General features: G+C 66.8%; 54 protein-coding genes and 1 pseudogene (1 of these 55 cut by a window edge). 32 read left to right on the top strand and 23 right to left on the bottom strand.

The features are described from left to right. The 13 genes from ACFYTQ_RS35430 to ACFYTQ_RS35370 all read left to right on the top strand — a co-directional run. On the top strand, positions 1-1503 hold the 3' portion of the coding sequence (locus ACFYTQ_RS35430; protein WP_387370390.1) for a cutinase family protein. It extends 21 nt beyond the left edge of the window; the window shows 1503 of its 1524 coding nt (coding positions 22-1524); its start codon lies off the left edge, out of view; the stop codon is at positions 1501-1503. A gap of 122 nt (positions 1504-1625) precedes the next feature. Next, a complete protein-coding gene (locus ACFYTQ_RS35425) occupies positions 1626-2429 on the top strand; it encodes a hypothetical protein (protein WP_387370388.1) in 804 nt (267 codons plus the stop codon). Next, positions 2426-3166: a hypothetical protein gene (locus tag ACFYTQ_RS35420; protein WP_387370386.1), complete on the top strand. Its 741-nt coding sequence runs from the start codon at positions 2426-2428 to the stop codon at positions 3164-3166. Before ACFYTQ_RS35425 ends, ACFYTQ_RS35420 begins: the two co-directional genes overlap by 4 nt. Beyond that, complete coding sequence (locus tag ACFYTQ_RS35415) at positions 3163-3462, top strand: hypothetical protein (RefSeq protein ID WP_387370384.1); 300 nt, start codon at positions 3163-3165, stop codon at positions 3460-3462. Before ACFYTQ_RS35420 ends, ACFYTQ_RS35415 begins: the two co-directional genes overlap by 4 nt. Beyond that, positions 3459-3722, top strand: coding sequence for a hypothetical protein (locus tag ACFYTQ_RS35410; RefSeq protein ID WP_387370382.1), 264 nt, complete (start codon positions 3459-3461; stop codon positions 3720-3722). Before ACFYTQ_RS35415 ends, ACFYTQ_RS35410 begins: the two co-directional genes overlap by 4 nt. Before the next feature lie 57 nt (positions 3723-3779). Next, a complete protein-coding gene (locus tag ACFYTQ_RS35405; protein WP_387370380.1) occupies positions 3780-4394 on the top strand; it encodes a hypothetical protein in 615 nt (204 codons plus the stop codon). A 192-nt stretch (positions 4395-4586) separates the two neighbouring features. Beyond that, positions 4587-5447, top strand: coding sequence for a hypothetical protein (locus tag ACFYTQ_RS35400; protein ID WP_387370378.1), 861 nt, complete (start codon positions 4587-4589; stop codon positions 5445-5447). Beyond that, positions 5432-6943: a hypothetical protein gene (locus ACFYTQ_RS35395; RefSeq protein WP_387370376.1), complete on the top strand. Its 1512-nt coding sequence runs from the start codon at positions 5432-5434 to the stop codon at positions 6941-6943. The genes ACFYTQ_RS35400 and ACFYTQ_RS35395 overlap by 16 nt, the downstream gene beginning before the upstream one ends. Continuing rightward, the gene (locus tag ACFYTQ_RS35390; protein ID WP_387370373.1) at positions 6940-8433 is read left to right on the top strand and encodes an SCO6880 family protein; all 1494 of its coding nucleotides are present in this window, start codon (positions 6940-6942) and stop codon (positions 8431-8433) included. The genes ACFYTQ_RS35395 and ACFYTQ_RS35390 overlap by 4 nt, the downstream gene beginning before the upstream one ends. Next, entirely contained in the window at positions 8430-10226 is a 1797-nt protein-coding gene (locus tag ACFYTQ_RS35385) for a hypothetical protein (protein ID WP_387370370.1), read from the top strand. Before ACFYTQ_RS35390 ends, ACFYTQ_RS35385 begins: the two co-directional genes overlap by 4 nt. Beyond that, the gene (locus ACFYTQ_RS35380) at positions 10223-10531 is read left to right on the top strand and encodes a transposase (protein WP_387370367.1); all 309 of its coding nucleotides are present in this window, start codon (positions 10223-10225) and stop codon (positions 10529-10531) included. Before ACFYTQ_RS35385 ends, ACFYTQ_RS35380 begins: the two co-directional genes overlap by 4 nt. Beyond that, on the top strand, positions 10528-11679 hold the full coding sequence (locus ACFYTQ_RS35375; protein WP_387370364.1) for a C40 family peptidase: 1152 nt from the start codon (positions 10528-10530) through the stop codon (positions 11677-11679). Before ACFYTQ_RS35380 ends, ACFYTQ_RS35375 begins: the two co-directional genes overlap by 4 nt. Then, positions 11672-12259: a hypothetical protein gene (locus tag ACFYTQ_RS35370; protein ID WP_387370361.1), complete on the top strand. Its 588-nt coding sequence runs from the start codon at positions 11672-11674 to the stop codon at positions 12257-12259. The genes ACFYTQ_RS35375 and ACFYTQ_RS35370 overlap by 8 nt, the downstream gene beginning before the upstream one ends. A 138-nt stretch (positions 12260-12397) precedes the next feature. On the opposite strand, the gene ACFYTQ_RS35365 is transcribed toward ACFYTQ_RS35370, so the two are convergent. From ACFYTQ_RS35365 to ACFYTQ_RS35355, 3 genes are all read right to left on the bottom strand, one after another. Then, the gene (locus ACFYTQ_RS35365; protein ID WP_387370358.1) at positions 12398-12772 is read right to left on the bottom strand and encodes a hypothetical protein; all 375 of its coding nucleotides are present in this window, start codon (positions 12770-12772) and stop codon (positions 12398-12400) included. A gap of 264 nt (positions 12773-13036) precedes the next feature. Further along, positions 13037-13348, bottom strand: coding sequence for a hypothetical protein (locus tag ACFYTQ_RS35360; protein ID WP_387370355.1), 312 nt, complete (start codon positions 13346-13348; stop codon positions 13037-13039). A 234-nt stretch (positions 13349-13582) separates the two neighbouring features. Next, positions 13583-14745, bottom strand: a protein-coding gene (locus tag ACFYTQ_RS35355; RefSeq protein ID WP_387370353.1) for an IS3 family transposase whose coding sequence is annotated in 2 segments (ribosomal slippage) — positions 13583-14458 and positions 14461-14745 — 1161 coding nt in all. Because the reading frame shifts where the segments join, the coding sequence is not laid out codon by codon here. 283 nt (positions 14746-15028) lie between these two features. Between ACFYTQ_RS35355 and ACFYTQ_RS35350 the strand changes: the two genes are divergently transcribed. The 4 genes from ACFYTQ_RS35350 (at position 15029) to ACFYTQ_RS35335 (ending at position 18527) form a co-directional block, all read left to right on the top strand. Then, complete coding sequence (locus ACFYTQ_RS35350) at positions 15029-15727, top strand: phosphatase PAP2 family protein (protein ID WP_387370350.1); 699 nt, start codon at positions 15029-15031, stop codon at positions 15725-15727. After that, the gene (locus ACFYTQ_RS35345) at positions 15715-16335 is read left to right on the top strand and encodes a DedA family protein (protein WP_387370348.1); all 621 of its coding nucleotides are present in this window, start codon (positions 15715-15717) and stop codon (positions 16333-16335) included. Before ACFYTQ_RS35350 ends, ACFYTQ_RS35345 begins: the two co-directional genes overlap by 13 nt. A 66-nt stretch (positions 16336-16401) precedes the next feature. After that, a complete protein-coding gene (locus ACFYTQ_RS35340; protein ID WP_387370345.1) occupies positions 16402-17196 on the top strand; it encodes a hypothetical protein in 795 nt (264 codons plus the stop codon). Positions 17197-17261: 65 nt separating this feature from the next. Further along, positions 17262-18527, top strand: a complete 1266-nt coding sequence (locus ACFYTQ_RS35335; RefSeq protein WP_387370342.1) for a hypothetical protein — start codon at positions 17262-17264, stop codon at positions 18525-18527. A 236-nt stretch (positions 18528-18763) separates the two neighbouring features. On the opposite strand, the gene ACFYTQ_RS35330 is transcribed toward ACFYTQ_RS35335, so the two are convergent. Continuing rightward, positions 18764-18943 carry a hypothetical protein gene (locus ACFYTQ_RS35330; RefSeq protein WP_387370340.1) on the bottom strand — a complete coding sequence of 60 codons (180 nt, stop codon included), beginning with the start codon at positions 18941-18943 and terminating at the stop codon, positions 18764-18766. A 265-nt stretch (positions 18944-19208) separates the two neighbouring features. Here ACFYTQ_RS35330 and ACFYTQ_RS35325 point away from each other — a divergent pair, with 265 nt between their 5' ends. Then, positions 19209-20021, top strand: coding sequence for a hypothetical protein (locus tag ACFYTQ_RS35325; RefSeq protein ID WP_387370337.1), 813 nt, complete (start codon positions 19209-19211; stop codon positions 20019-20021). A gap of 42 nt (positions 20022-20063) precedes the next feature. Here ACFYTQ_RS35325 and ACFYTQ_RS35320 read toward each other — a convergent pair whose 3' ends face one another. Then, the gene (locus ACFYTQ_RS35320) at positions 20064-21443 is read right to left on the bottom strand and encodes a sensor histidine kinase (protein ID WP_387370334.1); all 1380 of its coding nucleotides are present in this window, start codon (positions 21441-21443) and stop codon (positions 20064-20066) included. 55 nt (positions 21444-21498) lie between these two features. Continuing rightward, entirely contained in the window at positions 21499-21774 is a 276-nt protein-coding gene (locus ACFYTQ_RS35315) for a hypothetical protein (protein ID WP_387370331.1), read from the bottom strand. A gap of 154 nt (positions 21775-21928) precedes the next feature. On the opposite strand from ACFYTQ_RS35315, the gene ACFYTQ_RS35310 reads away from it, so the two are divergent. Further along, entirely contained in the window at positions 21929-22675 is a 747-nt protein-coding gene (locus ACFYTQ_RS35310) for a response regulator transcription factor (protein ID WP_387370328.1), read from the top strand. Between the two features lie 171 nt (positions 22676-22846). Here ACFYTQ_RS35310 and ACFYTQ_RS35305 read toward each other — a convergent pair whose 3' ends face one another. Next, the gene (locus tag ACFYTQ_RS35305) at positions 22847-23866 is read right to left on the bottom strand and encodes a restriction endonuclease (RefSeq protein WP_387370325.1); all 1020 of its coding nucleotides are present in this window, start codon (positions 23864-23866) and stop codon (positions 22847-22849) included. Positions 23867-24078: 212 nt separating this feature from the next. On the opposite strand from ACFYTQ_RS35305, the gene ACFYTQ_RS35300 reads away from it, so the two are divergent. Both ACFYTQ_RS35300 and ACFYTQ_RS35295 read left to right on the top strand, forming a co-directional pair. Continuing rightward, the gene (locus tag ACFYTQ_RS35300; protein ID WP_387370322.1) at positions 24079-24447 is read left to right on the top strand and encodes a hypothetical protein; all 369 of its coding nucleotides are present in this window, start codon (positions 24079-24081) and stop codon (positions 24445-24447) included. A gap of 329 nt (positions 24448-24776) precedes the next feature. Then, positions 24777-27446 carry an ATP-binding protein gene (locus ACFYTQ_RS35295; RefSeq protein WP_387370319.1) on the top strand — a complete coding sequence of 890 codons (2670 nt, stop codon included), beginning with the start codon at positions 24777-24779 and terminating at the stop codon, positions 27444-27446. 206 nt (positions 27447-27652) lie between these two features. Here ACFYTQ_RS35295 and ACFYTQ_RS35290 read toward each other — a convergent pair. Continuing rightward, positions 27653-27979: pseudogene (locus tag ACFYTQ_RS35290) on the bottom strand (IS3 family transposase); the annotation flags it as partial. Between ACFYTQ_RS35290 and ACFYTQ_RS35285 the strand changes: the two are divergent. Then, positions 27910-28212, top strand: coding sequence for a hypothetical protein (locus ACFYTQ_RS35285; RefSeq protein WP_387370316.1), 303 nt, complete (start codon positions 27910-27912; stop codon positions 28210-28212). The pseudogene ACFYTQ_RS35290 and the gene ACFYTQ_RS35285 overlap by 70 nt on opposite strands. A 453-nt stretch (positions 28213-28665) precedes the next feature. Continuing rightward, positions 28666-29037: a hypothetical protein gene (locus ACFYTQ_RS35280; RefSeq protein WP_387370314.1), complete on the top strand. Its 372-nt coding sequence runs from the start codon at positions 28666-28668 to the stop codon at positions 29035-29037. A gap of 71 nt (positions 29038-29108) precedes the next feature. Here the strand turns inward: ACFYTQ_RS35280 and ACFYTQ_RS35275 are convergent, their stop codons facing one another. Beyond that, positions 29109-32981 (bottom strand): NACHT and WD repeat domain-containing protein, encoded by a 3873-nt coding sequence (locus ACFYTQ_RS35275; RefSeq protein ID WP_387370311.1) that lies wholly within the window; start codon positions 32979-32981, stop codon positions 29109-29111. Positions 32982-33089: 108 nt separating this feature from the next. On the opposite strand from ACFYTQ_RS35275, the gene ACFYTQ_RS35270 reads away from it, so the two are divergent. Beyond that, positions 33090-34052 carry an alpha/beta hydrolase family esterase gene (locus ACFYTQ_RS35270; protein ID WP_387370308.1) on the top strand — a complete coding sequence of 321 codons (963 nt, stop codon included), beginning with the start codon at positions 33090-33092 and terminating at the stop codon, positions 34050-34052. 773 nt (positions 34053-34825) lie between these two features. Here ACFYTQ_RS35270 and ACFYTQ_RS35265 read toward each other — a convergent pair. Next, entirely contained in the window at positions 34826-35335 is a 510-nt protein-coding gene (locus ACFYTQ_RS35265) for a transposase (RefSeq protein WP_387370305.1), read from the bottom strand. Further along, the gene (locus ACFYTQ_RS35260; RefSeq protein ID WP_387370302.1) at positions 35322-36275 is read right to left on the bottom strand and encodes an ISL3 family transposase; all 954 of its coding nucleotides are present in this window, start codon (positions 36273-36275) and stop codon (positions 35322-35324) included. Before ACFYTQ_RS35260 ends, ACFYTQ_RS35265 begins: the two co-directional genes overlap by 14 nt. 626 nt (positions 36276-36901) lie before the next feature. Between ACFYTQ_RS35260 and ACFYTQ_RS35255 the strand changes: the two genes are divergently transcribed. Genes ACFYTQ_RS35255 through ACFYTQ_RS35240 form a run of 4 tightly spaced genes read left to right on the top strand, consistent with a single transcriptional unit; the run spans position 36902 to position 39181 of the window. After that, a complete protein-coding gene (locus tag ACFYTQ_RS35255) occupies positions 36902-37486 on the top strand; it encodes a hypothetical protein (protein ID WP_387370300.1) in 585 nt (194 codons plus the stop codon). Then, positions 37486-37800 (top strand): hypothetical protein, encoded by a 315-nt coding sequence (locus ACFYTQ_RS35250; RefSeq protein ID WP_387370298.1) that lies wholly within the window; start codon positions 37486-37488, stop codon positions 37798-37800. The genes ACFYTQ_RS35255 and ACFYTQ_RS35250 overlap by 1 nt, the downstream gene beginning before the upstream one ends. After that, a complete protein-coding gene (locus tag ACFYTQ_RS35245; RefSeq protein WP_387370295.1) occupies positions 37800-38642 on the top strand; it encodes a hypothetical protein in 843 nt (280 codons plus the stop codon). Before ACFYTQ_RS35250 ends, ACFYTQ_RS35245 begins: the two co-directional genes overlap by 1 nt. After that, positions 38639-39181, top strand: coding sequence for a hypothetical protein (locus ACFYTQ_RS35240; protein ID WP_387370292.1), 543 nt, complete (start codon positions 38639-38641; stop codon positions 39179-39181). The genes ACFYTQ_RS35245 and ACFYTQ_RS35240 overlap by 4 nt, the downstream gene beginning before the upstream one ends. Positions 39182-39517: 336 nt before the next feature. Here the strand turns inward: ACFYTQ_RS35240 and ACFYTQ_RS35235 are convergent, their stop codons facing one another. The 6 genes from ACFYTQ_RS35235 to ACFYTQ_RS35210 form a co-directional block, all read right to left on the bottom strand. After that, positions 39518-40360 (bottom strand): helix-turn-helix domain-containing protein, encoded by an 843-nt coding sequence (locus ACFYTQ_RS35235; protein WP_387370289.1) that lies wholly within the window; start codon positions 40358-40360, stop codon positions 39518-39520. Between the two features lie 83 nt (positions 40361-40443). Then, positions 40444-41079: a hypothetical protein gene (locus ACFYTQ_RS35230; protein ID WP_387370287.1), complete on the bottom strand. Its 636-nt coding sequence runs from the start codon at positions 41077-41079 to the stop codon at positions 40444-40446. A 340-nt stretch (positions 41080-41419) separates the two neighbouring features. After that, entirely contained in the window at positions 41420-42358 is a 939-nt protein-coding gene (locus ACFYTQ_RS35225; protein WP_387370285.1) for a nucleoside hydrolase, read from the bottom strand. Between the two features lie 169 nt (positions 42359-42527). Continuing rightward, positions 42528-42851: a replication-relaxation family protein gene (locus tag ACFYTQ_RS35220; protein ID WP_387370282.1), complete on the bottom strand. Its 324-nt coding sequence runs from the start codon at positions 42849-42851 to the stop codon at positions 42528-42530. Between the two features lie 169 nt (positions 42852-43020). After that, positions 43021-43479, bottom strand: coding sequence for a DUF4254 domain-containing protein (locus ACFYTQ_RS35215; RefSeq protein ID WP_387370279.1), 459 nt, complete (start codon positions 43477-43479; stop codon positions 43021-43023). 3 nt (positions 43480-43482) lie between these two features. Beyond that, positions 43483-43956: a hypothetical protein gene (locus ACFYTQ_RS35210; RefSeq protein WP_387370276.1), complete on the bottom strand. Its 474-nt coding sequence runs from the start codon at positions 43954-43956 to the stop codon at positions 43483-43485. 728 nt (positions 43957-44684) lie between these two features. Here ACFYTQ_RS35210 and ACFYTQ_RS35205 point away from each other — a divergent pair. Then, entirely contained in the window at positions 44685-45584 is a 900-nt protein-coding gene (locus tag ACFYTQ_RS35205) for a helix-turn-helix domain-containing protein (RefSeq protein WP_387370274.1), read from the top strand. Beyond that, positions 45584-45787 carry a DUF397 domain-containing protein gene (locus tag ACFYTQ_RS35200; RefSeq protein ID WP_387370271.1) on the top strand — a complete coding sequence of 68 codons (204 nt, stop codon included), beginning with the start codon at positions 45584-45586 and terminating at the stop codon, positions 45785-45787. The genes ACFYTQ_RS35205 and ACFYTQ_RS35200 overlap by 1 nt, the downstream gene beginning before the upstream one ends. Positions 45788-45869: 82 nt before the next feature. Here the strand turns inward: ACFYTQ_RS35200 and ACFYTQ_RS35195 are convergent, their stop codons facing one another. Genes ACFYTQ_RS35195 through ACFYTQ_RS35170 form a run of 6 tightly spaced genes read right to left on the bottom strand, consistent with a single transcriptional unit; the run spans position 45870 to position 51497 of the window. After that, the gene (locus ACFYTQ_RS35195) at positions 45870-46598 is read right to left on the bottom strand and encodes a coenzyme F420-0:L-glutamate ligase (protein WP_387370269.1); all 729 of its coding nucleotides are present in this window, start codon (positions 46596-46598) and stop codon (positions 45870-45872) included. Next, complete coding sequence (locus tag ACFYTQ_RS35190; RefSeq protein ID WP_387370267.1) at positions 46595-47647, bottom strand: hypothetical protein; 1053 nt, start codon at positions 47645-47647, stop codon at positions 46595-46597. Before ACFYTQ_RS35190 ends, ACFYTQ_RS35195 begins: the two co-directional genes overlap by 4 nt. Continuing rightward, positions 47644-48537 (bottom strand): hypothetical protein, encoded by an 894-nt coding sequence (locus tag ACFYTQ_RS35185; RefSeq protein ID WP_387370265.1) that lies wholly within the window; start codon positions 48535-48537, stop codon positions 47644-47646. The genes ACFYTQ_RS35190 and ACFYTQ_RS35185 overlap by 4 nt, the downstream gene beginning before the upstream one ends. Beyond that, the gene (locus ACFYTQ_RS35180) at positions 48531-49757 is read right to left on the bottom strand and encodes a methionine adenosyltransferase (protein WP_387370262.1); all 1227 of its coding nucleotides are present in this window, start codon (positions 49755-49757) and stop codon (positions 48531-48533) included. The genes ACFYTQ_RS35185 and ACFYTQ_RS35180 overlap by 7 nt, the downstream gene beginning before the upstream one ends. After that, entirely contained in the window at positions 49705-50640 is a 936-nt protein-coding gene (locus tag ACFYTQ_RS35175) for a Gfo/Idh/MocA family protein (protein ID WP_387370259.1), read from the bottom strand. The genes ACFYTQ_RS35180 and ACFYTQ_RS35175 overlap by 53 nt, the downstream gene beginning before the upstream one ends. Then, the gene (locus ACFYTQ_RS35170; protein WP_387370256.1) at positions 50637-51497 is read right to left on the bottom strand and encodes a sugar phosphate isomerase/epimerase family protein; all 861 of its coding nucleotides are present in this window, start codon (positions 51495-51497) and stop codon (positions 50637-50639) included. Before ACFYTQ_RS35170 ends, ACFYTQ_RS35175 begins: the two co-directional genes overlap by 4 nt. A 498-nt stretch (positions 51498-51995) precedes the next feature. Between ACFYTQ_RS35170 and ACFYTQ_RS35165 the strand changes: the two genes are divergently transcribed. Both ACFYTQ_RS35165 and ACFYTQ_RS35160 read left to right on the top strand, forming a co-directional pair. Further along, on the top strand, positions 51996-55073 hold the full coding sequence (locus ACFYTQ_RS35165; RefSeq protein WP_387370254.1) for an orotidine 5'-phosphate decarboxylase / HUMPS family protein: 3078 nt from the start codon (positions 51996-51998) through the stop codon (positions 55071-55073). After that, positions 55070-55558 (top strand): GNAT family N-acetyltransferase, encoded by a 489-nt coding sequence (locus tag ACFYTQ_RS35160; RefSeq protein ID WP_387370251.1) that lies wholly within the window; start codon positions 55070-55072, stop codon positions 55556-55558. Before ACFYTQ_RS35165 ends, ACFYTQ_RS35160 begins: the two co-directional genes overlap by 4 nt. The last annotated feature ends 675 nt before the right edge of the window (positions 55559-56233 follow it).

The raw sequence follows: 56233 nt of genomic DNA, 5'->3' as shown, positions 1-56233 counted from the left end.
GGCGTGGGGGCGGTGACCGTGGCGACGGCGGCCGTGCTGGTTGCCGTTCCCGGCCCCGCTGGCGCGGAACCGTCTTCCAAGAGCGATTGCCCGGTGCTGTACGCGCTGGGTGTGCAGGGCACAGGCGAATCGTCGCCAGACGCGCCCATGACGACCGACACCGGCATGTTGTCCAACGTGTTCACGCCGTTTCAGGCTGAGGCCGAGGCTGCTGGGCTCAAAGTGGCCCGCGAGTACGTGCCCTACGACGCGGGTTTCGGCGGCCTCGTCCCCGGCGGCACTGAGTCTTTCGAACAGTCGGTGAGCAGCGGCAAGGATCGGCTGTCGCAGAAGGTCAGCGAGATCGCCGCGCGTTGCCCGGCGACGTTTTTCGCGTTGGCGGGCTACAGCCAGGGCGCTTATGTGGACTCGCTGCTCGCCCAGGACATCGGGCACGGCCGAGGTCCTATCCCCGCGGACAAGGTAGCGGCGGTGGCGCTGTTCGGCGACCCGACGCGCAACACCGATGCCTCGCCATTCCCAGGTGCGAACGATCGTGAGTCACCGGAGGCAGCTCCCGGCACCACGGGTTCGGCGGTCTCGACTGTCGCGCAGTTGATTCCGGAGAAAGTCACCGGCGGCGGCATCGGTCCACAGCGCGATATCGCGACGGACTTCGGCTCGCTGACGGGCCGGGTCGCAAGTTTCTGCTCTCCGGGTGATTTGGCGTGTGACGCCCCCGATCACGCGCCGCTGCTGCACGCGGTTGCCAATATCGCCGGGCAAAGCCAGTTCGGCGGAGATCCGCTCAAGGCGCTGGGAAGCATCACGCAAGCCCTTGCGATGACCGGCATCAAGACAGCGACGGACGTAATCAACCAGGACATCTCGGGGAATTCGCTGGCCACGCTGAGCCTCAATCCCAAGGAGTCGATCAGCAAGCGCATCGCCGAGGCATCGGACCCGCGGACACCCGTGGATCCGGGGCAGGTCATTCAGGCCCTGTTCAAGGTGGCCACGATCGGCATCAATTCGGCAGTGACCGTGGTCCGGACCCTGCTGACTCCGGCCAACATTGCCGAGATCGCAGCGGCCGGGCTCGCCGATCCTGTGGCGGGCCTGGCGGTTTTCGGCGGCAAGCTCCTCGGGGCGCTGCCGCAGATCATCCCGCCGGCCACGGCGAGCCGCATGGTGCAGCAGACCTTCACGGCATTCGTCGGCAACTTGCAGGACAACCAGGACATGTTGCAGGCGACGACCTGGGTCAAATATTCCGATGTCATTCAGCGGCATGGGTCGTACGCCAACGACCCGGTGAGCGCCGATGGTAAGTCGGCGACGAAGTACGTGGCCGATTGGTTCGTCGCGGCCGCGAAGGATGCTGCGGCGAGCGGCGGCGCCCATGCTGCATCGGATCCGTCGGCCTCGGCACCGCAGTCCACTCCCGCGCCGAGCACCAGCTCGCGGGCACCGTGGACGTTCCAGCTCAATCCATCCAGCGCACCGACCACCTCGGCGCGGTGACTCGGTCCCCCGGTGGACCGGATCCGGGCGGGCCGAACCGAGGCGGGGGCCGGAGTTGGCTCTCCTGGCCCGGCCCCTGCCTCCCTCTCTTTCACACACATAGCTCGCATAGGAGGTGCGCAATGTTGTTCCCGAACAATGGTTTCGACGATGGCAATGCGGTTTCCGGCCCGACGATGGGATGGGACCAATGGCTGCTGCCTGAGCCCACGAAGACAACGGAGGTCGCGCCGGTTCCAGCGGCCGAGGTTGGACCTGTCCGGACCCCAGACGATGCCGAGATGCATTCGGTAACAGGGGATTCGGCATGGTCACAGTGGCTCGACAATTCGGCGCCGGTCGAGCAGGCCACCAGCAGCGCGCCCGCACCGGCCGAGGCCCTGGCGCGTAATCGGTGGCGGCTGGCTTTGCTGATCGGGGGTGCGGGCTTGATCGTGGGTGCGGTGATCGCCGGTTCGGTCGCACTGGTGTCGACGAACACACCGGCTCCGGCACTACCGACACCGGCGGTCACCCCGCCCCCGGCCTCGGTGATCGACCCCGTGCTCGGCGTCGGCCCCGGCTGTGCTCCCACCCGCACTCCGAAGCTGGTGCGAGGCAACGGAACCGGCGGCACCAGCTCCGGGCCGGACGCGATTCTGGCGTTCCAGTACGGCTACTACGGCGCTCGATCGGGTGCGGCCGCCTGGTCGGTGGTCGCGCCGGGCGCGCAGGTGTCGCCGGTGGAGGCGATCGACGCAGGGATTGCGACTGTTCCGCCCGGTACCCGGCACTGCATCACGATCACTCCCGCCGCTGACAACGAGTACGTGGTCGTGATCGTCGAGACCCGCCCGGACAGCTCGGTGCACACCTATCAGCAGCGGGTCACCGTGACGTCCGAGGGCGGCAAGACGCTCATCGCCCAGATTGGACCAGTGCAATGACCAGCGTGGATGCCAACACGGGCAAGACCTTCGCGACTCCCCGAGCCAGCGCCGGGGCGGCACCGGCCGAACGTCGTTCCGAGACGGCGCGACCGGCGGCCGTGCCGTCGCTGCTGCAAATGCCGCGCAGCGGGAATCTGTCGTTCGCCGCCGCTGTGGCTCCGCCGCTGGATCGTCGGCTACCGGTGTGGGAGTCGCCGGTGCGCCACAACCAGCGGCGCGCCCCAGCGGTGTGGCTGCTGGGCGCGCACGGCGGGGCGGGGGTCTCCACACTGGCGCGGATGCTCGCGCCGGCGGGAGACTGCGGCCGCCGCTGGCCCGCCGGTCTCGCCGGTGAATCCCCGTATGTGGTGATCGTCGCCCGCGAAACGATCGAGGGCCTGTCGCGGGCCCATGATCTGCTGCGGCAGTTCCATTGCGGCCTCGCCGGGCGAAACACGGTGCTACTCGGCCTGATCACCAGCGCGCACCAGGGCGGCCGCCAACCCAAACCCATCCGCCGCTACCTCGAGGTCATCTGGGACCTCGTTCCCGAGTCCGGCCGGTGGCGAGTCGAGTGGCAGGGCGACTGGCCGTTGACCGAAATCAAAGACCTTCCGACATGGACCCCGGGCGACGCTCGCCCGGCCAAAGGCGCCGATCCGCTCGCGAGTGTGCGCAGCCTCGGTGAATCACTGCTCGACACTATCCGATCCGCTGCTGCCCCGCAGCACCCCGCAAAAGGAGAAACCCGATGATCACCACCTTGGTCATGCAGAGCACCGATGTGCTCGCGCAGATCGACACCAACCTCACCCCGCAAGCGCCCACGGGCAGCGGCGGATTCGTCATGATCGCCCGAATCATCATGTGGTGCGTATTGTTCGCCGGAATCGTCGCGGTCGTCGTCGGTGGCGGCTGGCTCGCCTGGGAGAAGTTCAACGGCGGGCTGAACAACGCGCCGAAAGTCATTATCGCTGCGTTCATCGGCGGCATCGTCGCCGTCAGCGCCAGCGGGCTGATGAACATGGTCATCTCGGCGGCGCAATCGTGACCGCCCGCGCGCTGGCCAAGCCGCCCCCGGCGGAGGTCACCCAAACGCTTCACACCCTGCTCGAGTTCGGGCTGTGGGTAGCGCTGATGGTGTGCCTGATCTGGCTCATCGTCTCGGGCGGGGCGCTGTGGATGGCCAAGTTTTCCGCTCAGCCGATCGCGGCGCCGATGGGCCGCATCCTCCGCAGCCTCATCGGCGCAGTCATGGCGACGACGGCTGTGGGCTTCGCCGTGACTTTTATGTACGCGGTGCAGCAGTAGAAGCCTGACTTCAGCTTTCACACAGGGAGACTCGCAATGCCTCGATCAATGCGCCGGATGGCCGCCGCAGGCGCGGCCGTCGCGGCCGCGGCGCTATTGAGCGTTACCGGGTGCAGTAGCGCAGGACAGCATAAGACCGCACCACCCAGCCGTCCCGATCCGAATCGCGCTCCCGCCGATGTGCGGTGGCAGATATGGCAGGGGGTTGCACTGCCGATCGGTGCCAAGGATGGCCCGGCCCGGGTCGATGCGGCAGCGACCGGCTATTCGCACACCCCGCAGGGTGCGGCACTGGCCGCTATTCAGAACTCGATCCGGATGGCGCTCGCGCCCGACGACAGCTGGACCAAAGTCGCTGCGCTGTCGCTCGTGCCCGGGCCCGGCAAGGACGCCTGGGTTCAATCACGGGTGCTGGTGTCGATCACCAAGACCGATCCGGCCGTCGCACCGCGCATCGCGGGCTACAAGCTCACCAATTGGTCGCCGGACAAGGCCGCTGTCACCGTCTACACCACCTATCCGGACGCCAGCGTGCTCGCCTCCGACGAGATGGTGACGTGGACGGCGGGGGACTGGCGGCTGTTGCTGCCGGATCCGGCGGCGAAGACGGTCGCCGAGCACGATGTGCCCGCGGTTCCGGCCGACGCGATTCAGCTGGAGGCCAAGCAATGATTACCACCCCGCCCCCTGCATCAGGCTTCTGGGATGTGGTGCAGATGATCTGGATTTCGGGCCTGGTCGTGGGTGCGGTCGCGGCCGTGGGCGTTGCAGCTATTGAAGCGGTCCAGCTCGTGCGCATAGTGATCCACCGCCAATCCCGGGCTACCCGAAATCGGCAGTCGGACAATGAGTGAGGAGACAACTATGAGCGAGACTACCGACCAGAGCTCGGGCCGCAACGGCGGCGGGGCCCGTTCGGCGGGCGTGATCGCGGCCATCGTGTTCGTGGTTTTGCTAATCGTGATGGGCACCGTCGTCCTGGTCACCCGAGGCGGTGACGGCGGTGGGAAGCCGACTACGCAGCCGACCCCGAGTTCGGCGCCGAGTCCCGGCCCCGGCACCGCAATCGGGTTCGGCACTCCGCAGGTCGACCTGTTCGGCCGCCGCATCGACGTGCCCAACAACCGGTATGGTCAACCGCTGGAACAGACTGCGGCGCAGCGCAAGCCAACCGATCCGGATTTGCTGACCGCTGCGCCCGCCGGCACTCGTGGTGCCGAGGCAAAGGGCGGCTGGCAGCGGGTTTTCGGCGCCGTGGTGCCCTTCTCCACCTCGGACGGGCCGACCCGCATCGACAACGGGGTGCCGACGGGGTATGCGCATACCCCGCAGGGGGCGGCGTTGGCCGCTGCGTTCACGCTGTGGGAGCCGGCGGCTCGCCCCGGTGACCGCACGCTACGCGAGCGGATGGTCGTCATGACCCCAGCCGACTTCGCCCGGTTCGACCAGCTCGGGTCATCGGGCGCGCTGCCCGATCAGCTGCCGGAATCAAAGACCCGGTACATGATCGCGCCTGACGCGTTCAAGGTCGTCTCGTGGGCCGGTGACATGTGCGTGCTCGACCTGGCAACGCGAACCGATGCATCCGCGATCGGTTCGCCGCAATGGTTGAGCAATCAGATTGCGATGGTGTGGGACGGGTCGAGCTGGAAGATGCAGCTTCCCGCCGACCAGAAGCTCCCCCAGGAAACTATCTCCAGCCTGACGGGATGGACGCTATGGTGACCTCACTGTTCCGGCCTGCGGTCACTGCGGCGCTGCTACGCCGCGCGGTCGCCCTGGTCGTCATCGTTGTGGTCGCCCTGGTCGGGCCTGCGGCGGTGGCCTCCGCGCAGCCCGCCAGCCCGGGCACCGCCTACGGGTTCAGCGGCCTGTGCGTTCAGCTGCACGACGACTTGGACGATATCGGAATCCCGGGCACACCACTGAATTTGGGCAACGCCGTTTCCGGTGCGTGCGAGGCGGGCAACGTCGCCACCCACCCAGGTGGCACGGTGCAGGCTGTCAAGGACAAGGCGTGGGATTCCACGTTCGGCAAGGTCGTCGATTCGATGCTGACCGGTCTCGGGCAGGCGGTGAGTCTGGGCCTGGCGTTCTGGGCCAAGGTGCCCAATTCGGCGGTCGACGATCTGCCGAGCCTGATGGGCAAAGTGCGCGACTACACCAACGACATCCAGCTCTACATCCTCGCCGCGAGCGTGATGTTCTGCGCGGTGCGCCTGGCGGCCGCGCGAGCGTCGGCGGCCGCCGAGGAAGCCACCGAGGCGTTCCGGGTGCTGGCCCGCACCACTGTTGCCTCCGGGATGTGGGCGGGGTTGATCGTGCTCGGCACCCATGCCTCCGACGCATTCGCCGATTGGGTGATCAACGACTCCACCAACAACAACGCCAGCGGCGTCGCGAAGAACATCATCGCGCCCGAGGCGCTCACCGCCTTCTCACCGGGCTTGATCGTCGTCTTCGCCGTGGTCGGCTTGCTCTCGGCGATTCTGCAAATCGTGCTGGCGGTGGTGCGCCAAGGGCTGCTGGTCGTGGTCACCGGGATTTTGCCGTTGAGCGCGGCGGCATCGGGGACACGGGCCGGGCAGCAGGCCTATCACAGGTTGCTGCTGTGGTCGGTGGCGTTCGTGCTGTACAAACCACTGGCCGCGCTCGCGTACATGATCGCGTTCACGGCCGCGGGCAACAATCCGGTCGATCCCAACGCCAAACCCGACACCGACACCGCCGTGCGAGCGCTCGTCAGCATCGCGTTGCTGTGCTCGGTGGCGTTCGTGCTGCCCGCCATCATGCGACTGATCGCACCAGTGACCTCGATGGGCTCGGGCTCCTCGGGGGCGGTACGCGCCGCGGGCGTTCTCGCCGGCGGTGGCGGCGCCATGGGCATGCTCGGACGGCTGGCCACCGGCGCGGCGGACTCACGCGGGGGCGGCGTGGTGAGCCGCAACCAAGGCGGCGGTGGTGGTGGCGGCGGTACCCGGCCCACCGGAGCCGCTGTCCCGAGCGGACCGACCGGCAGCGGGCCGAACCGAGGCGGATCAGCGGGACCGGCCGGGGCCACGGCGCCAGCGAAAGCTGGGGCTGCTGGCGCGGGCGGGGCGGCAACGAAGGCGGCCGGACCGTACGGGGCCGCGGCAGCCGCCGCCGGGCAGGTAATAGGCGGCGGACTGCGTGCCGCCAATACGACCGGCACGGACCGGAGTCAGGCGGTGCCGCTATGACGACGCAGATACAGCAAACCACCCCCGAGCGTCGCACCTACGGGCTGTGGCAACGGCCGAGAAACGAAGGCCTGTGGGGGCTCGGGTGGGCCGTGACCATGGCCGGATTCGCCGCGATGGTGATCGCCATGTTCGCGGTCATCCTCGGCGGCCCCTTGGCGGGTGCGGTGGTCGCCGTACTCGAACTGCTGATCCTGGCCCCGATGGCGTGGAAGTACGAGGGCCGCACCGGATACGAGCGAGGAATTCAAATGTTGCAGTGGATCCGCACCGTCTTCCGCGGTGAAAACATCTACCGGAGCGGTGTTTTCAGTCGGCTGGGCACCTGTCAGCAGCCGGGCCTGCTGGCCCCGTCCAGGCTCTACGAGAGCCGCGACTCCTCGGGCTACCAGTTCGGCATGGTGCACATGCCCGACTGGGATCTGTACACGGTGGCGCTCCGCTGCTGGCCACAGGGGGCGCGCGCGGTCGATCAGGTCATGATCGACCAGTGGGTCGGCAGCTGGGGGCAGATGCTCGCCACCCTCGGCGGCGCACCCGATATCGAGGCCATCACAGTCGTGGTGGACACGCTGCCTGAAACAGGAAATCGGCTCCAGGCCGAAGTCTCACACCTCTCCCGTAGAAGGGCTCCCGGGATGGCGAAGGCCATGATGGACGAGCTTGCGATGACATTGCCGAGCAACACTGTGCGTCTCGAGGCGTGGTGCAGCGTGACCTTCCGGGCCACCACTCCGCAGCGGCGCAAGGACCCGGCCGAACAGGCGGTCGAGATCGGTCGCCGTCTGCCCAGCATGGTCACCGCGCTCGGTGACGCCGGTGTACGGGCCCGGCCGATGACCGGGGACGAAATCACCGCTTTGAGCCGCCGCGCTTGGGATCCGTCCTCCGAGGCGGCCCTCGAGCAGGCCGCCGAGTCCGATCAATCGCACGGAGTGCAGTGGTCCGATGTTGGGCCGGAAACCCATGAGGAATACAAGGATCGGCTGTATCACGACGGCACGGTGTCGGTGACCTGGGCAATGACGCAGGCACCCGAGGGCAACGTCGACGAGCAGGTACTCAAGCACCTGCTCGAACCGAACGCCGACGTACCGCGCAAGCGCGTCACGCTCGTGTACCGGCCCCACTCGGCCAGTGATGCCGCGCACATCGTCGACAGCGACTACAAAAACGCTCTGATGGCGAGCCAGAGCTCGCGCGGCGTGGTATCCGCGCACGCGCACCTGCGGGTCGCCGCGACACAGCAGTCCCGGGAGGAACAAGCCCGCGGGCACGGTGTCACCAGGTTCGCAATCCTGATCACGGTCACCGAGCGAGCCGGATCGGATCTGCCGAAGATCGACGCCGTAATTCGAGATCTCACCGCGCAGGCCCGGTTGCGGATCCGGCGGTGCTACCGCTACCAGGCGGCCGCGTTCTCCGCCGGACTCGGCACGGGCGTCCTGCTGCCGGAAATGGCGGCAACTCCGCGGATGGTGGCCGAATGAGCCACGTACGCAAGCGCCCGGGTCGCGCGAATACACCCGAGCCCGGCTCGAAGACCCCCGAAGGCGGGTTCGGTCGGAAGCTCCTTTCCGATCAGAAGCGCGCCCGGCTGGAGGAACGTGCGGCCAAAGGACATCCGATGGCCCGGCTGCGCCTGCACATCGACGACAACCGGCGAATGGCCGCGAACGTGCGAGCCACCGACCCGACCGGCGGGCACCGGCCAACGGTGCGCGTCACGAAAACCGGCGTCGTCGGGTTCGGCGGCGGCCGCTCACGGTCGGTGGCCAAGCCGTGCGAGTACCGAGGCACCACGGCCCAGGTCGCCGGCCTGTGGCCGTGGTCGGTCGGCGCGGGCGCACCGGTGATCGGCACCCCGCTCGGCACGCATTTGCACACCGGTGAGCCGGTCTGCTTCGACCCGCTGAACTGGTTCGCCCGCGGCGGGTTCCTCACCGCACCAAGCCTTTTCGTGCTCGGACTCAACGGGTACGGCAAGTCGTCGGCAGTGCGGCGCCTGGTCCTGGGCGGGGTCGCCCAGGGCGTCAAACCGTTGATCCTCGCCGATGTGAAGCCGGACTACCGCGACACGATCGAGGGTGTCGGCGGCCAGATCATCGACCTCGGATACGGGCACGGCAAGCTCAATCCGATCGACGGCGGGGTCATGGGACAGGTCATCCGACGGCTCGTCGATGCGGCCGCGGCCGCCGCCGCAGCAGGCGACGTGGAGCGCGCCCGCGAACTGGCCGAGGAAACCGAGGGCCTGCGCACCGAATTGCGCGCCCGCCAAACCAATCTCATCGCCGGTTTAATCGAGCTGGTGCGCGGGCAACGCATCGCCGATTACGAGGACACGATCATCTCGCGGGCCCTGCGCATCCTGTTCCGGCCGGTCGCCGAGGGCGGACGCGGCTTCACCGTGACCCACCCGCCCATCCTCGAAGATCTCGACAACGTGATCACCGCTGGCGGTCGCGAGCTGCAGCTCGACGCGGCGGCAAGTAACGCCGAGCAATACGAGGCCGCCATCATCCCGCTGCGCCGGTCGTTGCGCGCCCTGACCCAGGGCACCTTCGGCCAAGTGTTCAACGGCCCGACCAGCACACCGCTCGACATCTCCGCGGTCGGGGTGTGTGTGGATGTGAGCCACATCGCCAAAGGCGACAAGAAGCTCAAAGCCGCCGTGATGTTGGCCAGCTGGAACCAAGGGTTCAGCGCGATCGAAGCGCTCAATCTGCTGGCGGAGCTCGGCCTCGACCGGCAACGCTACTTCCAGGTCGTTATGGATGAACTGTGGCAGGTACTCAGCCTCGGCGAATTCATGATTCAGCGCGTCGACGAAGTGACTCGCCTGCAACGCAGCATCGCCACTGCGCTGATCATGATCAGCCACACCATCAAAGACCTTCAGGGCCTCGGCTCCGACGCAGCCGGTAAAGCCCTCGGTTTCCTCGAACGTGCCCGCGCGAAGATGTTTTTCGCACTGCCGTCGGAGGAGATCGCTCGTCTCGACGCGATCGCGCCGTTCACCCAGGCCGAGGCCGCGATGGTCACCGGCTGGTCCTCACCCCAGGCGTTGACCGGCGAGCCAGTTCGGCGCGACGCTGCGCGACCCTTGCCGCCGGGAATCGGCAAGGGCCTGCTCAAGATCAGTGAAGACCGGTCGCCAGGCATCCCGTTCCAGCTGATCCTGACAGAAGTCGAAAGGCGCGCTGGGATTCACGAGACCTCCCACATGTTCAAGACGTTCGGCGAGGACGACGAGCCCGACGACGAGAGGCAGGCCTCGTGAATTCGATTCGCCGGTATGGGCCCGTCAGCGATGAAGTGCGCCGTGCCGCTGTTGCGGCCGCCCGGGCGCTGATGGATGGCGCGAACTGGTCGCGGACACGCGCCGCGCGGGAGGTGGCAGCGGGGTTGTCGGTGCATCCGAACACCGTGAGTAACTGGCTGCGTGACGCCGAGCCGGCCGAACCGTGCGGCACCGTCGCCGAGCTGCAAGAGCAGGTGCGCAGTCTCCAAGACCAGCTGCGGGCCTCGCACATCACGATGCGAGAGCTCGAGCGGCACCAGCCCACCGATGGACGTGCGCGATGAATCGCGTCATCGCCGCTGCGGCAGGCGTTTCCGTGGCGTTCCTCTCGCTGATTCTGATCCTCGTCGTTTTCCTGCTCGACGACGATTTCTCATGCACGCCGGGCGGCCCCACACTCGGTCAGGGCCTACCCGACGTGAACGGAGTCTCGATGGCCGGGCTCAATACCAGCCAGCTGCAAATCGCGAAGCTGGCCGTGCAGGTCGGCGAACAGCGCCACATCACCGAGAACGCAATCAAGGCGGCGCTGCTGGCGGCCGCGCAGGAATCCAGATTCAGAAATTACGGCAATTCCGCTGTGCCGGAAAGCCTTGCAGTTCCTCACGATGGAGTCGGCTCGGACTACGACAGCGTGGGCCCGTGGCAGATGCGCGCGAGCGTGTGGGGCAAGGATGGCATCGCGAAGCTGATGGATCCGTCCTACCAGGTGGATTGGTTCTACGATCAGCTTCAGGCGATCGACGGATGGCAAAGTCGGCCTGCTGACGAACTCGCGGCCGACGTGGAAAATCCACGCGGAGATTTACGGGGCATGTACGGCCCGCATCAAGAGATGGCCGACCAGCTGTACCAGGCGTTCAAGGGTTCCGGCGACCGGGCGGGGCCGGACATGACCGGCGGCAGCTGCGGGCCTGGCGCGGGAACCCAAACTCCACCAAAGGACTTCAACGCGCGCGTCCTCGCAGCAGCACAGCGCGTCTTGGGCACGGAATACGTCTGGGGCGGCGGCGACGCCAACGGCCCCACGGGCGGCGGATTCGACTGCTCCGGGCTTGTTCTCTACGCAGTCGCGCAAGCGTCGAACGGCCAAATCAAGTTGCCGCACTATACCCAGAGCCAGCAGGACGATCCCCGCGGGCAGGTGATCCCCCGCGACGCGATGGCGCCCGGTGACATCATCTACTTCACTTCACCCGGTGCGCACGACAGCCATCACGTCGGCATATACGCAGGTAACGGCCAGATTCTGCATGCTCCGGAGACCGGCGATGTCGTCAAATATTCGCCCCTAACGGCGCTCTCAGGCGAGCAGTGGGACGTCCGGCGCTTCGGCACGGACTCCCCGCCGCCGCCTGCCGCTGACCCCACGAGCACCGGCTCGCCCTCGTCCACCGTTCCGGCTCCACTTCCGGGAGGCCCTCATGATTGATCACCGTACCCGCACCGGCCGCCGCATCCTCGCCTCGGCGGCCGCCGCTCTCGCCACCGCCGCCACCCTCACCGTCGCCGGATGCGGCAACAGTGGGCACAACACCTCGCCCCCGCAGCAGCCGACAGCATCGGTCGTCTCGCCGGCGCCCGCTCCGGCGGGAGTAGACGACCGGCAGCCTGACCAAGTTCTCACCTGGGTCGCCGCTCAGGTCTACAGCTGGCACCCGGCCTCGGATCCTTCGGCAGCCGCAGGTTTCGACCGCGCCCGGCCGCTCCTGGACCCGAAATACATCACCGCAGTGGGCGCGACGGCCGCAGGCCTGGCCAACGTCACCGGCGCGACGTGGGCGCGCTGGGCGACCGACAACGCCACCATCACCGCAACCGCGCGAGTGACCACCGACGACCACCCGGCCGACACCCCAACCACGCGCCAACGGGTCGCCGCTGTCACCCAGCACATTGCCGACCCTGCCGCCACGACGGCCGAGCCGGACCGGACTCTCATCGCCTACATGATCGCCACCCGTGAGCCAGACACCGACCGTTGGCGCGTGTCGATGATCGCGCCCCGCTAATCGCTCGAGAGACAGGAGTTGTCATGACATATCACCGCATCGGTCATGGCCCCCGGTCGGTGCGAACGAGAGGCGGGCGCTGCCACGACTCAGTGAGAGCGGGCTGGCCGACTCGCCCTCACCACTTCGATGCAGAACCTAGTCACCAGTCAGTTGGTACTCGTCACGCGAGAGAACCAGTGTGTCCTCAGGTCTGACGATGTCCACGTAATGGTGACCGGGCTGATCGGAGTCATGCAGGAATCCAAGCTTGTCGATTATTTCAGAGATTTTCGGCAGCTCAAATTTCCAGATCACCTGCCGACGACGTAGTTCGTCCTCCGCGACGCCATCGAGTACAACAATCTCGTGCTCCGTCCCGGAATTTCGAAACGCTGCCCTGCCGTCCCGTGCCGCAAGAATCAGCGCAGATCTGAATGTCTCGGCACCCGATTTATCCATGGACGCCAGCGCGACAGCAGCCCCTCTGAATTCTGGAGCAAGAATAACTTGAATATTGCTCACCATCGTCACTTTCTCGGAGGAAGATCTCCAATGGGAATATCGCGTCCGGGCACTAGTGTTTCAGGCCGCGAGCCGGGTCGCCGACCGTCCACGCTCCTGGGGATGTCAGCCGTTCAACTCGGTGCCGCTCAGCTCAGCGGACGGCACCACGGGTGGCATTGCATGTGCATGGAGGCGATCCGCCAGACCGCGACGCCGTGGCGTGGTCGCGGTTGATCTGGACTCCGTCGTCAAGTACTTGCCGCAGCCATCGCGTGCGAGGTAGTGCTACCTCTAGACGGTTTCGCCGTCCCGGTGATCCTTCGCAAGAAGCCGTCGATCGATAAGCGGTTGAGGATGGGATGTGTCTCGGCGGGGAGATCGTTCCACGCCGCGACGCGCCGTAACGGCTGGTCGTTTGACAGGATTGATGGTTGGCAGCCACGGAATGAAGGCGGACCGCAACAGGGCGAGTTGTTCGTCCCGTTCCCGCAGATCGACCGCAAGGGCTTGCTCGACCTCATAGCGAACCACACGCTCGATGCCACCGATCGCCGCATAGCGCTCGACGGTGAGCATTCCGGTGTCGCCGTAATCCTCGTACAACCGCGACAGCGTCAAAGCCAGCAGTGGCAGAGTGTCGATATCGGCCTGGCTGGGAATCGCAACACCGCCGCCGGTGAGTTCACTGCGTACTATGCCCCCGCTGTCGCTGCGAGGGGTGAAAACACCTCACACGACAAGTCCACCGATGAATTCGGTGCCATGTCGACAGTTCCCGAGCAGCCAGGCCCCGCAGTGGCCGGTTGGGACTGCTGCAAGATCAGGTGACAGTTTCGGTCACGCGGCCTGACTGGCCGGTGGGGTCATGATTGTCTCGTATTCGACCGGCGTCAAACGGCCGAGAGCGGCTTGGTGTCGGCGGCGGTGGTAGGTCCGCTCGATCCACGTGACGATCGCGATTCTCAATTCCTCACGGCTGCCCCAGGATCGACGATCAAGGACATTCTTCTGCAACAGCGCGAAGAAACTCTCCATGGCGGCGTTGTCACCGGCCGCGCCGACGCGGCCCATCGATCCGGCCATGCCGTGACGAGCCAAGGCGTGCACGAACTTTCGGCTCCGAAATTGCGACCCGCAGTCGGAGTGCAGGACGCAGCCGGCCACTTCACCCCGGCGGGCCACCGCGCTGTTGAGCGCGCGAACCGCCAGCGCCGATTTCATCCGGGAATCGATCGAGTAGCCGACGATCCGGTTGGAATAGACATCCTTGACCGCGCAAAGGTAAAGCTTGCCCTCGCCGGTGCGATGCTCGGAAATGTTGGCCAACCACAGCCGATTCGGGGCATCGGAAGCGAAGTTTCGGCGGACGAGATCATCATGAACCGGTGGGCCGGCTCTGCCCTTGCCGCTTCGTTTCTTGCCGAACACGCTCCACCAGCCGTGTCGTGAGCAGATCCGCCAAGCGGTGCGGTCGGTCATCGGTTCCCCGGCGGCGCGGGCCTCATCAGCCAGGAACCGATAGCCGAACTCGGGATCGTCGCGGTGGGCGTCGAACAGGGCGTTCGCACGATAGGCGGCGTCGAGTTCGGCGTCGGTGACCGGTTCTGCCAGCCACCGATAGTAGGGCTGACGTGCCAGTTTCAGCACCCGGCACGTCACCGTGACGGGAATCCCGCCCTCGGCCAGCTCGCGGACGAGCGGGTAGATCATTTTCCCGGCAGGTTCGCCTGCGCGAAATAGGCTGCGGCCTTCTTGAGGACCTCGTTCTCCTGCTCCAGCAACCGGATTCGCCGTTTCGCGGCCCGTAACTCGGCCGACTCACCGGTGCTGATGCCCGGCTTGGCGCCCTCGTCGACATCGGCCTGGCGCATCCACTTCGACAACGTCACGGGGTGGACTCCGAAATCGGCGGCGACCTGCTCGAGGGTCACACCGTCGTCGCGGCTGCGGGCCACGCGCACGACATCGTCGCGGAACTCGCGAGGGTAAGGCTTGGGCACAGTGACATCCTTCCAGCCCACCCGAGGGGCAAGCCAAATCAGTTGTCACCTATCCGCACAGCAGTCCCGACGGTAATTACGCCGGACACGATCGCTGCGGGTACGGGACCGGGACGTTTGTCGTTCATGTCGGGGTGTCCGATCGCTCTCGCGATTCAAAGTCGCGTCCTGGTCTCAGCGTGTTCTCAGCGGCGTTTTGTCACGGTGGTTTTGTGACCAAGTATTCGCTTTTCCTCGGCCCGGACGGGGGTCGGTGGTGACTGTGACTGTTCGGACGACTCTGATGGTGAGCGCCGCGGCGCGGCTGGTGTGTGTGGTGCAGCGGGCGCCGATCAGGTTCGTGGTGGCGTTGCTGCTCGCGGTGTGCGTGGTAGTGCTCACCGTTAGTGTGCTCGGCCACGGCGGGTTGACCGTCTTTGACGGGCCGGTGCTGGACTGGGTGATCGCGCACCGTAACGGGACTGTGACCGTGCTGGCGAAGCTGTTGTCCGATGTCGGTGGCACGTTGGCGATGCTGGTGCTGGCGGTCGTTGCGTGGCTGGTGCTGGTGTGGCGGCGCCGGTTCGTCGCGGCGCTCGCGGTCATGGTGGCTACCGGTGGGGCGGGTGTGTTGGTGGTCGGGGTGAAAGATGTTGTGGGGCGGGTGCGTCCCCCGGTCGCCGATCATTTGGTAACCGAGACCAATCAGTCTTTCCCGTCCGGGCACAGTCTGGGCTCGACGGTCGTGGTCGGTGTCGTCGCGGTGGCCGTGGCCGCGTGGCTGCGGCGGCGCGCGGTGCGTGCGGTGGTGCTCGCGATCGCTGCAGTGTTCGTTGGCGCGGTGGGGATTTCCCGGCTCTATCTGGGCGTGCATTGGCCGACCGACATCGTCGGCGGATGGAGCCTGGGCGGGTTGTGGCTGATCGTCTGTCTGGCCGTGTGCCGTACTCGTCGTGTGCGCCGGCTGTTCGCCAGAAATGAGGACTCCGCGTGCAACATCTGATCCTGTCCTATGGCCTGGTGGCCGTGTTCGTGCTGATGGTCGCCGAGTCGGCGTGTATCCCGATTCCTTCAGAGCTCACCATGCTGCTGGGCGGCGCACTCGCCGCCGGGGCGGTGGCGGGAGCGCATCCGAATCTGATCGCGGTGATCGCGGCGGGCACGCTCGGCAATGTGGTGGGCAGCTATCTGGCGTGGCTGGCCGGACGCTACGGTGGGCGGCCTGTGCTGTACCGGTGGGGGCGCTATCTTCTGCTGCGGGACACCGATATCGAGCGTGCCCAGGACTGGTTCGATCGCCGTGGTGCGGCGGCGGTGTTCTGGGCGCGGCTGCTGCCCGGTATCCGGACCTTCATCTCGTTGCCCGCGGGGATCACCGGTATGCCCGCGCTGCGGTTCGGCGCTTATACCGTGGCGGGATGTCTGCCCTGGACCGCGGCCCTCGCGGTCGCAGGCTATGTCGCCGGGGCGAATTGGCATCGGCTCGAGGACATGCTGCGCGGTCCCAGCTACCTCATCGCCGCCGTGGCCGCGATCGTGATCATGATCGGTGTCGTGGTGGCGCTGCGCCGCGCGCATCGCGGCCGGGCACAGACCGAGGCCCAGGGTTAGCTCGGGCGATCGCCGCCGGTTCTCGCGCTCAGCGTCTTCTCAGCGGTCCCGGTCGATACTGCCGGTGTGTCGGAGGTGCTCGAGCTGGTCAGGTCGGCGGTGTCGCAGGTGTGGGCCCACGCCGATGGCGCCGGGTTCGCTGTGGGCTCTGTGACGGTGGCCGCGTCGCTGGCCGGGTGGTCGCTGGCCGGACGTCGCGGTGACCAGAGCGCTCGTGAGCAGCGAATGATGTTGCGGCTGACCGCGATCGCGATCGTATTCGCGGCGGTGACCGTGCAGGTCGAGCGCGCGGGGTGGATCACGCGCGGCGATCCGGTGGTGTTGTCGTGGTTCGCCGGGCATCGCTCTCCCGGCTGGGCGGTCGTGGCCGCCGGGATCGAACAGTGCAGCGGCGTCATCATCGCGGTTCCGGTCGCGATCGTTCTCGCGTTCGGGTTCGCCGTCGCTGAGCGGCGCCGGGCGGCGGTGGTGCTGCTGATCGCTGTCGGTGCGGCGACGGTCGCGAGCCGACTTGTCAGCGAGGTCGTCGACCGGCCCCCGCCCGCCGCGTTGCGCTGGCTCGATGTGGTGAATCCCGATGCGTATCCCGCGCAGCCGATCAGCTGCGCGACAGCGTTGATCGCGTCGTTGACGTGGATCTACCTCACCTCGCACCCCTCGTGGGCGCGGGCGACCCTCGCGTGTGCGATGTCGTCGGTGATCATCGCGACGATCGCCGCGGCCGGTCTCTACGTCGGCGTGCACTGGGCAACCGATCTCGCGGCCGGAGTCTTGATCGGTGCGGCCGCGACGACCACGGCGGTGGCGCTGGTGCGGATCGGTGCCGTTGCGGCGGATTCTGCGGTGCGGGTCCGGGTCTGAGGCGATAGGCACCCGAGCAGGTTTCTCAGCGCTGTCACAGCGTGGGTTCGATACCGTCACCGGCCATGACGGAGTCGACGAAACCGCAGGACGCAAGGGCTGGGCGCATGCTGAGCAAGGTGCCCGAGGTGACGGTGTGGTTCTGGATCATCAAGATCTTGTGCACCACGGTCGGCGAATCGTTCGCCGACTGGATCAACACCTCCCTCGGTGCCGGGCTGAACCTGACCGCGCTGATCTTCACGATCGTGCTGGCCGTAGTGGGAGGTTGGCAGCTGTGGCTGGATCGGTATGTGCCCGCGGTATATTGGCTCACCGTCGTCGTGCTCAGCGTGACCGGCACCCTCTACACCGACATCCTCACCGACAACCTCGGCGTCCCACTCGCCGTCAGCAGCATGGTGTTCGCCGCGGTGCTGGCCGTCGTGTTCGGGGTCTGGTACGCGCGGGAGCGGACCCTGTCGATCCACAGCATCGTCACCACGCCCCGCGAATTGTTCTACTGGCTCACGGTTCTGGTCACCTTCGCCCTCGGCACCGCGACCGGCGACTGGACGCTCACGGTGACCGGCTGGGGGCCGGGTGTGTCGGTGCTGCTGCCCGCGGCGTTGATCGCCGCGATCGCGCTCGGCCGGCGGTTCGGCGCGAACGCGGTGCTGTCGTTCTGGCTCGCCTACATCCTCACCCGCCCACTCGGCGCGAACCTCGGTGACTGGCTCGCCTCCCCCACCGTCGACCACGGACTCGGCCTGGGCACCGGGTTCACCAGCATCCTATTCCTCGCCGCGATTCTGGCCACCGTCGTCTACCTCACCTACACCCGCGTCGACGTCATCACCGACGCCCCGCACACCTCCCGCCCCGGCGTAGCAGTGACCTCTGCCAGTCCGATCCGTGAACGCGTCATGCTCGGCTATTACACCGCGGTCGCGATCCTCGCAGCGATCCTGCTGGGTTGGGCCGCCACGCAACCACACACCGCGTCCTCGGCCGCCGACGAGGAAAGCGGCGCATCGATCACAACCGCACCTGTCGCCCCCGGGCAGACGACCACGCATTTCCCTGCCGCGGAAGTCGCGAAGTTCCGCACCATCATCGGCGACACCCTGACCAGAGTGCAGGCCGGCAGCCAGGCCGGTGCGAAAGCGCGCATCACCGACCTCGAAACCGCGTGGGACGGAGATCAATCCACCCTGCAGCCCCTCGATGGACGCGCCTGGGAAATTCTCGACGGCCAGATCGATGCCGCACTGAAAGCCGTCCGCGCCGCCCGCCCCGACCCGGCCACCGAAATCCGAACCCTCACCACGCTGCTGGCCACACTCGGTTGACCCCGGCGTCCTGGCCCGAAGGTGGGCCGGAATCCGCCCGGTCACCACCTGGCCGCCCCCACAGGACGCGCCGAATCACCGTGCGCCGGTCAACGATCCGCGCCGTCGCGAAGTCTCCGCAACGGTCGACCTCAAACCGCGGACCGGGACTGTGCCAGGCCGCGCCGGTGAACGAGGTTGTCTGCGGTCAGGGCAAGCGCCAGGCGCAGCCTGTGTACGAATCCGGCCATGTCCGGCTAGGCGATGAACCCGATATCGGGCAGCCCGTAGTAGGATGCGGTGAACCCGAATCCGGAGACGAACAGCCCGCCGTAGTGCCGTGCGGCCAGCGACGCCGAATTCAGATCGTAGATCCCGATCAACGGTGTGGTCGCACGCGTATGGATATCGCTGCGCAACTCATTTCCGTAGTCCATGCATCAACTCCTCGACAAGACGTGCCGACAATGCCCGGAGGCCACCAGACCCCCGCAAGCGAGTGAAACCCGGTGACGCAGTGAACTTTCCGGTTCAACCATCGAACCGACGCACTGTGATTTCGCTGAGGAACCAACTCCACCGAACGCTGCAATCGGGGTTTACGGTGTGCTAGCGACAGGGGTCTCAGCGTGCTCTCAGCAACCGGCTGGCAGTCTGGCGCCGCGTCTCCCTCGGATCGGTTCGGCGGAAAGAGAGCAGCGGATGACCACAACTATGTCTCGTGACTACAAGTTGCCTCAGGTGACAGCGGGTTTCTGGGTATTGAAGATCGCGGCGACGACGCTGGGCGAGACCGGCGGAGACCTGCTCGCACAGACGCTGCGGCTGGGGTATGCGGCGGCGTCGGCGCTGTTCTTGGCGATCTTCGTGGTCGCGTTGCTGACGCAGTTGCGGGCGCGGCGCTTTCATCCGGGCCTGTACTGGACGGTGATCGCCGCGACCAGCACCGCCGGAACGACGATCTCCGACCTGCTCAACCGCGGGCCGGGTTCGGGCACCTTGACCGACGGCGGACTCGGCTACGGCGGCGGCGCCGCGATCCTGATCACCGGCCTGGCGATCGTGTTCGTGGTCTGGAAACTGAGTGGGCAAACCTACGATGTCTCCACGATCACCACCCTGCGCGGCGAAATCCTCTACTGGGCAGCCATTCTGTTGTCCAACACCCTGGGCACCTCGGTCGGGGACTATCTGTCCGACAGTTCCGGTCTCGGATACTGGGGCAGCGCCGCGCTGATCGCGACCGTCATGGCCGCGATCCTCGCCGCCCACTACCTGACCCGCCTGTCCGGAGTTCTGCTTTTCTGGGCTGCGTTCATCCTCACCCGTCCCCTGGGCGCCACGGTCGGTGACCTACTGTCCAAACCACCCACCAAGGGCGGCCTGGGATTCGGCACCTGGGGCACCAGCGCCGTCCTGGCGCTTGTCCTGGTGATCGGCGTCGCCTACCACCACAACACGCGACGCGGCGCCCCCGAAGACCTCGACGCAGCCACCGATCTCGACACCGTGTGACCATGCCACTCGCAAGTGCGCTGGCGACTCTGATTGCGGAACTTACAATTCGGGGTCGGCGCGGGGTAGGTCGATGGTGACGCGGGTGCCGTGCGGGGAGGCCTCGTCGATGCGGACCCGGCCGTGGTGGGCGGTGACGATTTCGGCGACGATGGCCAAACCGAGCCCGAAACCACCGGTGTCGCGGGCCCGGTCGGTCTGCACCCGGTAGAAACGGTCGAACACGCGCTCGCGGGCCGGGGTGGGGATGCCGGGACCGTCATCGCTGATAGCGAGGTGTGCGGCGTGGTCATCGGCGGTGAGGACGACATCGATGTGGGTGTCGGCGTAGCGGGCGGCGTTGTCGAGGACGTTGCGGATCACGCGCGCGATCTGGCGTGGGTCGGCCACGATGCGGACCGGGCGGGTCGTGCAGCTGACCCGCAACCCGGAATCGGCTCGGGTGCGGGCAGTTTCGGTTGCCAGCAGGTCGTCGAGGTCGACCTCGGTGCGCCGGATCGGCAGGCCGTGTTCGTCGGCGCGGGCCAGCAGCAGCAGATCCTCGATGAGATGCTGCATACGGGCGGCCTCGGGCAGCAGCGTGTCGCGCACGAGCGCGGTGTCGAGCATCTCGGGGCGGGTCAGACCGAGTTCCAGGCCGGTGGTGATCGTGGTCAGCGGGCTGCGCAACTCATGGGAGGCGTCGGCGACGAACCGGCGCTGCGCGTCCTGGCCGGCCTTCACCCGCGCGAGCATGTCGTTCATGGTGCGCGCCAGCGCCGCGATCTCGTCGCGGGGTTCGGGCACCGGCACCCGCTCGACGAGATCGGCGCCGCTGATCGCGGCGACCCGGGTCCGGATCCGCTCCACCGACCGCAGCGACCAACCGACCATCACATACGCGGTGGCGGCGGCGACTATCACGATCAGCGGTCCGGCGATGGCGACGAGAACGCCGACGAGTTTGACCGTGTTCTCGCTCTCCTCCTCGCTCATGGCTACCAGCACCGTGTACCGGCCACCGGCCGCGTCGACCGTCGTGCCGCTCACCCGTGACTCTGCCTCGTCGGTGCGTGGTAGCTCGTGGGCGACCATCCCGGTCGGTGGCCGCGCCGTGGTGAGCGGGCGGCGTGTGTCGCGGCCGGAGGCTTGCACCACCGATCCGGCGGCGTCGAGGATCTGCACCGCGGTGATCCGGGAGTCGGTCTCCAGCACCGTGCGATCGAGCTCGGCTGGGGTGTCGTGGGCCAGCTGCTCGGTGATCTGGTTGATCCGGGTGGTGGCGGCCTCGTCGGAGGCCGCCACCAGCGACCGATACAGCAGGTAGGTCAGCGACACGGTGGCCACGGCCACGCTCACCGCCACGACCACCGCCACGATCAACGCCGACCGCACCCGCAGGCCCCACCGCCGCGGATGCCACGCGGGCCAGAACCATGCCACGGGACTCCTCCGACAGGTGCGAATGGTCGAGCGGTGGTCGTGGTGCCGGACGTGGTCAGTGGTGCGTGCCGGCGTCGGGAACTTCGGCCCCATTCTGGTCGCCGTCTCGAAGGTTGTCGTGATCGGCGGCGGGCAGGTCGGGCGTGTCGCCCGGCTCCGGAGTATCGACCGCGTCCGGTGAATCGCCCGGCTCCGGAGTATCGGTCGCCACCAGTGGTGCGGGAGACGTGACCGGTGCTGCCTGAGCGACCGCGAATCCGCCCCACCCTCCCGCTGTCAACACCGCGGCCACGGCCGCCGCAATCTCCTGTTTCCTGGTCATCACGGGCATTCCTTTCTCCGCTCCCGGCCCGGGTTCCAGCGCCGTCACGCCTACACTGCGCCGTCCACGCTGTGAAGACGCTGAGGAGCAAGGCACTGCCGCGCTGCTCGTGAGCTGTAATGGGGGGACTACCGACGACGCGAGGCGGAACAGGCGGTCACCCGTGCGGATATTGATGGTCGACGACGAGATCCGGTTCGCGGAAACCCTGCGCCGCGGCCTGGTAGCCGAAGGGTTCGTCGTCGAACTCGCCCACGACGGGCACACAGGCCTCGAACTCGCCGCCACCCAGCAATTCGACGTGCTGATTCTCGACATCATGCTGCCCGGCAAGAACGGCTACGAAATCGTGCGCGAACTCCGCCGTCGGCAGGTCTGGACGCCGGTACTAATGCTGTCGGCCAAGGACGGCGAATACGACCAGGCCGACGCCTTCGACCTCGGCGCCGACGACTACCTCACCAAACCGTTCTCCTTCGTCATCCTCCTCGCCCGCCTGCGCGCACTCCTGCGGCGCGGCGCCCCTGAACGACCCACCACCCTCACCGCCGGCGACCTCTACCTCGACCCCGCACAACGACACGTCACCCGCACCGGAACCCCCATCACCCTGACCCCCCGCGAATACGGACTCCTCGAATACCTGATGCGCCACAAGAACACGGTCGTCACCAAAGCCGAAATCCTGCGATCGGTCTGGGACGCCCACTACGACGGCGACGACAACGTAATCGAGGTCTACATCGGCTACCTACGCCGCAAAATCGACACCCCCTTCGGCACACACAGCATCGAAACCATCCGGGGCGTCGGCTACCGCCTCCACGACACCACCACCACTCAGCCAGACACCACCGCCGCCCGCAACCCACAGGCCACCCTGCGCCCGGCCTCAGGGAAAGCCACGTAATCGGCATGAGCGAGTGGTTGGCGAGATCACATCAGGGCCAATGACTATCAGCCTCGCATGCCCGGAACGAAGCATGTGTGTGAAACCGCTGGCAGTGCGTCCTGGCACCCTGGGATGCACCGGTGGACGCGCGCTTGTTGACATGTGCACAGGGCACCCGATTGCCGCGATTCAGTCAATGAGTGTGAACTCAGCCAGGACTGCTGGCCACACACGAAGGAGTCTTTCCAGTTCATCCGGCAACCACAGAGTAATGTCTGGCCTTTTGGCGTCGTAATTGTGGCTTTCCACCCATCGGACGGCATCCTGGGTAAAGGAGCCGGTCGTTGCAATGATCAGTCCTCGCACTGGCTCCCCTTCCCACAATGGCAGTTTCGCATACACCAACTCTGCAATCTCCGTGCTGCTGATCCCCCGTTTAGGCTGGTGTTTGGCTTGAACGATGACGCGCTCGAATTTCACCTTTGACAGTCCAGTTTCGACACGTCGGTATGCCTGAATGTCTCGGCCAGCGTCAGGGGCGTTGACGTTCATCAGGCGTGTGATGTTCACATACCATCCGGATACTTCGAGAAGGCGCGCAAGGAGACGTTCAAAATTATCCGCATCAATACGATCCCAATGCAGCTTCGGTGGGACAATCGGGCCGGTACGGGAGACAGATGGCGCCACCTCGTCACGTGCGGGGTCAGGTGCAGCTATCGCCGGTCCCTTCAATGATTTCGGCTGGGATTGCGACGGCGACGCGCCACGACCATGATCGCTGCGGTCTGGTCGCGACGTCTCGACAGAACCGGGTGTTACGTTAGCTTGTTGCGCACGGTCAATATCCAGACTCGGTATTATGGCCAGCGCTTGCGAGCCAGCCGCGGATCGGCTCCTTGAGCGGTGCCGATTGGATCGGGTGGATAGCCAACGCCTGATCAGCAATCGGCCCCACGCTGGCACGATTCCGACTAAGGTCGCCCAGAAAACGGCACCAATCAAGGCTGTTAACCACATAGGTACGGGGTTCGGCCCGGCTGGCGGCTCCATGACTATCGCGATGGCACCGAATATCGCCCAAGCGACCATGAAAAGGAACAAGCCATCGCGATAGAGCGGAGCGTCGAACAGGCGTAGCACAGCGTTCCTGCGTTTCGCGGATGGCGGAGACGGACTCGCCAGTGGAGTTCGCTCGTCGTCGGCCATAGGTAAGACGATAGCGGCCGGGACCGCGAATCGTCTGGTGTAGGTTGAAGTTTCGATCGGCACTTCGCGCCGAGTCGAGTGGCCAAGCGGTGACTCTTACTGGCTGTGTAACCTCGGGTGGCTCACCTCCGCAAATCGGCATTACCGCGCGTTGAGCGCGGTCGCTCCATCGCTGGCATAAACCTCATGACCAGCGAAATCCTGCCAGGATCTTGACGCAAGACACCACGACCACGGTTTTGGCGTTGGCCGTTGCCATTTCACCTGTTGTCGCGCAGGCAGCATCCCCTTCGCTGGTGCATCCGGGCACTCACGGCACGCCTATCTCGGCCGAAGGACCACAATGGCAAACGTCGAACATGCTTCAGTCCCCGAAACTGGAGCGTCTGGACTTCACGGCGAGAGGTGTGAAGATTCATTCGGCCCCGAATTCCCACTCGCCCGTTCTGGGTGAAGGATTTCCAGGCGACGGTTTCGTAACCAGTGACTCGAACGGTCCGACCACCTGGACCTACGGGACCGATCTGCGCACCGGTATCACCGGCTACGTCGACTCCAATAATCTGACCCCTGGACGCTGATCGCCCCGAAGGGGACGATCGAATCTCACAGACGCCGCCGGATAGCTGGCGTCAATGCGCACTTCCGGTCGTACTCCATCGACGGTGCGGCGCAGCGGTGTACAGCCGTCCTCCACGCTCACCTGCAGTCGGCGCCGCCCCTCAAATTTCTCGCCTCATCGATGTCGGCAGATCCTGAAGGGGTGGCGCCTGGTCGGGTGACGGAGCAGTCGCGCAGGCTCTAACGGTCTTCTCCTTTACTTGGGTGTATCAATTGCGTTGAAAGGAAGAATTTTCGGATGCCTCCAGGGGCTCGGGCTTCCTCGTGACGGCAGCGCTATCCTTATCAGGTGGACTCGACCGACTCGCAGGGCGGACCCAACGAAGCTTCCTCTGCCCGAGCGTTTTTCGCGGCGCGGTTCGCTGATCTGTACCGGGAAGCGGGCAACCCGCCCCTGCAGCGCGTCGCCGATCGCGCCAACGAACGGGTTCGCCTCGCGCGAGGACGCGGCAGCGGGTACGAAGTCAAGCTGCAGAGGATCAGCGACTGGCGCGCCGGCCGCAATGTTCCGGCTCGATTCGAGAATGTCGAGCCTGTCGTGCTAACCCTCATCGACCTGGCACGTTCGCGGTCATCATCGATTCCGGCAGAGTTGATCAAACTCCAGACGTGGCGGCGGTATTGGAAGGCCGCCCACAAAGAAGTGACCGCGCCAGATCCGGCGATGCACAGCGAGCAGAAAACCGCTCTCACCTTCGTCAGTGCGGTCCTGCGTCGAGATATCGACGCCTTCGTCGGACGCGAGGAAGAGCTTCGATTCCTCAGGGCCGCACTCACCTCGGGACGCGGCGGGCGCACGTATACGATCGACGGAATGGCCGGGAGCGGCAAGACCGCACTGGTCACCCGCCTCGGGCACCTGGTCGCAGATCATTACCCGGACGGTCGATATTTCATCGAGCTCAACGCTCATACGCCCGGAGTCCCGGATGTGAAACCGTTCGACGCATTGGGCGCGTTGCTCGGCGATCTCGGGATCGCGCCTCGGCATCTCCCTGCCACCATGACGGGGCGACGAGACCTCTGGCAGGGACGAGTCGCGGACCGACGAGTTCTGTTGATCCTCGATGATGCCCGCGACAGCGACCAGATCGAACCACTGATCCCCGCCGGGCATGGCTGCTCGACGCTGGTGACGAGTCGACGGCGCATGATCGGCCTCGATGCGGCGGTGCCCGTGACCCTGGGAAACCTGGAGGCAGACGAAGCCGCGGAACTGTTCTATGCCACGGCCCGCCGGGGACGCGAGGAACCCGAAGCCGCGACGGTTTCCGAGATCGTCGATCTGTGCGGCCGTCTCCCCCTGGCAATCGTGTTACTGGCCGCCCATCTCGCACACCACCCGTCATGGACCGTGAGCGATCTTGCCTCCAGGTTCGTTGCGTGCGACGACGATCGGCTAAGCCAGCTCCGCGCCGGCGCTCGTGCCGTGCGAACAGCGTTCACGACGTCCTATCTCGCTCTTCCGGAACAGCGTCGACACGTCCTTCGGAGCCTCGGTTTGCACGCCGGACCCGACCTGGACGCCTGGACCGCCGCCACTCTCGCAGACCTACCGATCACCACGATTGGTGACGAACTAGAAGCCCTGTACATCGACCACCTCGTCGAGGAGATCGCACCCGGCCGATACCGACTCCACGACCTACTGCGCGAGTACAGCCGAGAACTCGGCCGCGACGATTCGCCGCACGCGCGGCTCCACGCCGTGCTGCGGACGATGGACTACTACCACACCACGGGCGCAGAGGCCGATCGTCATCTCTCCCCACCCCCGCGGCCCCACGCACGCGAGCCCGCAACGCCGCAGAGCGGTGCTCGGTCGAGGATTCCTCGATTCGATACGTCGACGCAAGCCTTGCAATGGTTACGGGCCGAACGCGCGAACATCTCGTCCTACATCGAACTCGCCGAATCCGTCGCTCCGGAACGAGTAGGCCCGTTGATCGAAGTCCTCGCCGGACTTCTCGAGCGGGACGGCCCCTGGTCCAAGGCAGCAAATCTGCATCAACGCGCTCGCGAAGCCGCACAGCAAGCAGACGACCGCGCCGGCGAAGCCACCGCGTCGACGAACCTGGGCCGCCTCCGCCATCTGTCAGGAGAGTTCGCTGAGGCAACAGAACTGTTCCGAGCGGCGGCGGTGACGTATCGAGACATCGGCGATCTCACCGGCGAAGCGACCGCGCTGACCAATATCGGCATGACCTGCTGGCGCACCGGCGACTATCCCCAGGCACTCGCCGCCCTCCGTGCCGCCTTGCCGCGCTACCAGGAAATCGGGGAGCGACGCGGCGAAGCCGTGGCGCACCTCAATCTCGCCGCGATCAGCTACGTGAATGGGCATCGCGTCGACGCCGTCGGAGCGCTGCGACAGACGCTGCGGATCTATCGGGAACTCGGTACCCGAAGCGAGTCGATCACCGGCTTGGAGAATCTCGACCTCGCCACACGCCTGATGGGCTACGACACCGAGACCCCAGACTTCTATTCGCAAGCGCTGGCCCTTTACCAAGAGATCGGCAATCGCGTCGGCGAAGCCACCGTGCTCACCAACCTCGGCGTCGTCCGTCGCCGCACCGGCCACCACACCGAGGCGGCCGACCTCCTCGAGCGTGCTCTGGCAATCCACCGCGAAAGCGGCGGTCGCGCAGGCCAAGCCATCGCCCTGCTGAACCTGGGCCTGCTCGCTCGCATCCTCGGTGATCCCCGCGCGGCGGCAACCCGTTTCAACGACGCGCTCAGCGCATACCGAGAACTGGGCGACCGCCGCGGTGAGACGGAAACGCTCAACGAAATCGGAGAGCTGCTGATCGATACCGGCGAAATCGACCGAGCGCGAACGTCATTCACCGCAGCGCTGGAACTGGCCCGGTCGACCGGAGATCCCAGCCAGCACGGCCGCGCCCTGGCAGGGATCGATCGATGCGGTACTCCCCTGAACCACGACCGACCGGACTGAACGACAGGGCCTACGATCCGGTTGGAAAACGCGTCAGGCGCCGCCGCCAGCCAGAACACGCTCTCACCGGTCGGCATCCGCGTCGCATCGGCCGCCACAACCGATCCGGGGTGTCCGCGGTGAAGTCGCGGTTGACCAGATCCGGCGCGGGGCGTGGCGCGGCGATCCTGCCGCGTCGACGAGATGCACCAACCCCTACGCAGGAACGCGCCCTGCAACCCGCGTCCCCGCGTCAGCCGTTCCACGCGTTCACCGCCGACCGCGATGCCGCGCCGGCGCAGCATCGCGTGCACCCGCGGCGATCCGCAGGTGCCGCCGGAGCTGGTGTGGATATCGACGATCTCAGCCAGCGATTGCTCGTCGGCCAGCCGCCGCGACGGGTTCTTCGCTTGGGCCAGCCATCCATAGAACGTCGACGACGCGATGCCCAGCACCGCAATACGAGCTCGACCGAGTGCTGCGGGTGATCTTTCACGAACCGCACGATCACCTCCGGGTCTGGCCGAGCTCCGACGCGAAATACGCACTCGCATCACGCAATACTTGCATTCACACGTTCGAGTTCGGCGAATCCCTCACCACACCGGCCACCAACTGGTGGGTGGCGTTCGACAAGATCAGCGGAAACCTGATCGGCGCGAGTCACGAGAGCATCCTCCGCATCTGGAACCTCGACCCCGGCCACGCCGTTCAGCGGATCCGCGGCGGCGTATCCACCTCCGGTGTTGTGCAGATCCCGACGAGGTTTCCTCGCCTGCACTGCTGACCAACTCCACCAGCCCAGAAATTCTTGACCGGCACATCGCGTGCGAGGCTTCCCTTGCGACTCCTCCGGACCGCCAGCCGTCGCATGAAAACGGTTTGGTTCCAGTCGAGCTGGATTCGGTTCCACTGCCCCCGCTTGTGCCGGAACTGCCGGACCGGGCCGGGCCAGAAGGGCGAGGCCGCCGGTAGTGCTGAATCCCACTCGGTCCGCGCCGTCCGGCTCAGTTGGAACGCTTCCATCCCATAGCTGCTGTTCGGCGAGCACTTCGGCACTGCGGCCGTCACGAGATGCGCTTCCCGCCGCGATTCCCAAATCCGGACCGGAATATCGACTCTCCGCGTCCCACCAGCGGTTTCAACTGCCCGGTGTGCGGTGAGTCGCGGCTGACAACGTCGTGACTCCTACCGTTCGAACCACCGCAGACGCGCTGCGGAATCAGCCGAAGGAGCAATGATGGATATGCACACAAGACCGCGAGCGCAGCGGGGAGCGTTGCTGATCGTGGGTCTGGTGGTGAGCGTGGCCGGTGTTTTCGGCTCCGCGCCCGCGAATGCCGCACCGCAGGACTCGTGCACGCCGGTCGATACCTCCCAATTGCGCAACGGAGACAAGGCGTTTTGGGAACACGCGGTGGCACCGGTCGTCGTCGCTGGAAACCGCGTCGGTTTCCTCATCGGCGGCAGGACCGTGTTTTTCGATCCCAGTTACCGGCAACCTGCCGGTTTCGGTGATTTCCTGGGATTCCGGCACGCGTCGTGCGCCGGCTTCACCATCCAGAAATGTGATGGCGCAGGCCGGTGCACGACGCGGCGCGTGCCGTCCTGACCCGAACCACCGATCCCCCTTCCGAATCCGGCAGGGCAACCAGGTGTTCCGCCCTGCCGGGCCGGTTCGAATCACGCACACAGGCGCGGCAGGGCGTGGCCGGGGAGGTAGGTGGTGAGGTCGTCGGTGATGGTGGTGGCGGTGAGGGCGCAGGTGCGGGTGTTGGCGTGGTCGGGGTTGAGGTCCCAGATGCGTAGGGCGCCTTGGTCGGCGGCGCCGATGAGGTATTCGCCGCGGGGGTGGGAGGCCAGTTGCCAGCGGGTGGGGCCGGGTGGGGCGATGGAGTCGCCGTAGGGGGTGGGGTGGTGGGGGTCGGTGAAGTCGAACAGCCGCACGGTGGCGTCGGCGCCGCTGGTGAGGAGGTGATGGCCGCTGAGCGCGACGCCCGTGACGATCGTGTGACTGACTCGGACCGGTTCGCCTAGTGGCGCAATGTGTTTCGGATCGGTGATGTCGAAGACGCGGATCGTTCCGCCGTCCCAGCCGGCGACGACGGTGTGGTGGTCGTCGCTGATGGCCAGTCCCGCGCCGTTGCCGGTCCAGTCGAGGGGGAGACCGCCGACGGGTCCGGCGTGTGCGTGCAGGGTGCGGTCGGTGTCCCAGATCTGCAGGCTGTCGGCGATGGAGGCGGCCACGGCGCCGTCGCGGCTCAGAGCCGGTTCGAGGCCGGTTTGCAGGGCGCGTGGTGAGGGGGGCAGGGTGATCGGTGCGGTGAGCTGGCGTGGCTGAGTGGGGTCGGTGCAGTCGAAGAGGGTGATGCCCGGGACGGGAAGGGCGTGCAGTACCAGCAGCACGGGCCGGTCGGGGAGGAACGCCGCGCCGAGGGCGTCGGGGAAGCGGTAGCTCTGCTTGGGCGCGGTGGGGTCGGTCAGATCGAACAGGGTGATCTGTCCGTCTGCCGGGTAGACGGCGATGCGGCCGTCGGCGCTGAGGGTGGGGTAGCTGATCGCGGAGGTGCTGTTGATGGTGGCGGTGGCGGGTGCGTCGATGGCGCCGAGCAGGCGGGGCGCGGTCGGGTCGTGGATGTCCCAGAGGTGGCTGGGGGCGCCGTGGGCGGTGGTGAGCATGCGGGTGCCGTCGCCGCTGATCGCGGGTCGCTGGATCTGACCGGCTTGTCCTGCCAGCGCCGCGACCGGCACCGACCAGCGTTGGACGCGGCCGCCGGGGAACGCGAGTGTCACCTGGGTGGCGTCGCTGTTCCAGGCCAATGCCGTCGCGGTGGTGTCGCAACCCACGGTGACCTCACGGCAGGATGACCCTCCGGCCAGGGGCGGGCCGAGCGGGGCCGGGTGGGCGGGGTCGGCGAGGTCGAACAGGCGGGTCTCGGCGCCGCTGACGATCGCGAGGACGCGGCCGTTGCGGCTCAACGCCATTCCGTTCAGATCGGAGGCGGAGGTCAGCGGGACAGCGGGAGCCACGACGGCGGGGTGGGTGGGGTCGGCGAGATCGAGCACCTTCAATTGGGCGTCCCCGGCCAGGGGCTGGGTCGACATTCGGCCGGCCATCGCCACGGTCGGGACGGCCGGGTTGGCCGCGAGGATCATGGGGCCGTCGCTGACCCGGCCGAGTTCGATCGGGTCCGAGGACCCTTCACGAGTTCGCGGCCACGCCCACACGGCGGTCGTGTGACTGAAGACCCCGGTGTCGAGGGTGGTCATGGCCACGAACGCACCCGGCCCGGCGAAGGCGATCTTCTCGAAGTAGCCCTGGGGTGGGAGCAGAGTCGTGGTCCGGATCGGTTGGGCCGGGTCGGAGACATCCCACAGCTCCACTGTCGCGGTGCTCGCGACAGCGAGAGTGCGGCCATCGGCCGACAACGCGGTGGCGATCGGGGGCGCGGACTCGGTCAGGGTGTGCAGCAGCCGGGGTTGGGCGAGGTCGGACAGGTCGCGCAGGCGCACGGTACCGTCGCGGCTGCCCGAGACCAGTAGCGGCGCGTGCGTGGCGAGGGTGACGACCTGATCGGTGTGATCGGTGATCGGAGGTGCCGCCAGGGTGGGAACCGAGCGGCCGTCGCTGGCCCACACTCGGATGGCGTGGTCGTCGCCGGCGGCCACGAGATGGGTGTCGTCGAGATAGCTGAGCCATTCCACAGTTCCCGGATGGTCGATGAAAGTGCTTGCCACCGGCAGGTTTTCGCTGGCGATCAGGCGGGTGACCACCCGCGGGTCGCCGGGACGCAGCCGCTGGGCCAGCACGTCCAGTTCCGCGGACAGGGTGGGGTCGCTGGTCTGCAGCCGGTCGGCCTCGGCGAGCACGGTCGCGAAGAACACCGCGTCGCGTTCGCGGGCGGTGACCGCGGCGCGGACCGCGGCGGTCGCGGCGGCGACCAACGCCACGATCACCACCGCCGCGATCGCGGCCTGGGCGCGGCGGCGCCGCTGCCGCGCCCGCGTCGCGGCGGCGAGGAATTCGGCGATGACAGCATCGCTGTCGCCGCCGAGGTGCGCACGCGCCTGGGCCAAGGGCAGACCGCGATACAGGCGCGCGGGGTCGCGACCCGACGCGGCCCACGCCGCGGCGTCGGCGGTGACGCGCTGACGGACCAGGTGGGTCTCGCGATCGGCGTCGATCCAGTCCCGCAACCGCGACCAGGCCCCGATCACCACGTCGTGCGCCAGCTCGGCGCTGCCGTCGTCTACGGTGACCAGCCGCGCGGCGACGAACGCCTCCAGGATTCGTGCCGCGTCGGGGGCGGCGGCGAGCAGATCGGGGCGCGATACCCGACGTCGGGTGTCGCGAGCACCGTCGCCGACCGCGACCATGCCCACCAGCATGCGCCGAGCCGTCACCTCTTGGGACTCAGCGAGTTTCGCCCACACCCCTTCCGCGGTCCGGGCGACCGCCCCGGTGACCCCGCCCGCGCCCTGATAGGCGGCGACGGTGAGTTTGCGGCCTTTGCGCCGCTCCCACGTCACCGCCAGCACGTGCGACAGCAGCGGCAACGCTCCCGGATGGTCGCGGCCGCCGGTGTCCATTCCGGCGAGCTCGGTGAGGATCAACTCCACCAGCCCGGGTTCGAGACTCAGCCCGGCCCGCTGCGCCGGTTCGGTCACCACCCGCACCAGTTCGTCACGGCGCATCGGCGTCAGCACGAACCCGCGCGTGTCGAATCCTTCTGCCAGAGCCGGGATCTCGAGGCAGGCGTCGAAGAAGTCGGCACGCACGGCGAATACCACTACCCAACCGTGGGACACCAGTTCCGCCAACCGCTCGACGAACCCGCGCCGCTCGGTCTCGCCGACGCCGTCGACGAACAACCGCTCCCCCTGATCCACGATCAGCACCCGCGGCGTGTTCCCCTCGGCATCGGCGGCGGTGTCGGGGATCGCGTGATCCGCGCCGTTGCCCGCCGTGTGAGTGGACACCACCCAATCCCCGCCCAGCGCGGGGATCAGTCCCGCCGCCAGCAACGACGACTTCCCGACCCCGGACGCGCCGACCATCACGACGAACCCGCCACCCGCGGCGCTCGCGTCGCCGACCAGCCCGGCGAGCTTGCCGATCGCCTGTTCACGACCGACATATCGTGCGGCGTCACCGGCACCGTAGGGCTTCAACCCCTGATACGGACAGTCGGAATCGACCGGCGTTTTCCAGGTGTCGGCCGCGGTCCACCACCGCTCCCAGCGGCCCATATCCAGCAGCTCGGCCGGTACCCGCCCCTTCCTGGTTCCCGCGTCGGCGATCAGCACCGACAGCGCCGGCCGCAGCATCTCCCATCGTGCGGGAATGCTGCCGTTCTTCCAATCGCTCAACCGCTGCACCGGAATCCGTGCCCGCGCCCCCGGCGCCTTCGTGGCCGCCAGCACCTCCGACGCGGCCCGCGCCACCCGATCCAGCTTGGGATCGCCTGCCGCCGACCACAATTGGTTGAACCGGTACGTGAACACCGCGCGCGGTGTCTGCGCCCCATCCCGATCGAACTCCCCTTCCGACCCCACGCATCCTCCCGCACACCCTGGAGCGACCGTCCGGTCCGTGACCGGTTCGGCCGCAACGAATTACCATGAGCGTCAACGACTTCCGAGGACGCTCCGGAGGAGCAGTATATGCGCGCCACACCCCGCCGGTCTTCCCTTCGACCCCTCGCCGGGCGGCTCGCCGCGCTGCTGCTCACCGCCGCCGCTTTCGCCTTCACCGCGCCCACTCCGGCCACCGCCGACGAGGGCAGCGTGCTGGCCGCGGACTACACCGGTCCCGCCGGGACCCGCCACTACTTCGTCTACGCCCCACCCGGCGACTCCTCCGGCCGTCCGCTGCTGGTCTTCCTGCACGGTTGCGGCGACATGCTCTCCACCGACGCCGACCCCGATCCCGCCGTCGTCCGCGACGACGTCCTCGCCCGCCTCGCCCGCGAGCACGGGTTCGTCGTCGCCTACCCCATCCAATCGCCCGACGCGAACCTGCTCGGCTGCTGGAACTTCACCGACCCCCACGACCAACACCGCGGCTCCGGAGAGCCGGCCCTGCTCGCCGGTATCACCGAAGCGGTCCGCGACCGCTACGCCCTCGATCCGCACCGCGTCTACCTCGCCGGACATTCCGGCGGCGCGCTGATGGCCACCATCATGGGCGCCGCCTACCCCGACCTCTACACCGCGATCAGCACCTGGTGCAGCGGCGCCTACGCCACCGGCACCGACATCACCGGCACCGCCGCCTACACCGAAATGGGCCCTCGCGCACGACCCATCCCCGCCCTGCTCGTCGAGGCCACCAACGACCCTCTCAGCAGCCCGCCCGTCGGCCGCATCGCCCTCGACCAATGGCTCGCCACCAACCTCCTCGCCGCGGGACACCCACCCGCACCGCTTCCCACCCCCGACACCGTCACCCACCACGACCCCGACCCGGCCAACGGATTCCGCCACAGCTCGACCCGCGAGGACTACCACACCGGTTCCACCCCCGTCTCCTTCCTCACCCTCGACGGAGCCACCCACACCCTCGCCGGAGACCTCACCGGAGTCACCCGCACCGCCATCGAGTTCCTGCTCACCCAACACCGTTGACACCGACCCCCACCGGGCGAACCGTTCCGGACAGGAAACCCCGAAAACCTGCCCTGACCTGCCCGTAAGCGCCAAAATGACATCCCAGCGCACCTGAAATCGGTCCGTCGCAACGAGTCTGGTCCCGACGCCCGCGAACACTCGCGCGCGCCAAAGACCCAGCTCCACCGAAGGCCGACCCATGAGCGTGCTCATCATCACCGCCATCGCGATCCTCCTGGCGTTGATCCTCACCCTGCACCGGCGCCAACGACGACCGAAACTCGTACGCATCCGCTGCGGGCGATGCAGCTACACCACCGCATGGCTCGACACGCCCTCCGCCCGACACCTCCACCGCACCCACTACACCCGATGCCACCCCGCCAGCACACCCACCGGACACATCCAACGACGCCGAACAGCCACCCCCAACCGCGAGGCCGCACCGCGCCGACCGATGACACGTACGACCGGTGCCGTTTCGCGGCGCGTTTGACAGGTTTACGCTTCTCCTCTTCGACGTTCGCGCCCCGGCTCAGGCTTCGGAGCTGAAGAGCGCAGAGAGACCATCCGCGGACAGCCGCGCCGCACGGGCCCCAGCCGCCGACCGTCGGCGATCCACCACATGCTCATGCCGCGTCGTCGGCACAGGACCGTCGCTGGTCCAAGACCAGAACACTCGCGACAAAATGGAACTGCCAAGCGCCCGTGCGCAATTGACGACGAGCCGATCACACATGTCAGTGGCCATGAGAAGCTGGATCTGGCCGGAATTTGATGATGGGCCAGGCTTATTGAGCGAGGACGCGGGTGCGGAGGAGATCGAAATTGGCGCGTCCGTACATGCTTCTCTTGTATGCCTTGATCCGGCAGACGGCTCCTTCGACAGCGCCACTGCTCCAGGGCAGGGTGAGTCCGTTGCGGACGGCGTCGTAGTCCTTGAGCAGCCCGTCGGCGAAGCCGCGCAGCTGCGGGATGCTGCTGGCCTTGGCCTGGTTGATCCAGTCGTCGAGTTGCTGACCGCGGCGGTGGCGCAGCATCTGGGCGAAGCCCGTGACCAGCGCCTCGAGCTCGCGCAGGGTGTCGCAGTGGTCGAGGGCGTGCTGCAGATCGGCGAGTTCGTCGGTGGTGAGTTTGTGTCGGGGTCGCATGAACAGGCTGGTGAGCTGGCGGGCGGTGATCGGTGGTTTCGCCGTCCAGACCGGCGCCGGGGCGGTGTTCTCGCGCCAGGTGTGGATGAGTCGGCGGACCGAGCGTTCGCTGCCTCGGAAGCCCCGCTGGCGCAGCTCACCGAACAGCAACCGAGCGTTGCTGCAGCCGTCTTCCCATCGTCGGGCGAGGTAGGGCAGGTGCGGGTCGAGCGCGCTGCCACGTCGTGGGACCCGCAGTGAGTAGCTGGTCGGTAGTGCCGGCCAGCCGATAGCGGCGCACGGTCTTACCGTCCAGATTCAGTGCTTTCGCGATCGCGGTCGGGCCGACGCCCTTGGCGACCAGCGCGTGGATCTCGGCATGGCGTTGCCGGGTAGCCGCTTCTCGCCGTGCGGATGCCGGTGTCCGGCCCGCCGACGCCGGGGCGGGTTGGGCGACCGCTGCGTGTTCGTCGTCCTCGCGCAGGCATTTACGGTGCGCGCGAACAACTTTGTCGACCGCGACGGTCAGATTGTGGAGCAAATGCCACCTGTCCGCGACTTGAATCGCTTGCGGCGCACCGCGACTGGCACCATCAGCATACGGACCGCCGCGATCGCGACACACGACGCGAATGCCGGGATGTTGAGCCAGCCAGGCGGCAAGGGCGTCGGAGGTCCGTTCCGGCAGCAGGTCGACCGGCCGGTGAGTACGCATATCGATCACCACCGTGCCGTAGACATGTCCGCGGCGGATGGCCCAATCGTCGACACCGACCTCCACCAGCTCACCGACCACCGGCAGCCGGATCGCCCGCACGAGCCCCAACAACGTTGAACGCGACACCTCCACCGCCCGCTGCCTGGCCATCCTCGCACCGGGCCGACCACCCAGCGCCAGCCCGACCCGCGTGAGTAACTCGGCCACCAACGGACTGCGCCGCTGATACCGAGCAGCCAGCCCTGCGACCTGCTCGGAGAAGATCCAGCGCTCGCAGTGAGCAGCCTCGCACCGAAACCGGCGCACCATCAGCCGGATCACCACTTCCCGGCCCACAACGGCCAGGTCCACGAGCGTGCGCCGGTAACGGGTGGCACCACCGACGAGCGACACCCGCACCGCGTGCAAACAGCCGAAGAACCGCAGGTCGACGCATCGAACACGATGCGACCAGCCATCACTGACACGTCATCGAGACGAACCGCCGATAGATGCGGAAAGAGAAGGCTCACAACATGTTTCGCGACACCATCCAACACCACGAACTGCGTCTATATCCGATCCGCCTGCGCACCATAGGGATCGACACGCGCCGATCATCAAAATCCGGCCAGACCCAGTTCCCCGATGACCGTTGACACGGGCGGTCCCCGTGGACCGACCCTCACACGTGATTCGACGCGGCCCCGGCCGGTTCCCTCCCTTGCGCCTCGACTTCGAGGGGAGGGGTGTTTCTGGCGGTGGATTCACTGCAAAATCTCTGTCTTGCAGGCGAAATGAGAGCTGCACCGGGAACGCCAACGAGCATCGAACCCATTCCGGAGGGATCGCGGCCCCGTGGTCGGGATCGCGATCACTTTGCCGCGATCGTCCTGAAGGTGACTGCGTCAGGGGCTCGGTCAGGGGGAGCGCAGTGCCGTGATGCCGCGCGCTGGGTCGTGTGCGGGGCTATGTTGATCGGTTGGGAAGGAAAGTTTCGATGTTCCGCGTTGGAGCGGACCACAGAGGGGGACAGCAGGGTGAGTGAGCAGTTGGCCGCTCGGTGGGTGGGTGTCGGATGGTTCCGGATGCGTTTGGACGAGGGCCGTCTTCCGGTGGAGGTCGAGGTCAGTCGGAGGTTGCACGACTACGGGGATCCGGGGGAGTTTTCGGCGGCGGCGATGACCGGCTATCTGGTGGCGTTGTGGGAGCACGACGCGCCGGTCATCGCGCGGGGTGGGTTCGCGGAGTTGTCGGCGCGGCCGTCGCGGCGGGCGGAGATGATCACGTTGCTGGATACCGGTTCTCGGGCGGAGTTCGAGGCGGTGGAGCGGGCGGTGCGGGGGCGGGCGGAGTTCGTGGGGCGGGGTCCGGTCACCGAGTTCGGGGTTGCGTCGGTGACGGTGAGGGCGTCGTTGTCGCGGGTCGGTGCGATCGAGATCGATCCGCGGTGGGCGCGGTCGGTGCTGCCGTCGTATATCGGTGCCGACATCGTGGAGTGCGCGGACCGGATTCGCCGGGCGCGGCCGCGGTTTCACGAGGGCGGGTCGTGGGCGCAGCGCAGCGATGACGAACTCGAGGACGAGTTGAGCGAGTACCGGAGCTATCTTGCAAGGAATCTGTGATGGTGAATTTCTCGGCGGATCTGAACCAGTTGGTGGCCGCGTCGCGGGCGTGGGGGCACGCCTCGGCGGCCCTCGGCGAGGCCGCGTCGAAGGCGCAGAGCATTCAGTACAGCCATAAGGAGGTGGTGTGGGCTATGTTTCAGGAGACCTGGAACGCGCAGGTGCAGGCGGCGCAGTACATGCATGATCGGTTGATCGAGGGCCGCGATGAGACCGCGGCGATGCAGGACGTTCTCGCCCACGTTGCGAGGGTGTATCAGGAACAGGATCAGGACTTCGCCGATGTGCTGATCAAACTGGATGAGGCACCGTAATGGTTGACACGACCATCGATCAGCTCAACACGGTCTTGCAGCAGTTCGCCGACCAGATCGAGTCGGTCAAGGAGCAGCCCGCCAAAGTGGATCACGCCTTCGATCAGGCCGCGATCGCGATGGCGGCGTCCGAAGGCAATTCGATCATCCCCGGCCTCGGCGCCGTGCTCGGCGGGGCGTACGGGGCGATCACCAAAGACGATTTCTCCGGGTACATGCAGGACCACAAGGAGCAGATCAAGAACAAGATCAAAGAGTTGTTGCAGGCCCTGCACGACGCCATTGAGGGCATGAGGGCTCCGGTGGCCTTCTTGCAGGCCAGCGAGGACTGGCTGGCCCTCAAAGGCAAGATCGGGCAAGCGCAGAACAACGAGGTCGCCAACGGCAATCTGCTCGGCTACTGGCAGGGCGCGGCCGCCGCCAAGTACGGCGCCGCCCGCACCTTGCAGGACACGGCCATGGACTCGGCGAAGGCGACCTGCGACACCCTCCGCAAGGCCCTGGCCGATGTCTCCAACACCTCCTGGCAGCTCTACACCGACCTCGTGAGCGAGCTGACCGAATTCCTGGTCCACTTCGGTGCCGCGCTGATCAAGATCTCCAGCGGTATCGAGGCACCGTGGGGGATTTCCGACTGCATCGATCTGCTCGGCGACACCATCAAAGATTCGGTCGACTACCTCACGAAATTCGGCAACGCGCTGCTCGTTCAAAAGAGAAACATCGGCGATATCGTCAGCGCCATGGACAATCCGAAAGGGTTTTACGGTAACCATTGGCCGCAGTCCATGGCAAAGTCCTTCAATCTGGACGCGCCGGGAGTGGAGTGGCAAGCGACATGACACGCCGCAAATTCATCCTTTTCGCGTCGCTGCTGCTTCTGTTCGTCGCTGGATGCCAAAACAAGGACAACATGAACGAACAAGAGCCGAAACCTAGCATGCATTCGATGCAGGAGCTGTGCGATCTCCCGAAACCTTTCTTCGCGGAGCGGTTTCACGTCGCGAACGTTGTGGCGACGTCCGATCTTCGGCCGTTGACAGCCGAGATCGGCACCATCGGCGGATGCACGTATCAGACCGAGGACAAACGCTATCTCGGCAACATCATCCTCCGATATTCCTCGGCTGCCGCCCCGTCGACCAGCACCGGACGCAGGGCTGGGCGTACCGTGCGGATCGACAACGTCGCGGTCACCGAGTTCATCGAACCGGTTCCTTCCTCCGGTGCCCCCGACTCACAGTCGCCGATCACCCTGGCTGCCTCGTTTCAAGGCTGGGACGGCGAATTGGGTTACTACGCGAAGGATTCCACCGACGACGCAACCCTGAGAACGGGCGCTCAAACACTCGTAAACGCCCTCCGCACACTCACCAACTAGCGCGTCCGAACCTCCCTGCGCGAGTCTTCTTGCTCCGACATCGCAGGCGAGCTACAAGGTAGGTCGCCCGGTAACCGAGACGCGAAACCTGAACTGTCTGTGTAGGATCCGGGATTCGTCCCTTCACGCGTGCGGGCCCGGCAGCCCGTCGCGACCACGCGGGCACCAGCCCTGCCGCGGGAGCGAAGGGTCTGGTGCATCAGAGGGCGAGTGAACGAGCCGAGCGTTTCTCATCCTCGACTTCGTGTTCGTGGTGGCCGGAGACCGTCATCCCCCGGCGTCGTTTGCGACTCTGCGCGGCGGTCATGCACCCCGCCGCGCCGTCGCCGTCAGGTGCTATGCCGATGCCAGCCGTCGAAGTTCGGTGATCGCGGATGTGTAGCGGGCGACCTCTTTGGAGCGTTCGAGGTAGAGGTCGCCGACGTGTTCTTCGATGTGGACGATCGGTGGTTGGGTCATGCGGGATTTGGGCATCATCGGGAATTCTAGGAGCGAGAACGACCCGAGCGATGCTCCGATGTGGTTGCGGGTGGTGAATGGAACGACCCGGATCGAGATGTTGGGGCGCTGCCCGAGTTCGGTGAGGTGTTGGCGTTGTTCGGCCATGACGGCGGGGCCGCCCCATTCCTCACGCAGCGCGGCCTCCGACAGGATGATCTCGGCGGTGAAGTCCGGATCGTCAAGGCGGGCTTGGCGTTTCAGTTCGCGGTGGACGCGTTCCTCGGTGTGGTGGGTGGGGGCGTTGGGGGTGTCGGTCCAGGCGACGGCGCGGCTGTAGTCGGGGGTGCGGACGAGGACGGGCAGGCGGATGACCGCCCACGCGGTGAGGCGGGTGGCTTGGTGTTCCAGTGCGGCGTAGGGGTCGAAGTCGGTGATGTCCCGGTCGAGGTGCGGTCGCCACCAGCCGCCGCCCCATTTGGCGGTGACGCGTGTTTCGTGGGCCAGGGCCAGGATCAGTTGCCGCTCCTTGTCCGAGACGTGGTAGAGGTTGCACAGGGTGTTCATGTAGAGGTCGCTGGCCGAGCGTGCCGACAGGCCTTCTTCGAGTCGGCCCATGGTTTGGGGGGAGATTCCGAGGACGCGGGCGGCCGCTGCCTGGCTTACCTCCGCCCTCTCCCGCAACGTGCGCAGTTGCTGTCCGAGGGCGCGTCGCGCGAATGTCGAACCTTCCGCAGGCATTCATTCTCCTTGTGTCTTCGCATGGTTGTTTTTTCGGTCGGGAAGGCCAGTCGTGGGTCCGCGACTGGCGAGTCGCGGTGGCATCAGGCCCGGGTGTCGGGCTGGTGCGTCGGGGGTGCGCCAGCCCATCCGCTTCCGGTGCGAAATCCGAGCCTCACCGGGGTAGTGCTGTTCGTCGGTGAACCAGCTGGCTGGATGGACCGGGGCACCTGCGTGCCCGCGAGCGCGTTGCTGGTGGGTGAGCGCGGAGCGGAACCGGTCCGTGGTAGGGCTCCGAGCCGTATACCCGTGCTCACGGTGATGGACAGCAGAACGTCGAAGTTCAGCAGTTCGTGGCCGGTCGGTTCGGTCTGCCATATGTGAGCGTCGTCGGCGGGGCCGGGGAGCGCGATGGGTGCTCCTCGTACGGTGCGGATCGCGGAGATCCGGGGGTGCGCGTCGAGGATCGCGATCGGCCGACCATCGCCTGGGCCAGCGGGAGCGGTCAGGAAAGTGACAGCGCCGGTGTGGACGTTGCGAACCGCGGGCGTGTGCAACTGGCGGCGGGTGAGTTCGGCATGGACATGGTCGGCGAGGGTTTCCGACATCTGGATCGCGTCGATGAGGCCCGCTTCGGCGCTGATCAGGTTGTGGGCGTCGACGCGGGCGTGGAGATCGTGGTCGAGCCGGTACCGCACGGCGTGCTCACAGGCGTCGGCGACGACGTCGGACAAGGTCATGACGAAGGTCTCCCCGGTGGTGCGGTGATGCTCGCGCTGAAGCCGTCGCAGCGTTACAGGCCCGCGCGAGCACCACCGATGCCGAATCCCTTGTGCGCCCTTATCCCCTTCGGAAGGGCGCGTTGGGGTTACTGCTCCTCGGTGTCGTCTTCGGGTCCGCGCACGCTGCTCACCTCCTCTCGATGTGGTCCGGGCACGCCGCGCGGGGAACACGAAACGGGTTGGGGCCGACTGGAGTTCAGCGTCCGAATCACGGGCGCGAGCCCAATTGTGTTGAGGCTCCTATGTGTTCGTGGCCCCTCGTTTGTCGGCCCGGTGGCGGAATATGCCCTGGAGGAGGTCACCAGGACAGCACCACCGACTGCATCCATTCCAGGAATGGTTCGTAGGCGACGTCGGTGGACACCTGCATGGGGCGTCCGCACGGATCGCGGTAGAGGCGGGCGTCGTCACCGATGTCAATGAGTTCGTCGGCGAACCGGACGAACGGATAGCCGAGGGCCGCGGAGAGGGTGAGCGGATCATGCATCCAGGAGCCGCCTTTGCGCGTGAACCAGCGGTGGAAGTGGGTGGACAGCCATCGGGCCCAGTCGGGGGCGGAGTCGGCGGCGAGGGTGTGGATGAGTTCCCAGTCCTCGGTGACGCGGATCGCGGGGTGGTTGGTGTGGTCGGACAGCACCAGCCTCGGGCGCGGCAGGACCCGCAAGGCTAGACCGGCAGAGCCGACGTCGGTGGCGAAGTTGTGCGAGGCGCGTGCCGGGTTTCTGTACCCGGTGAGCCAGCCGCCCATCTGGGTGACGATCAGCTGGTCGGCGTATTCCGGTGCCGTGGTGAACAGCACCGCCAGCTCCGACATCGGACCACACCCCACCCACCGCACGGGGCCTCGGGCCGACGCGACGAGGTGGAGGAGGGCGTCGGTCATCCGGTGACGGCGGTCTTCGTTCTCGTCGGGCAGAGGCCGGATGTAGTCGGGGATCCGCTGGCCGGGGTCGGGCAGGTAGCGGCGGGTGCCGCCGAGGTCGATGCCCTCGATGACCGGCACCTCGCCGCGGCCCATCGCGTCGAGCACACGGCGCGCGAAGCGGGCCCGCAGGCCACCGACCTCGTCGGAGGTGACCACGGCCAGCTGCCCCACCGGGACCAGCCGCGCGGCGATCACCATCGCGACGAAATTATCAGGGTCGTAAGCGATGTCGGTGTTGAGTACGACCAAACCATCCTCATCGGGTTCCGGTCGACGGGAACGATGATCGAGCTTGTCGACGGGGGTTGCCATTACCGGTTCTCCTTCGGGTTCAGCGAGCAGATGGAAACGAGATGCGTTGAGTGAGTGCGTCTTTGCGGGCTTGAGGCCGGAGGGTGATGAGTGGCGGTCGCCTGCGGGCAGAGGAGCGGATATCAGCGGCGATGTGCGGTGGTGGGTTCGGTTCCGTGTTCGGTGTTGTTCAGCGGCGGTGTCCTCGTCGGCGGGCTGCCTGGGCGGCCAACTCGACGCTGAGGGCTCGCTGCAGGTCGCGTCCGGCATCGGTGAGCACCCATCGGTGGGGGTCGTTGCCCACGCCGGGGCCGGGCCGCACCCAGCGCGTCGCCAGCCCCCGCTCCACCAATCGGTCGAGCGTGCGCCGCACCGCCGACCGACACCGGTTGCGTGTCGTGTTCACCACCTGGTCGAGCGTCTGCGGTCCGTGCGCGCGGCCCAACGCCACCACCGCCTTCACCTGCGGCGGCGACAAACCGCGCAGACCCCACCCGCGATTCGAAACAGGCATTGCCACAACACCTTTCACTCGATTGTTCGTTCATCGGAGACGCCGCTGGGCCAGGCGGCCACCGAAGCCCGTTGCGGCACAGAGGCCCTCGCTGCGACAGCCGAACTCGCATGACCTGGCATATGCCCGGGGGTGGGCATGTTCTGGCTCGGGGGGCTCGGTTTGCCGCTCAGCCGCCGTCACCGAGCGCGGGGAGGCGTAGTGATCGGCGGGTGAGTTCGGTGGTGAGGTCGGTGTAGCCTTCGACCAGTTCCGCCAGCCGGTACCAGGCCGCGTGCACCTGCGGGTCCTGGGTGAGGTCCGCTGTCATCAACAGGTGGTAGGCGTGGACCTGCAGGCGGGCCAGCCGGTCGATCACCGCGCCGAGGGACTCGGTGTGCATCCGCGCGCCGCCGCACGGCACCGGCAGGTGGTCAGCCGCCCACGTATCCACGGCGAGCACCAATTCCACTCTCGGGCAACAGCACTGGTGCGTGCAGGACGCTTGCATCGTCTGATACAGGGTGCCGAACTCGGCGGCGAGTGCGAGGACTGGGTGCTCACCGATATGGTGCCCGCGGATCGCCGCGCACAGTTCCTCCGCGGAGGGCGGCACGTGCGGCGGTGAATCATGCGAGATGAGGTTCATGGTTCACCTGCTCTCGCATCGAGCGGGGAGCGGACGGAGTTGCTCACAGACGAGCGCGAGCACCGTGCTGCGTAAGGGCAGCGGCATGCCCTTGATGGGCGGTGATACCCAGTGCCAGCCGGTCGCGTGATCGCTCATCGGCAACCAGATCCGTTGCCCGGCATCGAGTATCCGCACTCCGCGTGCCGCGAGGGCATCCCGCGTGCTCCGCGCGAACGGACGCCCCCGGTTCGCGGTGACGATGAACACCCAGTCCGCGTTCGGGCGCGGGTAGGTCACGATCGGCGCCGAGCTGCGCTCGTGATCGGTCATCAACCGTGTCCAAATCCGCGGCCCCAGCGCGCGGGACATCACCACAGCGCCCAGCGCCGGGGTGGCGATCAGGGATACTCGGTCGAAATCGCAGGCGACCGTGGGGAATCCCATCCGCCGATACACGATCGCGACCTCGCTCGCGGTGTGACAGCTCTCGAACATTACGAGACCTTCCGTCGAACGGCGGTCTGTCCCGAATCGGCAGCGGGTACGGTCTTTTCACCGAATGACCACAAACGCGACGGCAAGTTTTCCATGGTGGCCAGCCCGACCAGTTCGAGCACGGTTAGCCCTAATACCGCCGCGTCCTCGCGAAGGGTGTCCAGCGCGCCAGCGACTCGCATCGCGGCCTGGGCTTGTTCCTGCGACAGAGTGCGACCGGGGAGGAATCTCACCACCCATCTGCCCTGGCCGACGCTGCGGGCCAGCTGTCCGGTCCTTCCGCTCTGCCTCAAGGCATCGCCTGGCGGAAGTTCGGATCTACCCGTGTCGGCTCCGGAATGCTCCAGTCTCATCCCATTTCCTCTCTGATCATCAGCGCCTGGGAGCGAACGCCGAATGCGTGAGGTGTATGTCCCTGACCGGCAACACAATTTCGGTGAATGAACAGACTTTGAATGTGACGAGGAAACCGGCGAGAACGGCGCGTGGGCAACCGCGAATGCCTAGTGACATAGTTCGGTCCCGGCCATTGCAGGTGGCCCAGCGGCGTGCGCACGGACATCGGTGTTCCCCTTGATCATCCGATTCGTAAGACGTCGGCCCATGAGGTTCGGTCGGCGATAGCGCTGACAATACCCGGAGTTGGAGTATTCCAGTTGACATGATGCTAAAATAAATTTACTCCAATCGGAGTGGTTTACAATAGCAACGCTAACGAGGGGTAATCGGTGACTGACGAGAACGAGTCGGGTCTGAGCTCGACGTTCGCGGGACGACAGCTTGGCCGAGGGCTACGCGAGATGCGAGAGAAGACCCGGCCCAAGATGAGCCGAGATGCTGCGGCTGCTGCACTTGAAATAGGCGCAAACACCTTGTGGCGCTATGAAAGCGGTCACATCGGACGCTTGAGTCGACGCACGCTGACCGCGCTATGCGAGCTGTACGGCGCGCCGACCGAAGTCACGGATCATATGCTCGCGCTGCTCAAGGATGCGAAGATGCCCAACCTGTGGCAGGGCTACAGGCAGGCAGTCCCGTCGGACTTCGAAGCGTTCGTGGGGTTGGAGCAATCTGCGCGATTCGTTTCGACGTTCCAGTCAGCCCTGCTGCCGGGCTTGCTGCAAACCCCGGCGTATCGGCGGTCGTTGTCCCACACCATCCACCCCGATCTTCCCCAAGACGTCCTGGATCGGCGGATGGCACTCCTCGGCGAACGGCAACGCAGGCTCACCGAGCCGTCGGAGCGGTTCCAGCTGCAGGCTATTTTGGAAGAGTCGGTCATCCGACGCATCGGTATCGGAGGGGCAGAGGTCCAGGTCGAGCAACTGACGCACCTGGCGAGGCTTGCGACGCAGCGGAACGTGAACATTCGGGTGGTGCCTCAGGACGCCGCGCACGTGGGTCTGGAAACTGGCTCGTTCACAATCATGGACTTCCCCTCCGAGAAGGTCGGCGGCATCGTGGAGCCCCCGCTGGTCTTCATCGAAGGCTTCACAGCGGCGCAGTACATTGCCGACGAATCGGACGTGCACCAGTACCGTGTAGCCTATGCCGCCATCGAGAAGGCGGCGCTGAGTCAGGCCAAAAGCCGAGCGCTCATCCTCAAGATCGCGAAGGAGTACGTGTGATGGCCGACCCAGACGGGGTGACCTGGTACAAAAGCAGTTACAGCCGGGATGCGAGCACCTGCGTGGAGATCGCCCACCTCGACGGCGGTCATGTTGGCGTCCGCGACTCAAAGAATCTCACCGGTGAGAGCCTGATCTTCGGGCCCGAGGAGTGGGACGCTTTTACCACTGGCGTGGCCAACGGAAAGTTCAACTGCCCATAGGCCCGTACCAGCCCCCAACATCCTCATCTCGTACCGTCAGCAGCAGCGTGATGGGTTTCGTCAGGCTCAGGTGACGAGCAGGTCATGGCTTGTGGCGAAGGATGGCGGCTATGCCCTCGTCAGTGGCTGTGTAGGCGATGCCGCGCAGGATGGCGATGGGTGCGCCTCGGCCGCGCTGGCCGAGGATGATGCCTGCAGCGGCGGCGATGAGGTCGGTGAAGGTCTCTTCTTGACGTTTGCCGTGGTGTTCGGTGACGCGCAGGGGGGTGATACCGGCGGCGCCGAGGGAGATGACCGTGGCGCCGCGGCGGTCGGCACGGCCGTCGGAGTCGGCGATGATCACGGCGATGGTGGCGCCGGTTGCGGTGGTCAGGGCGTCGCGCAGGGTGCGGGCGGAGGTGTCGGGGTCGGCGGGCAGCAGCCAGGCACCGGTGGTTCCTGCGCGGTCGATTCCGGCGGAGGTGAGTTGGTAGCCGAGGGTGTGGGTGGCGATGATGGGGCCGCGGTCGGTGGCGAGGAAGTAGTCGATGGAGTTGTCGAGGATGAGCTGCACGAGTGGGGCGGGTTTCCCGGTCGCGGCGGCGAGTTCCTCCGCGCGGGGGGTGGGGGTGATGGTGGCCAGCTCGATGTAGCGGTGTTCGGCGATCGAGACTGCTTTGCTCGCGACGACGACGATGTCGCCGTCGATCAGGTCGGTGCCGGTCGCGGCGAGGACGTCGATGATGGAGTCAGCGAGGTTGTCGCCGGGCTGGATTTCGGGGAAGGGTTCCAGCGCGAAGCCGGTGAACCTGGAGGTGGGTGCGGCGGTCAACGATGGGCTCCTGGGGAGGTGCGGAGGAGGGCGTGGAGTCGGGTGTGAGCAGCAGCGAGCGTATCGGCCCGCTCGCGGGGCGTGAGGTACTGGCCGCGGGTGAGCCAGTCGCGGACGCGGCGTAGGTAGTGCGGCCAGAGCTTGCGGGCGGCGTCGGATGCCGATGCGCCGGAGCGCACGGTGCGCCACGCCTGTTCGAGCGATTCCGGCCAAGACTGTTCGCTGTGAGGGTGTGGGGTGAATGTGTCGAGCGTGGTGGTCATGGCGTGCAGTCGGGCGGCGGACAGTTCGCGGTGGGCGGTGCGGTAGCGGGGTCGCGGGGTTTCGGGCGCGGCGGGTGGGTGGGGCCAGTTGGCGCACAGGTGCAGCAGCATGGGGACGGCTTGCTGGTAGATGGCGGGTAGGTGGGGGAAGGATGCGGCGTGTTGTTTCGGTTCTTCGACCCGCACGGTGGCGACGGGACCGGTCGTGGCGGCGATCAGCAGAAGCAGGGAGTCGATGCCGTATCCGGCGGCGCTGATTGTGAGGTCGGTGGGCAAGGTGTCGGCGGCGTGGAGGGCGGCGGTCAGGGCGTGGTGGGAGAGGGCGAGGTCGCCGGCGAGGGGTTGGGGGATGTCGTGTCCGGTGGTGGCGGCGATGAGCGGTCGGGCGAGGTGGTTGGTGAGGTTGGCCTCGTCCCAGTGGCGCGGGTAGTCGGCGATCGCGATGGCCGCACCGTCGCGCACGCGTTCGATGAGCGTGCGGTAGAGCGCGGGTTCGGGGTTGCGGGTATCGGTGTCGGCGATCAACACCGCATCGGCGGCACCTGTTTCTGGTCGGCGAGCCGCGGCGAGGATTTGGGCGCCCTTGCCGCGGAACAGACCGGTCAGCGGCACCGTCGCCGCCCGCGTGACGGTGCCGAGGAACCGGTGGCTGGTGTCGGGGGCGTCGGAGGAGTCGGCCAGCACGATGACGGCCGTGTCGTGGCTGAGGGCGGTGTCGATGGCTTCGGTGACGGTGGTGATGGTGGCGGCTTCGTTGCGGCTGGGCAGGATCGCGGTGAGGGTCATGCGGCGTCGGCTCGCTGGGTGAGGAGGTCGGCGGCGTGGTCGGGGTCGGGGGCGTGGAGGTAGTCGAATCGGCAGGTGAGCAGTCGGGTGAGCAGCCGACTGCGCCAGCGGGCCAGCGCGGGAGTGTCGAGGGGCCACACAGTTCCGTACGGAGTGCCGGTGAGGCCGCTGATCGGGGTGGGTATGCCTGAGATGTAGCGGGCCAGGTTCTCGTGCAGCCGAAGCCGCTCGTTCACAGAGACCGGTGCCGCTCCGGTCAGCGCGGAAGTCGTGAGGGCGGGGTGCACGGCCAGGCGCACGATCCACGTCAGCGGTGCGGGCCTGGTGGCGAACGGGGTGAGAGGGTGCTGAGGTTTGGGGGCGAGGGGCTGGTGCGGGTCGCGCACGGCGGCGGTGGGTTTGCCCGGCCACACCGTCACGTTGCCGTGCCCGTCGCTGCGGTCGTCATCACCCAGGACGACCAGGTCGTCCCCGGCGTGGCACCAGCCGCGCGCGGCCAGAGCCAGGGATGTGGTTGTTTTCCCGGAGCTTTTCGCGCCGAGCAGCAGCACTGCCTGTCCGGCGGGGGTGTGCAGGGCGTTGGCGTGCACGGTGACCCGGTGCTGCTGCTGACGGACGCGTTCGAGCGCGGTGTAGGTGACGTAGGCCAGGGTCTCGGTGCGTGCGGCGGTGGTCGACAATCGGACGTGGACGGTGTCGCGGTCGCTGGTGATCTCGGCGGCGCCGAGGGTGATGGTGACGGCGGCTGGGCTCGGGTGGACGGAGTCGTCGTGGAGTGACCAGCCGCCGGGCAGGTAGCGGTCGGTTCGGCGGGCGGCGGTGGTGTCGGTGTGGGTGGGCAAGGTGATGGGGGCGGACACGTGGCCGGTGGTGAGGTATCGGGTCAGCATTCGATCACCGGGTCGAGTTCGTCGAGGAGCGTGTCGAAGGGTTCGATTCGCGGTAGGTAGCGCCCGGTCAGCAGGTCTTCGAGCCAGTCGGTGCGGGCCAGGGTGGCGCGCACCAGGTCCTCGGCGTCGCCCGGCGGCGCGGTAGGGGCGGTGATCTGCATCGAGGCGGGCTGGTCGTAGGGTGCGCCGTTGCGCCACAGCAGTCCGATCCGGCAGGGTCCGAACCTGCTGGCGACGGTGGTGGCGGCGGTGTCGGCGAGCCAGCCGCCGACCTTGCCGACGTGGTAGACGGGGTTCTTCCCGAACGTCGCCTCGTTACCCGCGCTGTGGCCGCCGCTGATCACTCCGGTGCGGGCGTTGCCGCGTCCGACGAGGCCGTCCTCGCCGTAGTCCACCGCCGAGCCCGACAGTGTGAAGTACTGCCCGGACAGTGGGCCGATCCGGCTGCCGCGCGTGTTGCACACCAGCGTCACCCGGCCTGCCAGCCGCTGCTCCAGCAGCGCGGCCAGCTGTGCGGCGGCGGCGGTGACGGCGTCGTCGAACTCCGTCGCGGTCTGCAGGTGTCCGGCGAGGGCGGGCACGCACACCGTCACCGTCCACTCTCGTCCGCTGCGGACGGTGAGAGCCTTGATATCGCTTCCCGCCCAAGGGAATTGGCGGAAGAACGCCTCGGTGAGCAGGGTGATGGTCTCGGCCGCGGTGCGGGGTGCGGCGCCGACGAGGTAGGCGGTGTCGTTGGAGAACGCGCGGGGCCGCTCGGGCAGGTCGGCCAGTGAGCGCGGCGCGAACCAATGCGAGAATTTGCTGGAATCGGTGGTTTCGTGCCGGAACTCCACACAGACCCTGTCGAACCCGGGCAACGCGGTGCGGAGCTGGTCGACGGCGGTCTGTTCGAGGATCTCCCGCACCGGCAACGGCCGACCGGCGAAGCTGAGGGACATCCGGCCGCCGAAGACGACCCGCAGCGGCCGGTCGTAGGCTCCGTCGCTGTCGGTGAACACCGCCCGGCCACCCAGCACAGCGACCTTGTCCAGGTTGTGGTGCAGCACCGCGCCCGCCACGGACAGACAGTGCTGGCTGTAGCGGATCGAGGCGAGCTCGGCGATCGCGTCGGCAAGGGTGTCGGGGTGCCCGACACCCTTGCGTTCGACGACCTCGACGGGCAGGTCATGCGCCAGCGGTACTCGCGGCGCGGATGACGCAGGCATGGCGGTAGACATGGTCGATCACCTCCAACGGGCGCCGCAGCGCCGACAGCGGGAACAGGCACGGGTGAACCGGGTGGCCCGCGGCAGCAGCGAGGACCTCGGTGTAGAGGCGGCGGCGTAACTGCTGGTGGGTCGGTGCGTCGCTGATCGCGCCGACACCAGCCTCGAGGTTGCGGCCCCGCACCCGCACGCGCCGTCCATCGTCGTATTGCAGGACGACCTCGTGGAACGGCGAACCGGGGTAGTCGACGCACGCGTCCACCGACACGGTCCGTCCTCCGGCGAGGACGATCGAGGCGAGGACATGGTCCTCGGTGTCGGCGAAGCCCCGGTGATGGATGACGCGCGCATCCGCCGACTCGACTCCGCCCGGGATGAGCCGCAGCGCCAGCGTCAAACCGTGGATCGCCTGTTGATGCAGCACCCCGCCCGCGGTGGCGAACCGCCGCCGCCACCCACGGAAATAGGCATGATCGCGGCGCACCGCCAGCGACACCTCCGCACCCACCACCCGCCCCGGCCCGGCGAGCAGCAGATCCAGACCGGGCGCGAAATGCGGCTGAAAGGCCACGAAGACCCGCTCGTCACCCACACGAGGCTCCAGATCGGCCGCGGTGAGGGTGGCTGGTTTCTCGACGATCACCGCGGCGCCGGTCGCCGCCGCGTCCCGCGCTGCCACCAGCGCGATCCCCGGGGGCGTCGCCACCACCACCAGATCCGCCGACACCACTGTGAGCGCCGCCCGCCACGACTCGAACAGCGGCAGCCCGCCCGGAACCCCCTGTCCCGGTGCGGGATCAGCCACACCCACCACTTCGACCCCCGCAGTCGCGGTGAGGACGGACAGATGTTTGAGGCCGACCTCGCCCGCGCCGATCAGCAGAACCCGCTTCACTCCGGCCTCCCCGCCACCGCGGCTCGAAGGAACGTCGCGCCCGCGGCCAGCGCCTCGGCGGCAGACTTACGCACGTGAGTCTCCAACCCATACGGCAGCCGCTCGCCAAGGCCGTCCAGCACCGCCAGCACCTCGCCGTAGGGGACCACACCTGTCCCGGCCGCGCAGAACAGCCTGGTGCCGTCGGCGTCGAACCGGTAATCCTTCACGTGCACATACCGCACGTACGGCGCCAAGGCACGCACGGCCTCGACGGTGGCCTGTCCAACCTCATGCAGATTCGCGATGTCGAGCCACAACCCCAAGCCCTGCTCGTGGTAGCGATCCAGGATCTCCACCAACGATTCCGTGTGCGCGACCGTGCACACGGGTTCGTTCTCGAGCAACAGCGTCACCCCGGCCTCCACCGCCAGGCATAACGCGTCATCGAGCAACGGATCACCGTCGAACCGCTCGGTCATCTGCGGCTCGACCCGCAGATGCGAGAACACCCGCACCACTGGCGCTCCCAGAACCACGGCCGTCTCGATCGCACGCTCGACCCACCCCAACCGGTCCGCGCCAGGGACTCGAGTGGGGAACCCGAAGCTGTCCATCCGCCCCGGCGTCGCTTCCGGGCGGCACCACTTCCACAGCGGCGACGCCAACGCCGCCACCTGCAACCCACGCTCGTCGGCCCAAGCCCGGACACGCCGAATCTGCTCCGGCGCAACCGTAATCGCGTTGGCACCCGCCACGGTGCGGATCTCCAGATGGCCGATTCCCAACCGCACCGCCAAGTCCATACCCACCCTCGGGTCGGTGCCAAGTTCGTCCGGATTCAGCACGAGCATCGGAGCCGAGCGAGCAGTCGCCATCGATCCTCTCCTTCCAAGCCCGCGCTACGCGCCCTGTTCCGAGGACTCGCGCATCCCGATGCGGGAGCCTGATGAATCCGGGCGCGTGTCCGCGGCGCTGTTCGCCGTTCAAATGTCCTGTGGCCCAACCTCGCTGTGTCCGCGTAACACGGGCGGACGTCAGTGCGGGAGCGCCATGTGGTCGTCTCGGACATAGGACGTGGACAGACCTCCTTTCGATAGGGGTTGCGCGGGTGTAACTCTCGTAGGCGTCAGCGCCGACGAGTACCTGTGTGGTCAGGGATGCCCGCTTGATTGGGGGAGGTGAATTCACGCTGTCACGGCTCCCTGGGTGACGAACATGGGGTGATGCCCTAGTTCTGTCCGAGACTTGCGCTGTGTGGACGGGCTGCGGTGTGCGACAGCAACGGTTCCCGGATGGAATGATTCGACGCCATGGGGTCGGTAGTGGCTCGCTGGACGGGCCGAGAGGCACGTGCCCTGCGTGAGGCCAAGCGAATGAGCGTGCGGGAGTTCGCCGCCCACCTCGGAGTAAACGACGCCGCCGTATCGAACTGGGAGCGGCGGGGAACCGCGGCGAGACTGCGATATGACACCCAACAGCTTCTCGATGCCGACCTCGAGCACGCTGGATCAGAGGTGGTGAATCGGTTCCGGCTCCTCCTGCAGACCAACAACCCGGCAGGCCCAGCCCCGACAGAGATGACGCACAACGACCATCCCCTTGGCGCGGAGCCGGAGCCTTTCGCTGAGCGGTCGAGGGAGCGAACCGCGGTGCTCCTGCGGACTGTCAGAACAGATTTCACCGAAACCGGGTATCTTCCGGATGAAGCGGCGTTCGACCGCTTCCGGCAATTCCTGGAGTCCCACGCCAGGGTCTTCGTGCTCGCCGGCCCGGCAGGCACCGGCAAAACTCGGCTTACCCAGTACTTCGCGGAACGCTGGTCAGAACGCGTCGCCTTCCAACTCCACACCTGCGCATCGTGGGGAACCGCCTCGGTGGAACTCGCCGCCGAAGTCCTCCGGTACGCCTCGATGAGCAGCAAAGACGACCCCCTGTTGAATGTGGAGAACGCATCGCGCTCTCTCGATCAACCCTGCGTGATCGTCATCGACGGCATCGACTCCGAGCAGCAGCTCGACGCCATCGGACGCCACGTCGACAGCCTTCTGCGCCAAGTCGAGTCGAGCCACCTCCGGTTCCTCCTGGTGGCGAGAACGCCACTCCAACTCGACCTCTCGCCCTTCCCGGTGCTGGCCGCGGTCACCTTCGATCAGGCGAGCACGACGGCGGCACCTTCCTACACGATGAGGCCGTGGGACCTCGCCGAGGCCCGCCAACTGTGGGATCGCTTGCGCGACAACGAGATACCGTTCACCGCTTTGCCCGAACCGGTCCAGGCATTGGCGCGGACTCCGCTGTACATGCAGATGCTTCTCACCACAGGACAAGGCGACACCGGACTGGATCGAGGCAACGGTGTGTTCCCGCTCGTCGACCACTGCGTCCGGACACTGCTCAACCGCAGCGCGCTGCCCACCGACACCACCATCGAGCACCTCGCCCGGATAGCGTGCGACCTCACTCCCGACGCCGTCCCCGAGCCACTGCTGACCCGCTCCGGTTCCGAAACCGGTTTACTCGCAGATAGTTTCGGTTTCGATCTCGCCTTCGTAGAGCAGGCATCGGATGGAAGCGCACGGTTCACCCACGACATCTTTCGCGAGTACTTCCTCGCGATTCGTATCGTCGATGAGGTGAAGATGCGGGGACGGTCGGCGGCTACAGTCGCCGTCTTCAACGAGCTGGCCTCCCGTGCCACTGAATCCGCCTCAGCGCGAGGACTTTTCGATTTCGTCGTCTACGCGCTCGGTTCCGCTGCGCCGAACCTCCTCGACGCGATCGCCCTGGCCCCGTCGATCGCGCTGGATACGACGCTGCCCATACTGCTGGAGACGTCGGCCGCTCAGGGAGTGCCGGTCTCGGCCGATGTCTATCGGACCAGCGCCCAACGATGCGCCCAAATCGCCACCAAACAGCTGAGCCGAGCATTGCTCGCCAGCCCGAATCTCCCTGCGGCCCTTGATGATCGGTACGCGCCATGGGTTGTCGGACAGCTGCGCACCTACGGTTCGGAACTCTGGGGCGACCTCGCCCACCACGTCGAACAGACTCTCGATGTCAGAATCAGCACCCGCCTCCTCGACGGCATGGACCTCGACCGCGCCGAGGACGCGGTGTTCGTCGCCCGCCACTTCGACCTGTTCTCCAACACTGCCCACGACGAGGAGGATCTCCTCCAGCGGCTGCTCGTCCATCTGGACTGGCGGGTACGCGCCGGTCTGGCCGAATCACTGCTGAGAGGAGGCGAGCTCGGCCGCGCCCGCGCAAACCGAATCGTCGACCATCTCGTCCGCGACGACGACTACAAAGTGCGAGCGGCCGTCGCTCGATCAATCGGAGTCCTCGACGCCCCCTTGGTGCGGAACTACTTGCAGGTACTGCTCACCGACCGCAATTGGCACGTGCGCGAACGAACTCTGCTGGGCGTGCTGACCGGTACGAAGGCGCCGCTGCCGGATCCACCGATGGCCGACACCGTGATCGGCATCGTCTCCAGAGACGCGAGCTGGACGAACCCCCCATCCTCGACCGCGAAGCTGCTGGCGAGGATTCGACTACTCAACATCGGGCGCGGCCCCGACACACCGGCCTCAGCTGATGTCGCCCTGTTCGGAGTGTTGCGAGAAGTCCGATCCGGCTGGCTCGAGCTTCCCGCCGAGACCGAGCGCTTCCTCACTACTCGAGGCGAATCCTCCTCGGACTGGCTCACCGCACGAGAAGCGCGCGCGGTCGCGCAGCGACACGCATCTCCTCCGGCGGGAAGCACTGTGCGCGAACGATTCCGGCGTCGCCGCGGTCGACGCGCCCTTCAGATCGCCCTCGACGTCCACTCGCTCGATCGCGCACTCCACCTCACACGAGCAGCCGTCGACGCCGACGTCGATTTCCTCGAAGTCGGCGACCCGCTCATCAAGAGAACAGGCGTCGAAGCGATCACGGCCATCAGACGGACCGCACCGAATACGACGGTGGTCGCGGAAATGATGTCGGCCGACTGGGGACGCGACCAAGTCGAACTCGCAGCCGAAGCAGGTGCCGATGTCGTGCTGCTCATCGGACCGGCATCCATCGCCAGCGTGTCCGCCGCAGTCGCCGCCGCCCGCCGCCTGGAAGTCGCGCTCGTCCTCGACGTACCACCCCAGCATGTCCACGCCGCGTGGCTGCGCGACATGGAACGCACCGGCGTCGACGGGTTCGTCGTCACCACCAACATCGACCTCGGTGTCGGCAGCAATCACCCGCTCGCCACCGCCAAAACCATTCGCAGTTGCAGCCAGTTACCGGTCGCCGTATCCGGAGGATTCAGCACCGCCGACGACGCCCTCATCGCGAGCACTGATTGGGACATCGCGATCGTCGGCCGAAGCATCGCCGACGCCGTCTCGCCCAGCGACATCGCGCACGAACTATCCAGTCTCATCCGAAAGATCCGCGCCGAGGAGAGCCAGTGATCATCACACCGTTGCAGACCGCGCACATCGACGAAGTCCACCATCTGATGGAACTCGGCGAGCCCTTCATCCGCGCCCGCGGCCTGTCCGACTACTGGCTCTATGCCGCCCTGTTCTCCTCGACCTGCCCGGTCGCCCTCGGTCACGATGGCACGATCACCGGCGCGGTGATCGCCTTCCGCAGCCAGGACGATCCCGCGGATGTGTACGTGCAAGACGTCATGATTCATCCCGCCCACCGGCGACGGGGGATCACCCGAGCACTACTGCGCAGCGTGCAGACGCAGGCGGAGAAGTGGGATTGCGCGCGGCTGTACCTGACCTCGGAGCCGGAAAACGAAGCGGCACATGCCAGTTGGACTGCGCTCGGCTTCACTAACCTTCCCGGAGATCACCAAGTCGACGGGATCTGGGTCACCACCGATTTCAAAGGACCCGGTCGCAGCAGGGCGGTGTACGAACTGCGGTTGGCGTACAGGGACTGAGTCGCCCACGCAGCCGGGAGTGCAGGTTGACGCGGCGGCCGGAGCCCAATCTCGCGCGACCGTCGTGCGTGTACTCGTTTGGAGCCGGAGGCTGTCGGCCCCGCACGCGCGGGAACTGGGCGGCATAGTCATAGGCATGGCCGCCGCCGATGCGGGTGCGGTGGTGATCATCGACACCGCTTCTTGCATGGTGTTTTGCCGGTCTCGATCTTCTTGAGCAGGTCGGTGCCGATGCGGAGGCGGACGGCTCCGTGGGGCGCGCGGGAGCTGGTGGTCCTCTCGGATGCGACGTGCCCAGGCACCTAAGTCGGGTACTTCCGCGGAGGGTGTAGGGGTTCGGCGGTGGCAGCGGTGTCGTCGTGGCTGCTGGGCCGGTTGTGGTGTTCGATTCATGTAAAGCCCCTCCTACTACCGTCTTCCGTACTCCCTTCCCGTGAGGTAAGTCGAAGAGTTAACCCCGAGCTGGCGAGAGATCCTCGACAACGAACGAACGCATCCCAGTCGGCCGGAACCGTCGGAGCATGACGTGTACCTGCGCCACAGCAAGCGGCCGCAGGCGGGTGCGATCGGGTTTTCGTTCCGGTCAAGTCCAAACGGGTGGTGTAACGGGGTGATTGCCGCGTGATCCTGTTCGGTCAGGCGGTCAGTGCTGGGGTGGTTTCCTCCTGGTCGGTG

Source organism: Nocardia sp. NPDC004068 (genome assembly GCF_042874315.1).
Lineage (GTDB): Bacteria > Actinomycetota > Actinomycetes > Mycobacteriales > Mycobacteriaceae > Nocardia.
The sequence above is the reverse complement of the archived record's forward strand: the minus strand, read 5'-3'. Positions and strand labels throughout refer to the sequence as shown.

Excerpts from the sequence above, each read along its gene's own strand:
- ACFYTQ_RS35425 (WP_387370388.1), top strand. The coding sequence starts at position 1,626 with ATGTTGTTCCCGAACAATGGTTTCGACGATGGCAATGCGGTTTCCGGC.
- ACFYTQ_RS35420 (WP_387370386.1), top strand. The coding sequence starts at position 2,426 with ATGACCAGCGTGGATGCCAACACGGGCAAGACCTTCGCGACTCCCCGA.
- ACFYTQ_RS35415 (WP_387370384.1), top strand. The coding sequence starts at position 3,163 with ATGATCACCACCTTGGTCATGCAGAGCACCGATGTGCTCGCGCAGATC.
- ACFYTQ_RS35405 (WP_387370380.1), top strand. The coding sequence starts at position 3,780 with ATGGCCGCCGCAGGCGCGGCCGTCGCGGCCGCGGCGCTATTGAGCGTT.
- ACFYTQ_RS35400 (WP_387370378.1), top strand. The coding sequence starts at position 4,587 with ATGAGCGAGACTACCGACCAGAGCTCGGGCCGCAACGGCGGCGGGGCC.
- ACFYTQ_RS35395 (WP_387370376.1), top strand. The coding sequence starts at position 5,432 with ATGGACGCTATGGTGACCTCACTGTTCCGGCCTGCGGTCACTGCGGCG.
- ACFYTQ_RS35390 (WP_387370373.1), top strand. The coding sequence starts at position 6,940 with ATGACGACGCAGATACAGCAAACCACCCCCGAGCGTCGCACCTACGGG.
- ACFYTQ_RS35385 (WP_387370370.1), top strand. The coding sequence starts at position 8,430 with ATGAGCCACGTACGCAAGCGCCCGGGTCGCGCGAATACACCCGAGCCC.
- ACFYTQ_RS35375 (WP_387370364.1), top strand. The coding sequence starts at position 10,528 with ATGAATCGCGTCATCGCCGCTGCGGCAGGCGTTTCCGTGGCGTTCCTC.
- ACFYTQ_RS35370 (WP_387370361.1), top strand. The coding sequence starts at position 11,672 with ATGATTGATCACCGTACCCGCACCGGCCGCCGCATCCTCGCCTCGGCG.
- ACFYTQ_RS35350 (WP_387370350.1), top strand. The coding sequence starts at position 15,029 with ATGGTGAGCGCCGCGGCGCGGCTGGTGTGTGTGGTGCAGCGGGCGCCG.
- ACFYTQ_RS35335 (WP_387370342.1), top strand. The coding sequence starts at position 17,262 with ATGACGGAGTCGACGAAACCGCAGGACGCAAGGGCTGGGCGCATGCTG.
- ACFYTQ_RS35330 (WP_387370340.1), bottom strand. The coding sequence starts at position 18,943 with ATGGACTACGGAAATGAGTTGCGCAGCGATATCCATACGCGTGCGACC.
- ACFYTQ_RS35325 (WP_387370337.1), top strand. The coding sequence starts at position 19,209 with ATGACCACAACTATGTCTCGTGACTACAAGTTGCCTCAGGTGACAGCG.
- ACFYTQ_RS35315 (WP_387370331.1), bottom strand. The coding sequence starts at position 21,774 with ATGCCCGTGATGACCAGGAAACAGGAGATTGCGGCGGCCGTGGCCGCG.
- ACFYTQ_RS35305 (WP_387370325.1), bottom strand. The coding sequence starts at position 23,866 with ATGGCCGACGACGAGCGAACTCCACTGGCGAGTCCGTCTCCGCCATCC.
- ACFYTQ_RS35280 (WP_387370314.1), top strand. The coding sequence starts at position 28,666 with ATGGATATGCACACAAGACCGCGAGCGCAGCGGGGAGCGTTGCTGATC.
- ACFYTQ_RS35270 (WP_387370308.1), top strand. The coding sequence starts at position 33,090 with ATGCGCGCCACACCCCGCCGGTCTTCCCTTCGACCCCTCGCCGGGCGG.
- ACFYTQ_RS35250 (WP_387370298.1), top strand. The coding sequence starts at position 37,486 with ATGGTGAATTTCTCGGCGGATCTGAACCAGTTGGTGGCCGCGTCGCGG.
- ACFYTQ_RS35245 (WP_387370295.1), top strand. The coding sequence starts at position 37,800 with ATGGTTGACACGACCATCGATCAGCTCAACACGGTCTTGCAGCAGTTC.
- ACFYTQ_RS35240 (WP_387370292.1), top strand. The coding sequence starts at position 38,639 with ATGACACGCCGCAAATTCATCCTTTTCGCGTCGCTGCTGCTTCTGTTC.
- ACFYTQ_RS35235 (WP_387370289.1), bottom strand. The coding sequence starts at position 40,360 with ATGCCTGCGGAAGGTTCGACATTCGCGCGACGCGCCCTCGGACAGCAA.
- ACFYTQ_RS35230 (WP_387370287.1), bottom strand. The coding sequence starts at position 41,079 with ATGACCTTGTCCGACGTCGTCGCCGACGCCTGTGAGCACGCCGTGCGG.
- ACFYTQ_RS35225 (WP_387370285.1), bottom strand. The coding sequence starts at position 42,358 with ATGGCAACCCCCGTCGACAAGCTCGATCATCGTTCCCGTCGACCGGAA.
- ACFYTQ_RS35220 (WP_387370282.1), bottom strand. The coding sequence starts at position 42,851 with ATGCCTGTTTCGAATCGCGGGTGGGGTCTGCGCGGTTTGTCGCCGCCG.
- ACFYTQ_RS35215 (WP_387370279.1), bottom strand. The coding sequence starts at position 43,479 with ATGAACCTCATCTCGCATGATTCACCGCCGCACGTGCCGCCCTCCGCG.
- ACFYTQ_RS35210 (WP_387370276.1), bottom strand. The coding sequence starts at position 43,956 with ATGTTCGAGAGCTGTCACACCGCGAGCGAGGTCGCGATCGTGTATCGG.
- ACFYTQ_RS35200 (WP_387370271.1), top strand. The coding sequence starts at position 45,584 with ATGGCCGACCCAGACGGGGTGACCTGGTACAAAAGCAGTTACAGCCGG.
- ACFYTQ_RS35190 (WP_387370267.1), bottom strand. The coding sequence starts at position 47,647 with ATGACCCTCACCGCGATCCTGCCCAGCCGCAACGAAGCCGCCACCATC.
- ACFYTQ_RS35185 (WP_387370265.1), bottom strand. The coding sequence starts at position 48,537 with ATGCTGACCCGATACCTCACCACCGGCCACGTGTCCGCCCCCATCACC.
- ACFYTQ_RS35180 (WP_387370262.1), bottom strand. The coding sequence starts at position 49,757 with ATGTCTACCGCCATGCCTGCGTCATCCGCGCCGCGAGTACCGCTGGCG.
- ACFYTQ_RS35170 (WP_387370256.1), bottom strand. The coding sequence starts at position 51,497 with ATGGCGACTGCTCGCTCGGCTCCGATGCTCGTGCTGAATCCGGACGAA.
- ACFYTQ_RS35165 (WP_387370254.1), top strand. The coding sequence starts at position 51,996 with ATGAGCGTGCGGGAGTTCGCCGCCCACCTCGGAGTAAACGACGCCGCC.